Origin of the sequence: Escherichia sp. B1147 (genome assembly GCF_001660175.1) — a bacterium.
GTDB classification, from domain to species: Bacteria; Pseudomonadota; Gammaproteobacteria; order Enterobacterales; family Enterobacteriaceae; genus Escherichia; species Escherichia whittamii.
This window is the reverse complement of record NZ_LFHY01000007.1, coordinates 1-57,671: the sequence shown is the minus strand read 5'-3', so window position 1 is coordinate 57,671 and position 57,671 is coordinate 1. Positions and strand designations below refer to the sequence as shown.

The 57,671-nt window shown below is 50.1% G+C and carries 55 protein-coding genes, 2 pseudogenes and 1 other annotated feature; of the genes and pseudogenes, 30 read left to right on the top strand and 27 right to left on the bottom strand.

Annotated features, from left to right (window positions below):
• Window positions 1-27: 27 nt before the first annotated feature.
• Window positions 28-585 carry an HTH-type transcriptional regulator PuuR gene (gene puuR, locus A9180_RS06655; RefSeq protein ID WP_064527275.1) on the bottom strand — a complete coding sequence of 186 codons (558 nt, stop codon included), beginning with the start codon at window positions 583-585 and terminating at the stop codon, window positions 28-30.
• Window positions 586-610: 25 nt separating this feature from the next.
• Entirely contained in the window at window positions 611-1,375 is a 765-nt protein-coding gene (gene puuD / locus A9180_RS06650; protein WP_064527272.1) for a gamma-glutamyl-gamma-aminobutyrate hydrolase, read from the bottom strand.
• A gap of 212 nt (window positions 1,376-1,587) precedes the next feature.
• Here puuD and puuA point away from each other — a divergent pair, with 212 nt between their 5' ends.
• From puuA to sapF, 9 genes are all read left to right on the top strand, one after another.
• A complete protein-coding gene (gene puuA / locus A9180_RS06645; RefSeq protein WP_064527270.1) occupies window positions 1,588-3,006 on the top strand; it encodes a glutamate-putrescine ligase in 1,419 nt (472 codons plus the stop codon).
• 148 nt (window positions 3,007-3,154) lie between these two features.
• The gene (locus A9180_RS24180; protein WP_123057970.1) at window positions 3,155-3,319 is read left to right on the top strand and encodes a hypothetical protein; all 165 of its coding nucleotides are present in this window, start codon (window positions 3,155-3,157) and stop codon (window positions 3,317-3,319) included.
• Window positions 3,309-4,694 (top strand): putrescine/proton symporter PuuP, encoded by a 1,386-nt coding sequence (gene puuP, locus A9180_RS06640; RefSeq protein ID WP_064527268.1) that lies wholly within the window; start codon window positions 3,309-3,311, stop codon window positions 4,692-4,694. The genes A9180_RS24180 and puuP overlap by 11 nt, the downstream gene beginning before the upstream one ends.
• A gap of 133 nt (window positions 4,695-4,827) precedes the next feature.
• Window positions 4,828-5,073 carry a YmjA family protein gene (locus tag A9180_RS06635; RefSeq protein ID WP_064527266.1) on the top strand — a complete coding sequence of 82 codons (246 nt, stop codon included), beginning with the start codon at window positions 4,828-4,830 and terminating at the stop codon, window positions 5,071-5,073.
• A 325-nt stretch (window positions 5,074-5,398) separates the two neighbouring features.
• Window positions 5,399-7,042 (top strand): ABC transporter substrate-binding protein SapA, encoded by a 1,644-nt coding sequence (gene sapA, locus A9180_RS06625; protein WP_064527262.1) that lies wholly within the window; start codon window positions 5,399-5,401, stop codon window positions 7,040-7,042.
• Window positions 7,039-8,004 (top strand): putrescine export ABC transporter permease SapB, encoded by a 966-nt coding sequence (gene sapB, locus A9180_RS06620; RefSeq protein WP_064527260.1) that lies wholly within the window; start codon window positions 7,039-7,041, stop codon window positions 8,002-8,004. Before sapA ends, sapB begins: the two co-directional genes overlap by 4 nt.
• Window positions 7,991-8,881, top strand: a complete 891-nt coding sequence (gene sapC, locus A9180_RS06615; RefSeq protein ID WP_064527258.1) for a peptide ABC transporter permease SapC — start codon at window positions 7,991-7,993, stop codon at window positions 8,879-8,881. The genes sapB and sapC overlap by 14 nt, the downstream gene beginning before the upstream one ends.
• Entirely contained in the window at window positions 8,881-9,873 is a 993-nt protein-coding gene (gene sapD / locus A9180_RS06610; protein ID WP_001128852.1) for a peptide ABC transporter ATP-binding protein SapD, read from the top strand. Before sapC ends, sapD begins: the two co-directional genes overlap by 1 nt.
• Window position 9,874: 1 nt before the next feature.
• Window positions 9,875-10,681 carry a peptide ABC transporter ATP-binding protein SapF gene (gene sapF, locus A9180_RS06605; protein ID WP_000573415.1) on the top strand — a complete coding sequence of 269 codons (807 nt, stop codon included), beginning with the start codon at window positions 9,875-9,877 and terminating at the stop codon, window positions 10,679-10,681.
• Window positions 10,682-10,741: 60 nt separating this feature from the next.
• On the opposite strand, the gene A9180_RS06600 is transcribed toward sapF, so the two are convergent.
• From A9180_RS06600 to A9180_RS06580, 5 genes are all read right to left on the bottom strand, one after another.
• Window positions 10,742-11,905 carry a multidrug effflux MFS transporter gene (locus A9180_RS06600; RefSeq protein WP_064527255.1) on the bottom strand — a complete coding sequence of 388 codons (1,164 nt, stop codon included), beginning with the start codon at window positions 11,903-11,905 and terminating at the stop codon, window positions 10,742-10,744.
• 8 nt (window positions 11,906-11,913) lie between these two features.
• Window positions 11,914-13,287 (bottom strand): efflux transporter outer membrane subunit, encoded by a 1,374-nt coding sequence (locus tag A9180_RS06595; RefSeq protein WP_064527253.1) that lies wholly within the window; start codon window positions 13,285-13,287, stop codon window positions 11,914-11,916.
• 3 nt (window positions 13,288-13,290) lie between these two features.
• Entirely contained in the window at window positions 13,291-16,398 is a 3,108-nt protein-coding gene (locus A9180_RS06590) for an efflux RND transporter permease subunit (protein WP_064527252.1), read from the bottom strand.
• Window positions 16,398-17,519, bottom strand: a complete 1,122-nt coding sequence (locus A9180_RS06585; RefSeq protein ID WP_064527250.1) for an efflux RND transporter periplasmic adaptor subunit — start codon at window positions 17,517-17,519, stop codon at window positions 16,398-16,400. Before A9180_RS06585 ends, A9180_RS06590 begins: the two co-directional genes overlap by 1 nt.
• Window positions 17,520-17,667: 148 nt before the next feature.
• Window positions 17,668-18,234: a TetR/AcrR family transcriptional regulator gene (locus A9180_RS06580; protein ID WP_064527248.1), complete on the bottom strand. Its 567-nt coding sequence runs from the start codon at window positions 18,232-18,234 to the stop codon at window positions 17,668-17,670.
• Window positions 18,235-18,748: 514 nt separating this feature from the next.
• Here A9180_RS06580 and fabI point away from each other — a divergent pair.
• The 3 genes from fabI (at window position 18,749) to A9180_RS06565 (ending at window position 22,810) form a co-directional block, all read left to right on the top strand.
• Complete coding sequence (gene fabI, locus A9180_RS06575) at window positions 18,749-19,537, top strand: enoyl-ACP reductase FabI (RefSeq protein WP_000506490.1); 789 nt, start codon at window positions 18,749-18,751, stop codon at window positions 19,535-19,537.
• A gap of 143 nt (window positions 19,538-19,680) precedes the next feature.
• The gene (locus A9180_RS06570) at window positions 19,681-20,808 is read left to right on the top strand and encodes a carboxymuconolactone decarboxylase family protein (RefSeq protein ID WP_064527246.1); all 1,128 of its coding nucleotides are present in this window, start codon (window positions 19,681-19,683) and stop codon (window positions 20,806-20,808) included.
• A gap of 67 nt (window positions 20,809-20,875) precedes the next feature.
• Complete coding sequence (locus A9180_RS06565) at window positions 20,876-22,810, top strand: exoribonuclease II (protein ID WP_064527244.1); 1,935 nt, start codon at window positions 20,876-20,878, stop codon at window positions 22,808-22,810.
• A 65-nt stretch (window positions 22,811-22,875) separates the two neighbouring features.
• On the opposite strand, the gene A9180_RS06560 is transcribed toward A9180_RS06565, so the two are convergent.
• A complete protein-coding gene (locus A9180_RS06560) occupies window positions 22,876-22,998 on the bottom strand; it encodes a hypothetical protein (RefSeq protein ID WP_064527242.1) in 123 nt (40 codons plus the stop codon).
• Between the two features lie 53 nt (window positions 22,999-23,051).
• On the opposite strand from A9180_RS06560, the gene pdeR reads away from it, so the two are divergent.
• The 4 genes from pdeR to osmB all read left to right on the top strand — a co-directional run bounded on the left by pdeR (window position 23,052) and on the right by osmB (window position 26,685).
• Window positions 23,052-25,037: a cyclic di-GMP phosphodiesterase gene (gene pdeR, locus A9180_RS06555; RefSeq protein WP_064527238.1), complete on the top strand. Its 1,986-nt coding sequence runs from the start codon at window positions 23,052-23,054 to the stop codon at window positions 25,035-25,037.
• Window positions 25,038-25,183: 146 nt separating this feature from the next.
• Complete coding sequence (gene yciZ, locus A9180_RS06550) at window positions 25,184-25,357, top strand: protein YciZ (RefSeq protein ID WP_064527236.1); 174 nt, start codon at window positions 25,184-25,186, stop codon at window positions 25,355-25,357.
• Between the two features lie 93 nt (window positions 25,358-25,450).
• Window positions 25,451-26,200 (top strand): DNA-binding transcriptional regulator YciT, encoded by a 750-nt coding sequence (locus tag A9180_RS06545; protein ID WP_064527235.1) that lies wholly within the window; start codon window positions 25,451-25,453, stop codon window positions 26,198-26,200.
• 266 nt (window positions 26,201-26,466) lie between these two features.
• Window positions 26,467-26,685, top strand: a complete 219-nt coding sequence (gene osmB, locus A9180_RS06540; RefSeq protein WP_045443469.1) for an osmotically-inducible lipoprotein OsmB — start codon at window positions 26,467-26,469, stop codon at window positions 26,683-26,685.
• Window positions 26,686-26,811: 126 nt separating this feature from the next.
• Here osmB and yciH read toward each other — a convergent pair whose 3' ends face one another.
• From yciH to pgpB, 5 genes are all read right to left on the bottom strand, one after another.
• Window positions 26,812-27,138, bottom strand: coding sequence for a stress response translation initiation inhibitor YciH (gene yciH / locus A9180_RS06535; RefSeq protein ID WP_064527234.1), 327 nt, complete (start codon window positions 27,136-27,138; stop codon window positions 26,812-26,814).
• Entirely contained in the window at window positions 27,138-27,875 is a 738-nt protein-coding gene (gene pyrF / locus A9180_RS06530) for an orotidine-5'-phosphate decarboxylase (protein WP_064527232.1), read from the bottom strand. Before pyrF ends, yciH begins: the two co-directional genes overlap by 1 nt.
• A gap of 191 nt (window positions 27,876-28,066) precedes the next feature.
• Window positions 28,067-29,236 (bottom strand): lipopolysaccharide assembly protein LapB, encoded by a 1,170-nt coding sequence (gene lapB / locus A9180_RS06525; protein WP_064527230.1) that lies wholly within the window; start codon window positions 29,234-29,236, stop codon window positions 28,067-28,069.
• 6 nt (window positions 29,237-29,242) lie between these two features.
• On the bottom strand, window positions 29,243-29,551 hold the full coding sequence (gene lapA, locus A9180_RS06520; protein WP_064527228.1) for a lipopolysaccharide assembly protein LapA: 309 nt from the start codon (window positions 29,549-29,551) through the stop codon (window positions 29,243-29,245).
• A 148-nt stretch (window positions 29,552-29,699) separates the two neighbouring features.
• Window positions 29,700-30,464 (bottom strand): phosphatidylglycerophosphatase B, encoded by a 765-nt coding sequence (pgpB, locus tag A9180_RS06515; RefSeq protein WP_064527226.1) that lies wholly within the window; start codon window positions 30,462-30,464, stop codon window positions 29,700-29,702.
• A 168-nt stretch (window positions 30,465-30,632) separates the two neighbouring features.
• Between pgpB and ribA the strand changes: the two genes are divergently transcribed.
• Window positions 30,633-31,223 (top strand): GTP cyclohydrolase II, encoded by a 591-nt coding sequence (ribA, locus tag A9180_RS06510; RefSeq protein WP_064527224.1) that lies wholly within the window; start codon window positions 30,633-30,635, stop codon window positions 31,221-31,223.
• A gap of 63 nt (window positions 31,224-31,286) precedes the next feature.
• Here ribA and acnA read toward each other — a convergent pair whose 3' ends face one another.
• From acnA to topA, 6 genes are all read right to left on the bottom strand, one after another.
• Window positions 31,287-33,962, bottom strand: coding sequence for an aconitate hydratase AcnA (acnA, locus tag A9180_RS06505; protein ID WP_064527222.1), 2,676 nt, complete (start codon window positions 33,960-33,962; stop codon window positions 31,287-31,289).
• A gap of 163 nt (window positions 33,963-34,125) precedes the next feature.
• Window positions 34,126-34,221 carry a small membrane protein YmiC gene (ymiC, locus tag A9180_RS24170; protein WP_123057969.1) on the bottom strand — a complete coding sequence of 32 codons (96 nt, stop codon included), beginning with the start codon at window positions 34,219-34,221 and terminating at the stop codon, window positions 34,126-34,128.
• Between the two features lie 99 nt (window positions 34,222-34,320).
• Entirely contained in the window at window positions 34,321-34,491 is a 171-nt protein-coding gene (locus A9180_RS06500; protein WP_064527220.1) for a hypothetical protein, read from the bottom strand.
• Between the two features lie 2 nt (window positions 34,492-34,493).
• The gene (locus A9180_RS06495; protein WP_222928542.1) at window positions 34,494-34,634 is read right to left on the bottom strand and encodes a YmiA family putative membrane protein; all 141 of its coding nucleotides are present in this window, start codon (window positions 34,632-34,634) and stop codon (window positions 34,494-34,496) included.
• Window positions 34,635-34,953: 319 nt separating this feature from the next.
• Window positions 34,954-35,928: an HTH-type transcriptional regulator CysB gene (cysB, locus tag A9180_RS06490; RefSeq protein WP_064527218.1), complete on the bottom strand. Its 975-nt coding sequence runs from the start codon at window positions 35,926-35,928 to the stop codon at window positions 34,954-34,956.
• 209 nt (window positions 35,929-36,137) lie between these two features.
• Window positions 36,138-38,735, bottom strand: coding sequence for a type I DNA topoisomerase (topA, locus tag A9180_RS06485; RefSeq protein ID WP_064527215.1), 2,598 nt, complete (start codon window positions 38,733-38,735; stop codon window positions 36,138-36,140).
• 379 nt (window positions 38,736-39,114) lie between these two features.
• On the opposite strand from topA, the gene A9180_RS06475 reads away from it, so the two are divergent.
• Window positions 39,115-39,366, top strand: coding sequence for a YciN family protein (locus tag A9180_RS06475; protein WP_064527209.1), 252 nt, complete (start codon window positions 39,115-39,117; stop codon window positions 39,364-39,366).
• Window positions 39,367-39,401: 35 nt separating this feature from the next.
• On the opposite strand, the gene sohB is transcribed toward A9180_RS06475, so the two are convergent.
• Window positions 39,402-40,451 carry a protease SohB gene (sohB, locus tag A9180_RS06470; protein ID WP_064527207.1) on the bottom strand — a complete coding sequence of 350 codons (1,050 nt, stop codon included), beginning with the start codon at window positions 40,449-40,451 and terminating at the stop codon, window positions 39,402-39,404.
• A gap of 218 nt (window positions 40,452-40,669) precedes the next feature.
• Here sohB and A9180_RS06460 point away from each other — a divergent pair, with 218 nt between their 5' ends.
• Together A9180_RS06460 and cobO are read left to right on the top strand one after the other, a co-directional pair.
• Window positions 40,670-41,428, top strand: coding sequence for a YciK family oxidoreductase (locus A9180_RS06460; protein WP_064527203.1), 759 nt, complete (start codon window positions 40,670-40,672; stop codon window positions 41,426-41,428).
• Complete coding sequence (gene cobO, locus A9180_RS06455) at window positions 41,425-42,015, top strand: cob(I)yrinic acid a,c-diamide adenosyltransferase (RefSeq protein ID WP_064527201.1); 591 nt, start codon at window positions 41,425-41,427, stop codon at window positions 42,013-42,015. The genes A9180_RS06460 and cobO overlap by 4 nt, the downstream gene beginning before the upstream one ends.
• A gap of 51 nt (window positions 42,016-42,066) precedes the next feature.
• Here cobO and A9180_RS06450 read toward each other — a convergent pair whose 3' ends face one another.
• The 6 genes and pseudogenes from A9180_RS06450 to rnm form a co-directional block, all read right to left on the bottom strand.
• Window positions 42,067-42,375: a hypothetical protein gene (locus A9180_RS06450; protein ID WP_064527199.1), complete on the bottom strand. Its 309-nt coding sequence runs from the start codon at window positions 42,373-42,375 to the stop codon at window positions 42,067-42,069.
• A 10-nt stretch (window positions 42,376-42,385) separates the two neighbouring features.
• Window positions 42,386-43,386, bottom strand: a pseudogene (locus A9180_RS06445) (hypothetical protein).
• Window positions 43,387-43,554: 168 nt separating this feature from the next.
• The gene (gene rluB, locus A9180_RS06440; protein WP_064527198.1) at window positions 43,555-44,430 is read right to left on the bottom strand and encodes a 23S rRNA pseudouridine(2605) synthase RluB; all 876 of its coding nucleotides are present in this window, start codon (window positions 44,428-44,430) and stop codon (window positions 43,555-43,557) included.
• A 211-nt stretch (window positions 44,431-44,641) separates the two neighbouring features.
• A complete protein-coding gene (locus tag A9180_RS06435; RefSeq protein ID WP_064527197.1) occupies window positions 44,642-46,537 on the bottom strand; it encodes a DUF2207 domain-containing protein in 1,896 nt (631 codons plus the stop codon).
• A 27-nt stretch (window positions 46,538-46,564) separates the two neighbouring features.
• The gene (locus tag A9180_RS06430) at window positions 46,565-47,185 is read right to left on the bottom strand and encodes an L-threonylcarbamoyladenylate synthase (protein ID WP_001516499.1); all 621 of its coding nucleotides are present in this window, start codon (window positions 47,183-47,185) and stop codon (window positions 46,565-46,567) included.
• On the bottom strand, window positions 47,182-48,063 hold the full coding sequence (gene rnm, locus A9180_RS06425; protein ID WP_064527196.1) for an RNase RNM: 882 nt from the start codon (window positions 48,061-48,063) through the stop codon (window positions 47,182-47,184). Before rnm ends, A9180_RS06430 begins: the two co-directional genes overlap by 4 nt.
• Window positions 48,064-48,200: 137 nt before the next feature.
• On the opposite strand from rnm, the gene trpL reads away from it, so the two are divergent.
• The 6 genes from trpL (at window position 48,201) to trpA (ending at window position 54,867) form a co-directional block, all read left to right on the top strand.
• Window positions 48,201-48,245, top strand: a complete 45-nt coding sequence (trpL, locus tag A9180_RS22645; RefSeq protein WP_001700591.1) for a trp operon leader peptide — start codon at window positions 48,201-48,203, stop codon at window positions 48,243-48,245.
• Window positions 48,222-48,315: a sequence feature (Trp leader region), on the top strand. (Overlaps the previous gene by 24 nt.)
• A 21-nt stretch (window positions 48,316-48,336) precedes the next feature.
• Window positions 48,337-49,899: an anthranilate synthase component I gene (gene trpE, locus A9180_RS06420; protein ID WP_064527194.1), complete on the top strand. Its 1,563-nt coding sequence runs from the start codon at window positions 48,337-48,339 to the stop codon at window positions 49,897-49,899.
• Window positions 49,899-51,494, top strand: a complete 1,596-nt coding sequence (gene trpD, locus A9180_RS06415) for a bifunctional anthranilate synthase glutamate amidotransferase component TrpG/anthranilate phosphoribosyltransferase TrpD (RefSeq protein WP_000763524.1) — start codon at window positions 49,899-49,901, stop codon at window positions 51,492-51,494. The genes trpE and trpD overlap by 1 nt, the downstream gene beginning before the upstream one ends.
• Window positions 51,495-52,856, top strand: a complete 1,362-nt coding sequence (gene trpCF, locus A9180_RS06410; RefSeq protein ID WP_074399465.1) for a bifunctional indole-3-glycerol-phosphate synthase TrpC/phosphoribosylanthranilate isomerase TrpF — start codon at window positions 51,495-51,497, stop codon at window positions 52,854-52,856.
• An 11-nt stretch (window positions 52,857-52,867) separates the two neighbouring features.
• A complete protein-coding gene (gene trpB / locus A9180_RS06405) occupies window positions 52,868-54,061 on the top strand; it encodes a tryptophan synthase subunit beta (RefSeq protein WP_064527192.1) in 1,194 nt (397 codons plus the stop codon).
• A complete protein-coding gene (gene trpA, locus A9180_RS06400; RefSeq protein ID WP_064527190.1) occupies window positions 54,061-54,867 on the top strand; it encodes a tryptophan synthase subunit alpha in 807 nt (268 codons plus the stop codon). Before trpB ends, trpA begins: the two co-directional genes overlap by 1 nt.
• Before the next feature lie 50 nt (window positions 54,868-54,917).
• Here trpA and ompW read toward each other — a convergent pair whose 3' ends face one another.
• Window positions 54,918-55,571 carry an outer membrane protein OmpW gene (gene ompW, locus A9180_RS06395; protein WP_064527188.1) on the bottom strand — a complete coding sequence of 218 codons (654 nt, stop codon included), beginning with the start codon at window positions 55,569-55,571 and terminating at the stop codon, window positions 54,918-54,920.
• Window positions 55,572-55,795: 224 nt separating this feature from the next.
• On the opposite strand from ompW, the pseudogene A9180_RS24710 reads away from it, so the two are divergent.
• From A9180_RS24710 to A9180_RS06380, 4 genes and pseudogenes are all read left to right on the top strand, one after another.
• Window positions 55,796-55,987 (top strand): annotated as a pseudogene (locus A9180_RS24710) (YkgJ family cysteine cluster protein); the annotation flags it as partial.
• 27 nt (window positions 55,988-56,014) lie between these two features.
• On the top strand, window positions 56,015-56,758 hold the full coding sequence (locus tag A9180_RS06390) for a YciC family protein (RefSeq protein ID WP_064527187.1): 744 nt from the start codon (window positions 56,015-56,017) through the stop codon (window positions 56,756-56,758).
• A gap of 29 nt (window positions 56,759-56,787) precedes the next feature.
• A complete protein-coding gene (locus tag A9180_RS06385) occupies window positions 56,788-57,324 on the top strand; it encodes a septation protein A (protein WP_029696404.1) in 537 nt (178 codons plus the stop codon).
• Between the two features lie 233 nt (window positions 57,325-57,557).
• Window positions 57,558-57,671: IS3 family transposase (locus A9180_RS06380; protein WP_074399464.1), on the top strand; the 114-nt coding region annotated here is incomplete at its 3' end.

Genomic DNA, 57,671 nt, shown 5'->3' with positions numbered 1-57,671 from the left:
GCGTACCCGGCTTACAGAACAAAAAGATTAAAACGTGGTGGGCGTATGGGCGCTGATTATTCGGCAAATGCCTGCCGAGGTATTACTGAAACTGTGCGGGATGCCGGTATTAATGGCATAACTTTGCCCCGCGACGAGGTGATAATCCTGGCCATTAATGGTCAGAACAATTTCACCTTCCAGTACAGTGCCTATTTCCTCACCCTGATGCTTAATTCTTTCCCCGGTGGTTGTGCCCGGCTGGTACGTTTCAAAGATCATCGCCAGCGTGCGATTCGGGTTACCGTTATGCACCAACTTCATCGACACACCCTGACTACCCATTTCAATTAACTCGTCCTGATTAATGACGACCTGCGGTTCATCAGGTTTTTCCGGCTCGGAAAAGAATTCCGAGAGTGACAGACCATACACCTTCAGCAGCTTTTGCAGCGTACTAATGGCAGGGCTGACTTTATCCTGCTCTATCGTACTGATAGCACTGTGAGTCAGCCCGGAGAGTTCGGCGGCACGACGTTGTGAAAGCCCCTGCTGCTGGCGGATTTCCGACAAGCGTTTTCCTGGCGCCAGTCCCTCATCACTCATATTTGCATTTCCTTAACTGTAGTGGTCAGAGTCGCTGTTTTTCAGCGATATGGTTCTGACAAGCGGTGATAAAGCCCTCGAACAATATACGCGAAAGCGCGTACTCGCTACTGTTCCATTCCGGGTGCCACTGTACGCCCAGCGCGAAAGGATGATTGATGACGCTCACCGCCTCAACCAGTCCATCCGGCGAGCGAGCTTCAACACGCAACTGCGGGCTAACGACCTTTGCCCCTTGTCCATGCAGAGAGTTTACCCAAAAGTTGCTACATTCAGGTAACAGTGCAGACAGTAATCCCCCCTCTTCAACCTGCACTTCGTGCGACGGCGCATATTGCTGCTCCACTGGCAGTTCGGGATCTTCACGATGTTCCAGCAATTCAGGCTGTTCGCACAGCTTGCGATGCAGTGAACCACCGGTTGCCACCACCAGTTCCTGTAACCCCCGGCAGATGGCGAAAATGGGGATGCGCCTTTCGAGTGCGGCATTAATTAACGCCATGCTCAGAAGATCACGCCCGGGATCGGCGTCAGGCTCATCGCCGTTTTCACCATATAGGTGCGGCTGCACATTGCTGGGACTACCAGGAAGATAAATGCCATCGAGTTTCGGCAGAAGTTCTTCAAGTAATGACGGTTCCGCCAGCGCATGTGGCAGCGCAATCGGCAACCCGCCCGCGTGGATGATGGCATTCAGGTACTTTTCTTGCAGAGTCTGGGTCGTATGACCCTTAAGCCTGTTCCTGCACATTACGACACCGATAACCGGATTGTTCATTATATTTTCCATGCTCAATCTCACAAAGTGGACTAAATTATCGCCATTACTGCGGTTTAAATGACCTTTTTGTTCAATATTTTTTCAATCTAGCAGTGAGTTTTCTTTTTTGCAAACTCAATTTAACATTTGACAAACATTTAGTTTGCATACAGATTCGAAGAGTGGTCATTATATTTTACGCTTTGATAACGAGCGGAAAACAAAACCAAAGGCGAAGAATCATGGAAACCAATATCGTTGAAGTAGAGAACTTTGTTCAGCAGTCAGAAGAGAGGCGGGGTAGCGCCTTTACGCAGGAAGTAAAACGCTACCTGGAGCGCTACCCGAATACGCAATATGTTGATGTTTTACTTACCGATTTGAATGGTTGTTTCCGTGGGAAACGCATTCCAGTTTCAAGTCTCAAGAAGCTGGAAAAAGGGTGTTACTTCCCGGCCTCGGTATTTGCAATGGATATTCTGGGCAATGTAGTAGAAGAGGCGGGCCTGGGTCAGGAAATGGGTGAACCGGATCGTACCTGTGTCCCTATTCTTGGTTCCTTAACCCCTTCTGCCGCCGATCCAGAGTTTATCGGTCAGATGCTCCTGACCATGGTCGATGAAGATGGCGCTCCCTTTGACGTTGAGCCGCGGAACGTACTTAACCGCCTGTGGCAGCAGCTACGCCAGCGCGGATTGTTCCCGGTTGTAGCGGTAGAGCTGGAGTTCTATTTACTGGATCGCCAGCGCGACTCTGAAGGGTATCTGCAACCGCCCTGCGCGCCCGGCACCGATGACCGCAGCACCCAAAGCCAGGTTTACTCGGTTGATAACCTCAACCACTTCGCCGACGTGCTCAATGATATTGATGAACTGGCACAGTTACAGCTGATTCCCGCTGACGGCGCGGTCGCTGAGGCCTCGCCGGGCCAGTTCGAAATCAACCTTTACCATACCGATAACGTGCTGGATGCCTGCGATGATGCATTAGCCCTTAAACGCCTGGTGCGTCTGATGGCAGAAAAGCATAAGATGCACGCCACTTTTATGGCGAAGCCGTATGAAGAGCACGCGGGTAGCGGGATGCACATCCATATCAGCATGCAAAATAACCGTGGTGAGAACGTTCTTTCTGACGCTGACGGCGAAGATTCGCCGCTGCTGAAAAAGATGCTCGCCGGGATGATTGACCTGATGCCGTCGTCGATGGCGTTGCTGGCACCGAACGTGAACTCGTATCGCCGTTTCCAGCCGGGGATGTATGTGCCGACGCAGGCGTCGTGGGGCCATAACAACCGCACCGTCGCCCTGCGTATTCCGTGCGGCGATCGTCATAATCACCGCGTGGAATACCGCGTGGCGGGTGCCGATGCCAACCCGTATCTGGTGATGGCGGCGATTTTTGCCGGTATTTTGCATGGCCTCGATAACGAATTGCCGTTGCAGGAAGAAGTCGAAGGCAATGGGCTTGAGCAGGAAGGTTTACCCTTCCCGATTCGTCAGAGCGATGCCCTGGGTGAGTTTATCGAGAACGATCATCTGCGCCACTATTTAGGCGAGCGCTTTTGCCATGTGTATCACGCCTGTAAAAATGATGAGCTGTTGCAGTTTGAGCGCCTCATCACAGAAACAGAAATTGAGTGGATGTTGAAAAACGCATAGTACCCCTTGCGGGGTTGTTTCATCGGCCTGAGCGGAGCCAGGCCTGACATTTGCTGGTAATCCAGACATTTCCCGGATGTCGCGTTATGGAACGCAGGCGGCAACGGGCTTCCGTTAACGATTAAGACTGTGACGAGGAAATGAGATGATGCCGATGATTAAATCCCCGCAGGGCGAGGGAGGCTGCGTATGCGCCCTCCCTGCGACTGACTGGACTCCGCCCCCTTTGCTTCCCTTGCTAAACAGGTTTGATTTCAGGTCGACACGACCGCAAACCTTATTACGCAGGGGAGGCAGCAATTATGGCTATTAATTCACCGCTGAATATCGCCGCACAACCTGGCAAAACCAAACTGCGTAAGTCGCTGAAGCTGTGGCAGGTGGTGATGATGGGGCTTGCCTATCTTACGCCAATGACCGTGTTCGATACCTTTGGCATTGTCTCCGGCATCAGCGACGGCCACGTTCCAGCGTCCTATTTACTGGCACTGGCGGGCGTGCTGTTTACCGCTATCAGCTACGGCAAACTGGTTCGCCAGTTTCCGGAAGCCGGTTCAGCCTATACCTACGCGCAAAAGTCGATTAACCCGCACGTTGGCTTTATGGTCGGCTGGTCATCGCTGCTGGATTATCTCTTTTTGCCGATGATCAACGTACTGTTGGCGAAAATCTATCTCTCCGCCCTCTTCCCGGAAGTGCCGCCGTGGGTGTGGGTAGTGACGTTCGTCGGCATTTTAACCGCCGCGAATCTGAAGAGCGTCAACCTGGTCGCCAACTTCAATACCCTGTTTGTGCTGGTGCAAATCTCCATTATGGTGGTGTTTATCTTCCTGGTGGTTCAGGGCCTGCATAAAGGAGAAGGTGTTGGCACCGTCTGGTCGTTACAGCCGTTTATCAGCGAGAACGCGCATCTGATCCCAATTATTACCGGGGCGACGATCGTCTGCTTCTCGTTCCTCGGCTTTGATGCGGTGACCACGCTTTCGGAAGAGACGCCCAATGCCGCACGCGTCATCCCGAAAGCCATCTTCCTGACGGCGGTGTACGGCGGCGTTATCTTTATCGCTGCGTCATTCTTTATGCAACTGTTCTTTCCTGATATCAGCCGCTTTAAAGACCCGGATGCCGCGCTGCCGGAGATTGCGCTGTACGTCGGCGGCAAGCTGTTCCAGTCGATTTTCCTCTGCACCACGTTTGTGAACACATTAGCGTCTGGCCTGGCTTCACATGCCAGCGTCTCGCGTCTGCTGTATGTCATGGGGCGTGACAATGTGTTCCCGGAACGCGTGTTTGGCTATGTCCATCCGAAATGGCGCACGCCTGCGTTGAACGTCATTATGGTCGGGATTGTGGCATTGTCGGCGCTGTTCTTCGATTTAGTCACCGCCACGGCGCTGATTAACTTCGGTGCACTGGTGGCGTTTACCTTCGTTAATCTGTCAGTGTTTAATCACTTCTGGCGTCGCAAAGGAATGAATAAAAGCTGGAAGGAACACTTCCACTATTTGCTGATGCCGCTGGTTGGCGCGCTGACGGTGGGCGTGCTGTGGGTTAACCTCGAAGCTACCTCGCTGACGTTAGGCCTGGTGTGGGCCTCGCTGGGCGGGGCGTATCTGTGGTATCTGGTACGACGTTATCGCAAAGTGCCGCTGTACGAGGGTGACAGAATGCCGGTTAGCGAGACGTAATTGTTGGATGCTCGGCGCATTACCCTCAGGCAGGGTAATGCGCCGCCCTATTATCTATAAAAAGATGTATGACCCGGATCTCGAGTGCTATCATCCGCCCCTATGCGTAGCGCATTAACCCCAGGGGCAAACAATGAACCATGATATCCCACTGAAATATTTTGATATTGCCGATGAGTACGCGACCGAATGCGCCAAACCTGTCGCAGAAGATGAACGCACGCCACTGGCCCACTACTTCCAGTTACTGCTCACCCGTTTGATGAACAATGAAGAGATCAGCGAAGAAGCCCAGCATGATATGGCCGCTGAAGCAGGAATTAACCCCGTACGCATTGATGAAATCGCAGAGTTTTTGAATCAATGGGGTAATGAGTAACCATTTAATTACGGACGCTCGGTCAGTATTGTTGGCCGGAGAAGGCTTTCTCGCCGCATCCGGTTAAAAACGTGCCGCACTTTGTCAGCAATCTCAAGCCAGCGGTAACGAGTTTATCAGGTTCGCGCCGCCCTGCTCCTCGCTAAGTTGTTCTGTGAGTTATAGTTATAGAGAAATCACGGGTACGAATGTTGAACAGATGGCGACACATCCAGTGCGACGACCAACCACCTGGCCCTCATTATTACCCCTGAAAACAAACGGTAATGGCAAATGTCATTAAATATTAGTAAGATAGCCTCTTTACATAAAATCCCTTAATATTATGCGCCAGGTATTATCGTCTCTTTTGGTGATTGCTGGACTTGTAAGTGGTCAGGCAAAAGCCGCGCCTGAACCCACCCCGCATGCTGATATCCGCGACAGCGGTTTTGTCTATTGCGTCAGCGGGCAAGTCAACACCTTTAACCCATCCAAAGCGAGCAGTGGGTTAATTGTCGATACCCTTGCCGCCCAGTTTTATGATCGACTGCTGGATGTCGATCCCTATACCTATCGCCTGATGCCGGAACTTGCCGAAAGCTGGGAAGTGCTCGACAACGGCGCGACCTATCGCTTCCACCTGCGTCGCGATGTCCCGTTTCAAAAAACCGCCTGGTTTACTCCCTCTCGCAAAATGAATGCCGATGATGTGGTGTTTACCTTCCAACGGATTTTTGACCGCAACAACCCGTGGCATAACGTCAACGGTAGTAACTTCCCCTATTTCGACAGTCTGCAATTTGCCGATAACGTTAAAAGCGTCCGCAAGCTGGATAATCATACTGTTGAGTTCCGTCTCGCCCAGCCGGATGCTTCTTTTTTGTGGCACCTTGCGACCCATTATGCGTCGGTAATGTCTGCTGAATATGCGCAGAAATTAGAGAAAGAAGATCGCCAGGAGCTACTCGACCGTCAGCCGGTCGGCACCGGGCCGTATAAACTGTCGGAAAATCGCACGGGGCAATATATTCGCTTACAACGTCATGATGATTTCTGGCGTGGCAAACCTTTGATGCCACAGGTGGTGGTGGATTTAGGTTCCGGCGGTACAGGACGGTTGTCGAAACTCCTGACCGGTGAATGTGACGTCCTGGCCTGGCCTGCCGCCAGCCAGTTATCCATTTTGCGCGACGACCCGCGTTTGCGTTTAACGCTGCGTCCGGGGATGAACGTCGCCTATCTGGCGTTTAACACCGCTAAACCGCCACTAAATAATCCGGCGGTCCGCCATGCGCTGGCACTGGCAATCAATAACCAGCGCCTGATGCAATCCATCTATTATGGTACGGCTGAAACTGCGGCCTCTATTTTACCGCGCGCCTCGTGGGCTTATGACAACGAGGCTAAAATTACTGAATACAACCCAGCGAAATCGCGCGAACAACTGAAAGCCCTGGGGCTGGAAAACTTAACGCTGAAACTGTGGGTGCCAACGCGATCGCAGGCATGGAACCCCAGTCCGCTGAAAACCGCCGAACTGATTCAGGCGGATATGGCGCAGGTTGGCGTGAAAGTGGTGATTGTGCCGGTAGAAGGTCGTTTTCAGGAGGCGCGGTTGATGGATATGAGTCATGATCTGACGTTAGCCGGTTGGGCGACGGACAGTAACGACCCGGACAGTTTCTTCCGTCCGTTACTCAGCTGCGCGGCTATTCACTCGCAAACCAACCTTGCACACTGGTGTGATCCGAAATTCGACAGCGTGTTGCGTAAGGCCCTCTCCTCGCAGCAACTGGCGGCGCGTATTGAAGCCTATGATGAAGCACAAAGCATTCTGGCGCAGGAACTGCCCATTCTGCCGCTGGCCTCATCACTGCGCTTGCAAGCCTACCGTTACGATATTAAAGGTCTGGTACTGAGCCCGTTCGGTAACGCCTCCTTCGCGGGGGTGTATCGTGAGAAGCAAGAAGAGGTGAAAAAACCATGATTATCTTCACCTTACGTCGTATTTTGTTATTAATCGTCACCTTATTCCTGCTGACCTTTGTTGGCTTCAGTTTGAGCTATTTCACTCCACACGCGCCGTTACAAGGCGCGTCACTGTGGAATGCCTGGGTGTTCTGGTTTAACGGACTGATCCACTGGGATTTTGGTGTTTCCAGCATTAACGGGCAGCCTATTGCCGAACAGTTAAAAGAAGTCTTTCCGGCAACGATGGAGTTGTGCATCCTCGCCTTCGGTTTTGCGCTGATTGTCGGGATCCCGGTGGGCATGATTGCCGGAATTACTCGCCATAAGTGGCAGGATAACTTGATCAACGCCATCGCGTTGCTGGGCTTTTCCATCCCGGTTTTCTGGCTCGCGTTACTGCTGACGCTGTTTTGTTCGCTGACGTTGGGCTGGCTGCCCGTTTCAGGGCGTTTCGATCTGCTCTACGAAGTGAAACCGATTACCGGTTTTGCGCTGATTGACGCCTGGCTTTCGGACTCGCCGTGGCGGGATGAAATGATCATGAGTGCACTTCGCCATATGGTGCTGCCAGTCATTACCTTGTCGGTTGCGCCAACGACCGAAGTGATCCGACTGATGCGTATCAGCACCATCGAAGTCTATGACCAGAACTATGTAAAAGCGGCAGCGACCCGTGGTTTGTCACGCTTTACTATTTTGCGTCGCCACGTACTGCATAACGCGTTACCGCCAGTCATTCCACGTCTGGGTTTACAGTTTTCCACTATGCTGACGCTGGCGATGATCACCGAAATGGTGTTTAGCTGGCCAGGATTGGGGCGCTGGTTAATTAACGCCATCCGCCAACAAGATTATGCCGCCATTTCCGCCGGAGTAATGGTGTGCGGTTCATTGGTCATTATTATTAACGTGATATCTGATATTTTGGGTGCCATGGCTAACCCTCTGAAACATAAGGAATGGTATGCCTTACGATAGCGTATACAGCGAGAAGCGCCCGCCGGGCACGCTGCGTACTGCCTGGCGCAAATTCTATGGAGACGCCTCTGCGATGGTCGGTCTGTACGGCTGCGCGGGGCTTGCGGTGCTGTGTATTTTTGGTAGCTGGTTTGCGCCTTACGGCATCGACCAGCAATTTCTTGGTTATCAATTGTTGCCGCCGTCATGGTCACGCTATGGCGAAGTCTCTTTCTTCCTGGGGACCGACGACCTGGGACGCGACGTTTTAAGTCGTTTATTGAGTGGAGCAGCACCTACCGTGGGGGGCGCATTTGTGGTGACGCTTGCCGCGACGATCTGTGGTCTGGTACTTGGCACCTTCGCCGGTGCAACGCACGGTCTACGGTCAGCGGTGCTAAACCATATTCTGGATACTTTGTTGGCGATTCCGTCCCTGCTGTTGGCAATTATCGTAGTGGCATTTGCCGGACCGAGTTTGTCGCATGCCATGTTTGCCGTCTGGCTGGCGCTACTGCCGCGTATGGTGCGTTCGATTTACAGCATGGTGCATGACGAACTGGAAAAAGAGTACGTTATCGCCGCCCGTCTGGATGGCGCAACGACGCTGAATATTCTCTGGTTTGCTGTTTTACCTAATATCACTGCCGGACTGGTCACCGAGATCACTCGTGCACTATCAATGGCAATTCTTGACATTGCCGCGCTGGGCTTTCTTGACCTCGGCGCGCAACTGCCCTCGCCTGAATGGGGGGCGATGCTTGGTGATGCGCTGGAACTGATTTATGTCGCCCCGTGGACCGTCATGCTGCCTGGTGCGGCAATTATGATCAGCGTGTTGTTGGTTAACCTCCTTGGTGATGGTGTGCGTCGTGCAATTATTGCGGGGGTGGAATAATGCCATTATTGGATATTCGTAACCTGACCATTGAATTTAAAACCGGTGATGAGTGGGTTAAAGCCGTCGACCGCGTGAGTATGACCTTAAACGAAGGTGAAATTCGCGGACTTGTTGGCGAATCCGGCTCCGGCAAAAGTTTGATTGCGAAAGCGATTTGTGGGGTTAATAAAGATAACTGGCGTGTTACCGCTGACCGAATGCGTTTTGATGATATCGATTTGCTGCGTCTTTCCGCACGCGAACGGCGCAAACTGGTTGGACACAACGTGTCGATGATCTTTCAGGAACCGCAATCGTGTCTTGATCCATCGGAACGTGTCGGTCGTCAGTTGATGCAGAACATCCCAGCCTGGACCTATAAAGGCCGTTGGTGGCAACGTTTTGGCTGGCGCAAACGCCGCGCCATTGAGTTGCTACACCGCGTGGGGATTAAAGATCATAAAGATGCGATGCGCAGTTTCCCGTACGAGTTGACCGAAGGTGAATGCCAGAAAGTGATGATTGCCATCGCACTGGCGAATCAACCGCGTCTGCTGATTGCTGACGAGCCGACCAACTCGATGGAGCCTACTACCCAGGCGCAAATATTTCGCCTGCTGACGCGTTTGAATCAAAACAGCAACACCACTATTTTGCTTATTAGTCATGACTTACAAATGCTTAGTCAATGGGCGGACAAAATCAACGTGCTTTACTGCGGACAAACAGTGGAAACCGCGCCGAGTAAGGAGCTGGTGACGATGCCGCATCATCCTTACACCCAGGCGCTGATCCGCGCGATACCGGATTTCGGCAGCGCAATGCCGCATAAAAGTCGCCTCAATACTTTGCCGGGCGCCATCCCACTGCTGGAACAGTTACCGATTGGGTGTCGTCTTGGGCCGCGTTGCCCGTATGCACAACGAGAATGCATTGTGACGCCGCGCCTGACGGGGGCGAAAAATCATCTCTATGCCTGTCATTTCCCGCTGAACATGGAGAAAGAGTGAGATGATAGAAACTCTGCTCGAAGTGCGTAATTTAAGCAAAACGTTCCGCTACAGGACCGGCTGGTTTCGCCGCCAGACAGTAGAAGCGGTAAAACCATTGAGCTTTACGCTGCGTGAACGCCAGACGTTGGCGATTATTGGTGAGAACGGTTCCGGTAAATCGACGCTGGCAAAGATGCTGGCAGGAATGATTGAGCCAACCAGCGGCGAGTTATTGATTGACGATCATCCGCTGCATTTTGGCGATTATTCCTTCCGAAGCCAGCGTATTCGCATGATATTTCAGGATCCGTCCACCTCGTTGAATCCGCGTCAACGTATTTCGCAGATCCTTGATTTTCCACTGCGTTTGAACACAGACCTGGAACCGGAACAGCGCCGGAAACAGATAATTGAAACAATGCGTATGGTCGGTCTGCTACCGGATCACGTCAGCTACTATCCGCATATGTTGGCACCCGGGCAAAAACAGCGTCTGGGTCTGGCGCGAGCGCTGATATTGCGCCCAAAAGTTATTATTGCCGATGAAGCCCTCGCCTCGCTGGATATGTCGATGCGTTCGCAGCTAATTAACCTGATGCTGGAGTTACAAGAGAAACAGGGTATTTCTTATATTTATGTTACCCAGCATATCGGGATGATGAAGCACATCAGCGACCAGGTTCTGGTGATGCATCAGGGCGAGGTCGTCGAACGTGGTAGTACTGCGGATGTGTTAGCGTCGCCGCTGCATGAACTCACCAAACGGCTTATTTCCGGCCACTTTGGCGAAGCGTTGACGGCGGATGCGTGGCGTAAAGATCGTTAATGTTCGGCGCCTCATTCTGACAGGGGAAATCCCCGTCAGAATGAGGCATTCATTAAGCCATTACTTCTGATTGCCGATTCTGGTGAGTGCAACCAGCAATGCCAGCGTGTAACACACCGTAATCGCCAGGCTCATTTTTAACAGCGTTTCCCCTCCAAATCCCGACAATGGCGCGGCTATACCGCCAAAAACAAACATGCTCATCCCCATCAGCGCAGACGCCGTTCCTGATTCTTGTGTCCCTACCGCACTCATTGCCTCTGCCCCACCAACAGTGCCTATGCCACTACAAAATGCGATGGTGAAAAATAATGCCACCAGTGCCGGAATAGGTAACTGCAACCATGCACACAGGACAGTGAGCGATGCACACAAAATCGCCGCTACCAGGCCGCCTCTCAACAATTTCATTGTGTTAATCCGTCGGGCCAGCCGTGAGAAGATCCATGAAGCGATGATAAGTCCGATACCGTTAAGGCCAAACACCAGGCTGAATTGCATTGGGCTAAAGCCAAACTCTTTCTGTAATACGAAAGATGAAGAGCCGATGTACGCAAACAAGCCTGCCAGCATAAAACTTTGAATCAGGCAAAAGCGCATAAAACGGCGGTTCTGCACCACACTTCGTCCGGTTAATAGCAATGATGATCCCCTTTTATTTTCTGGCAACGTCTCATTGATAAACAACAGGCACCCCAACAATAGTACGATGCTGATTCCTGCCATCACCCAGAATAAAATACGCCAGTCAAAAGTACTGACAATGTAACCACCCAACACTGGCGACAACACCGGAGCCAGGCCATTCACCGTCATTAACAACGCAAAGAACTGGGTCAGCGTTACCCCCTGATATTTGTCACGAGCAATAGAACGGGAGAGCACCGAACCACCTGCCCCCGCGATCCCCTGAATAAAACGCCAGACTACCAGCCAGTAAATATTGTTAGTTGTCGCACACAAAATGGAGGAGGCAATAAACAATAGCAACGACAATATTAACGGGCGTTTACGCCCTATTTTGTCGCTCAGAGGGCCAAATAACAGTTGCCCGACGCCAAGACCGATCAGTGACGCGGTCAGCGTTAATTGCGTTATAGTCGTGGTTGTCGCCAGTTGCTCCGACATTTCAGGTAATGCGGGCAAATAAAGGTCGGTACACATCGGGCCGATACCGGCTAAAAGACCAAGAATCAATGCCCATGAAAGAGATACTCTAGCCATACTATTCCTTACTTGAGTGATGACATGCCGCCGCCCAGCGACTGCCAGAGTGTTACCCGATTTGTGAAATCAGTCAGTTGCAGTGCCAGTAGCTCCTGCTGCGCGCTCCACAAGCTGCGTTGTGCCGTCAACACGGTCAGGTAATCACCGACGCCGGCTTGATAGCGACGCAGGCCAATATCGACCGTTTGTTGTTCAGCTTTGACATACTGACGCTGCGCATCCAGTTGTTCTTCAAGCGTGTCCCGTCGAGCCAGTGCGTTAGCGACATCTTTAAACGCGCTTTGAACGGTTTTCTCATAGGTGGCAATAAGCCCACGCTTTTGCGCTTCTGCGTAACGAAGCTGCGCCAGATTACTGCCGCCGGTGAACAGCGGTAATGTCACCGATGGCGCAAATGACCAGACCTGCATTCCGTGGCTGAACAGCGACGATAATGCGTCACTGCCGACGCCAGCACTTGCAGTCAGCGAAATAGTCGGGAAAAAGTTAGCCCGCGCGGCACCAATATCCGCATTGGCGCTCTTCAGATTATGTTCTGCCTCCTGAATATCCGGGCGACGCAGCAAAACTTCAGATGAAACTCCCGCAGGAACCAGGCTTATCATCTGTTCCGGCAGGCTTTCCAGTGTTTCCGGTAGCAGATTTTCTGCCAGTGTTGTGCCAGCCAGTAAGTTCAGAGCATTTTTATCCTGCATCACTTGCGTCTGATAGCTGGCAACGCTGGCGCGCGCCTGCTGATAGATACTCATCGCCTCGCTGACATCTGTCGCTGCCGCCGTGCCAACCTGCTGCTGGCGCTGGATAATTTTCAATGAGTTCTCTGCACTGACCATCGTTTCTTTTGCCAGGGCCAGGTTGCTGTTATCAGCCGCCAGAGTCAGCCAGGCGGTGCTGATTTCGGCAATCAGCGTTAAGCGAGTGTTTTGGGCTGTAAATTCGCTGGCAAGCCAGGTTTCCCGCGCCGCCCGTGACAAACTCCGATTACGACCAAACAGATCTAACGTAAAGCTGGACACCGCGCCATCTGCCTCGGCAGCGGTTCCCATGCCATTTGCCAGCGAACGGCTGCGGGTCGAGCTTAAGGCCGCATTTACCGTCGGGAATAACGACGCATTAGTTTGCCCATATAGCGCCCGTGCTGAGTCAATATCAGCAATCGCTTTTTGCACATCGCGGTTACTGTTCAGTGCAATGGTCACCACCTGCTGCAATCGGGGATCGTGGATCACCTGTTGCCAGTCCTGGCTGATTGCTTTCCCCTGCCCCTGTGTTCCCGGCAAGGTCGCCGGAATTGGGGATTCAGGCGTGCTGTAGTGGGGATCGAGCGAGACACATCCCGCACTCAACAGCACCAGAAAAATAAGAGAACGACGCAACATAACTTACTCCTGACGGCACGGTTTACCGGCAAACAAACGTTTAACCAGGACAAAAAACAGAGGAACGAAGAAGATGGCCAGTAATGTAGCGGTCAGCGTACCGCCAATAATGCCCGTACCAATGGCGATGCGGCTGTTCGCACCTGCGCCGGTTGCCATCGCCAGCGGCATGACCCCCGCAATAAACGCCAGCGAGGTCATGATGATAGGGCGTAAACGGGTCTGCGCCGCGCGTAATGCCGCCCGGCTCAGGGAATAGCCCTCAGCCACCGCCGCTTCAGCAAATTCCACAATCAGAATGGCGTTTTTCGACGACAAACCGATGGTGGTTAATAGCGCCACCTGGAAGTAAACGTCGTTGTTTAAATTACGCATCCAGGCTGCCAGCGCCGCACCGAGTAGCCCCAGCGGGATCACCAGAATGACCGAGAACGGGACTGACCAGCTTTCGTACAGTGCTGCAAGGCAGAGGAAAACCACCAGAATAGAGACCGCATACAGACTCAGTGCCTGACCGCTGGCCAGTTTCTCCTGCAATGACAAGCCACTCCAGGCCCAGGTTGTTCCTGCCGGAAGGTTGTTTGCCAGAGCTTCCATTTTTGCCATCGCGTCGCCAGAACTAAAACCGCTCGCGTTTTCCCCCTGAATTTCATAAGCCGCAGAACCGTTGTAGCGCACCAGTTTTTCCGGACCATAGATCCAACGCGTAGTGGCAAAAGCAGAGAACGGCGTCATGGCGTTATCGCTCCCGCGCACAAACCATTTCCCTAAGTCTGACGGCGCAGAACGAAACTCACTGTCGCCCTGAATGTAGACTTTTTTCACACGGCCACGGTCAATAAAGTCATTCACATAAGTACCGCCCCACGCGCTGGCCAGCGTGTCGGTGACATCGCTTAAGCTCAAACCCAGCGATACGGCTTTATTGTTATCAATATCTACCTGCAATTGCGGCATTTGTGGCAGATCATTGGCACGTACAGAAATCAGCTCAGGGCTTTGATTAGCCTGTTCAATCAACTGATTACGCATTTGAAGTAAGGTTTCGCGGTCAGTCGCACCACTTGTCATTAATTCAAACGTAAAGCCATTGCTATGCCCCAGACCATCAACCGCAGGCGGTGTCATGGCAAATACCGTAGCATCACGAATTGCTCCCAACTCTTTGGTTGCCCGTAAGGCAATGGCCTGGGCGGTATTTTCAGCGCCTTTACGTTGTGACCAGTTTTTCAACGAAACAAACGCCATCCCGGTGTTCTGTCCGCTACCACTGAAACTAAAACCATCAACGGTAAAAATGACATCGGTGTTTGCTTTTTCGTTTACCAGGAACCAGTCAACAATCTGACGATTTACTTCTGCTGTACGAGCGGCAGTCGCTCCGGCTGGCAGCGTGTACTGCACCATGATTTCGCCCTGGTCTTCAGTGGGTAAGAAACTGCCCGGCAGTTTCCACATCATCAAAGCCATTCCACCGCCCAGCACGACATAGACACCCATAGCCCGCACCGCCCGACGCAAAACATAAAGGACGCCATGCTGATACTTTTCTTCAGTGCGACGGTAAAAACGGTTAAATGCACCGAAGAAGCCTTTTTTATGCGGTTGGACATGCTGGAGGACAGAACCACAAAGCGCAGGAGTCAGCGTTAATGCGACCACCACGGAAAGCAGCATTGCGGAGATAATAGTTATCGAAAACTGACGATAAATTACCCCAGTAGATCCCCCAAAGAACGCCATTGGCAGAAATACGGCAGACAGCACCAGAGCAATAGCAACCAGTGCGCCAGAAATTTCGCCCATTGATTTTTCCGTGGCTTCACGCGCAGGCAGTCCTTCGTCGCGCATAATACGTTCGACGTTCTCCACCACCACAATGGCATCGTCCACCAGCAAGCCAATCGCCAGCACCATTGCAAACAAGGTCAGGGTATTAATCGAATAACCAAACAACGCAAGGACGCCAAACGTCCCCAGCAAAACGACCGGCACGGCTAACGCCGGGATCAGCGTAGCGCGCAGGTTTTGCAAGAATAAATACATTACGCAAACCACCAGTACGATGGCTTCAAACAGCGTCTGAATTACGTCTTCTACGGAGATTTTAATAAATTCAGTGCTGTCTTTCGGATAAGCAATGTCGTATCCCTGTGGCATATTGCGCTGAAATTCTGCGATTTTATCCTTTACCAGCGTCGCCGTGTTTAACGCATTCGCCCCCGGAGAGAGCATCACGGCTACCCCTGCGGCCGGATGACCGTTCAATTTGCTGATGGCGTTATAATCTTCGCTACCCATCTCAACGCGAGCCACATCCTTGATGCGAACAACTGCGCCGTCTGACTGGCTTTTAACAATGATATTTTTAAATTGCTCAACGGTTTGCAGACGTGACTGAGCACGAACTGTTGCCGTCAATTGTTGCGTGTTCGATGACGGTAAAGCACCTATTTTCCCGGCAGTAACCTGCACGTTTTGCGCTTCAATTGCACTTTGTACATCTGATGGCATCAGCGAGTATGAGGCCAGTTTGGCGGGGTCAAGCCAGATGCGCATAGCATATTCAGCCCCAAAAACTTGCAGACTACCTACGCCTTCAACACGCGCCAGCGGGTCCTGAAGATTACTTACCAGCCAGTCAGCGATATCGGAACTGGTCGCTTTATCGGTAGTGTCATACACTGCAGCAATCAGCAAAAAGTTGCTTTGTGATTTCTCCACTGTGACGCCGGTTTGCTGCACTTCGCTCGGTAAACGTGACTCCGCCTGCTGTATTTTATTTTGTACCTGCACCTGCGCGGTATCAGGGTCCGTGCCTTGTTCAAACGTCACGTTAATACTGACTGAGCCATCCGAACTACTGGTGGAACTGAAGTAGAGCAAATTATCCAGCCCGGTAAGTTGCTGCTCGATAACCTGAGTTACGCTGTTTTCCAGCGTTTCGGCTGAAGCTCCGGTATAAGTGGCTGAGATTCTAATGGTCGGCGGTGCAACGTCAGGATATTGCGCGACGGGTAATGTGCGAATAGCCAAAATACCCGCCAACATAATCAAGATGGCGATCACCCAGGCAAAGACGGGTCTGCGAACAAAAAAGCGCGAAAACATCAGGCGTTGCCTCCATTAGCCTGAACCTCAACGGCCCTGACGGTCTGCCCTGAAGTCACTTTGGAGGAACCTTCGACAATCAGCCGATCACCGTTGTGCAGACCGTTCAACACCAGCCATTTATCACCATAAGTTTCTCCCGTTTCGAGCGTGCGCTGCTCTACTTTATTGTCTTTATTTACCACCAGCGCGGTCGCATTGCCTTTAGCATCGCGCGTCACGCCCTGTTGAGGCGCGAGAATAGCGTCTTCCATCACGCCTTCATCGACACGAGCGCGAACAAACATGCCCGGTAATAACTGCTGTTGTGGATTAGGGAAAATCGCCCGTAATATCACCGAACCGGTAGACTCATCCACAGCCACTTCAGTGAGTTCCAGACGGCCTTTTTCGCTGTAGGTTGTGCCATCTTCCAGAATAAGTGAGACGCTCATGGTGTCACTGTTTGTCGCCAGTGACTGTTTGCGCAGACGCAGTAAATCGACACTGGAGCGAGTGAGATCAACATACATCGTTTCCAGACCACGAATAGTTGTTAACGCCGTATCCTGCGATGCGGTCACCAGTGCGCCAGGCGTCACCGATGAAATGCCTATACGCCCGGAAATCGGCGCGGTCACCGTGGTCCAGTCAAGATTAATGCGGGCAGTTTCCAGTGCGGCTTTTTTCGCCTCTACACTGGCTTTATCTTGTGCACAGGTAGACTGAGCATCATCAGCATCCTGTTGTGACACACCGTTATCTTTCACCAGTCGGGCATAACGCTGCGCTTTCTGGCAATCGGCTTTTACCAGTGCCTGTGCCTGTTGCAACGCAGCACGAGCTTCATTCCATGCCGCCCGATAACTGGCCGAATCAATCTGGTAGAGCGGCTGTCCGGCCTTGACCAGATCGCCTTCCTTAAACAAGCGTTTCTGGATAATTCCCCCAACCTGCGGACGTACTTCAGCACTGAGCGCAGCACTGGTGCGTCCGGTTAATTCACTAACGACCGAAACAGGTTGAGATTTGAGCGTAACAACGCCCACTTCTGTTTCCGACGGGGATGAATTGTTATTTTGCGTATTATCACAACCAGATAAGAGCAGCATTGCCACTACAGACGTTGCTATATACTTCATTATTTTCTCCAGGGTGAACAATACCCTCCTCATTAAAATTAATGAGGATATGTCAGGGATATTCAGATACAACGAACCCGCATCGCGAAATAAATTTCGCAATGAAATAAGGGGGATTAATATCCCCCGTTATTGGTTAATTCTGTGCTTATTTATTTATCAACATACTAATAATATCCTGATATATTTCCTGCAGACGTTGTGGATCGCTTTTTTGCGGTGTTAAGCGACGATAAACCGTACCTTCCACCATGGTAGCCAGCACTTCAACGCAACATCGAATGTGCTCATCGCTAAGATGGGGATGCATTCTTTTCATATGCGCACAACCGTTAGCGAACATTCTGGCATCAGCTTCCTCGAGCATTGCCATCACTCGCGAGTTGCGTGTTGCTTCTGCGGCCACTTCCAGCATCAACGCGTCGTCGTCTTCATTTAAGGATTTGCGCAAGGCAAGGACTTCCGGGAAGCGATCGGTACGCGCGTCAATGTCCATCTGGGCAATACGAAAGTCGATGATACGGCGAACCATCTCTTCAATAATGGCGTCTTTATTGGCGAAGTAACGGTAGATCTGCCCGACGCTAAGCTGAGCTTCGCTGGCAATTTGCGACATACTGGCGGCATGAAAACCGCAGCGACGAAAACACCGACGGGCGGCGTTGATGATTTCATCCTGACGCTGTTTATGACGTATCTCCAGCTTGCTAGTCATCTCTGTCTCCTGGCCTTTCACTTAGTGAGAATGATCGTTCTCATTTAGCTTAATTATACGTTTCTCCAAAGTAATGGGAAGTATTTTTATCCTATTCATGATGCATTTTCTGATAATGAAGAGATTGTGGAGATTCTGTGAAGATGGTTGACAATATTAAGTTGGCGTCAGTTCATCAGAGAAAGACCGCGACTTGTTGTCGCCAGATTATTAATCACCGATGACACAACTGACGCCAGGGTTGATAAATCCGCGTCTGTTTTCATCATCAAACTTACCGGAAATAATACGAATAGTTTTAAAGCCAGACTCTATAAGATATTTCCACAACCTGCCCCTTGCGAGCGTCGCAAAATGCTCTGTACCACTGATTCTCCCCCGTACAGAAAGCGCAACTATAGCCACCCACAGCCTGGTTGATTATAATAACCGTTTATCTGTTCGTATTGTTTACTAAAACGACGAATCGCCTGATTTTCAGGCACAACAAGCATCAACAATAAGGATTAAAGCTATGGGTTTTCTTTCCGGTAAGCGCATTCTGGTAACCGGTGTTGCCAGCAAACTGTCCATCGCCTACGGTATCGCTCAGGCGATGCACCGCGAAGGAGCTGAACTGGCATTCACCTACCAGAACGACAAACTGAAAGGCCGCGTAGAAGAATTTGCCGCTCAATTAGGTTCTGACATCGTTCTGCAGTGCGATGTTGCCGAAGATGCCAGCATCGACACCATGTTCGCTGAACTGGGTAAAGTCTGGCCGAAATTTGACGGCTTCGTACACTCTATTGGTTTTGCACCTGGCGATCAGCTGGATGGTGACTATGTTAACGCCGTTACCCGTGAAGGCTTCAAAATTGCCCACGACATCAGCTCTTACAGCTTTGTTGCAATGGCAAAAGCTTGCCGCTCCATGCTGAATCCAGGTTCTGCCCTGCTGACTCTTTCCTACCTGGGCGCCGAACGCGCTATCCCGAACTACAACGTTATGGGGCTGGCAAAAGCGTCTCTGGAAGCGAACGTCCGCTATATGGCTAACGCAATGGGTCCGGAAGGTGTGCGTGTTAACGCCATCTCTGCTGGTCCTATTCGTACCCTGGCAGCTTCCGGCATCAAGGACTTCCGTAAAATGCTGGCACACTGCGAAGCCGTTACGCCGATTCGTCGTACCGTTACCATCGAAGATGTGGGTAACTCCGCAGCGTTCCTGTGCTCCGATCTCTCTGCCGGTATCTCCGGTGAAGTGGTCCACGTTGACGGCGGTTTCAGCATCGCTGCAATGAACGAACTGGAACTGAAATAATCGTTCTGTTGGTCAAGATGGGCGGCGCTCTGTCGCCCGTTTTCTCTGTTATACCTTTCTGATATTTGTTATCGCCGATCCGTCTTTCTCCCCTTCCCGCCTTGCGTCAGGATAACGATTTCCGTTATGACCAAGGAGCGCCCATGGAACAACGCCACAGTTCAGGCAAAAGCCACTGGTATCACGAAATCCAATCCAGCACTTCAGAGCATAACGTTCTGCCACTTGTACCCGAAGCCGCAAAGGTCAACGACCCTTTTTTGCTCGACGTGATTCTTGAGGAACAAACGCTGGCCCCCTTTCAGTCATGGCTGGCCCCCGCACGTGCACTTGCTGGAGAGTTGTTCCCGGATCAGCTGTCAGTGACCCGCCTGCAGACATTCACCGCCTATGAGCGCCTGACGACCGCACTGACCGTTGCCCAGGTCTGCGGCGTTCAGCGGTTGTGTAACTACTATTCCGCGCGCCTGACACCACTTCCCGGCCCTGATTCCTCCAGAGAAAGCAACCATCGGCTGGCGCAAATCACACAATACGCCCGCCAACTGGCCTTCTCTCCATCTATTATCGACGGTCGGTCCCGTCAGCATCTTAACGATGTCGGCCTTACCGTTTGGGACGGTGTGTTCATTAACCAAATTATTGGCTTTGTCGGTTTTCAGGCACGAGTGATTGCCATATTGCAGGCTTATCTCGGGCAACCAGTGCGTTGGCTACCTGGTCTGGAAATGCAAAACTACGCCGACGCATCACTGTTTTCGAATGAGTCAACTCGCTGGCGTACCTGTTACGCCGTAGAAAAATTATCTGAAGATGCGGTGAATAGTTCGACGGTTGAACTCTGCCAACTGACCGAAATACTCAATCTTCACCCGGTTCTACTTTCACGTCTTGAGGCGCTATTCGCCAGCACATTGGTTAGAGCAAAACCCAGTCATCAACTTGCGACGTTATTAACCGCGCGGATTAATGGCAGCTCCGCCTGCTTCGCTATCCAAACACATTCAACAACAGAATATAAAGAGGTCATCCCCATTCTACGTCAGGGCGAAAATGAAATTAATCGGTGGGCTGAGAGCCATTGTGTTGAGCGCGCCACCGTTCAGGCGATACAATGGCTAACCCGAGCACCCGATCGCTTTAGCGCCGCCCAGTTCAGCCCATTACTCGAACACGAAATATCATCAACGCAGGTTATTAATCTGTTGGTATGGAGCGGGCTTTGTGGCTGGATTAATCGCTTAAAAATCGCGTTGGGTGAAACATATTAACCTTGCTGCGTCAGGCAGAATCGCGTAAAACTGTCAGCCGCTCTAATGGCCACGAAAATAGACAATTATGTTTCAGGACAACCCGCTGCTAGCGCAGCTTAAACAGCAACTGCATTCCCAGACGCCCCGCGCTGAAGGGGTGGTAAAAGCCACTGAAAAAGGCTTTGGCTTCCTGGAAGTCGATGCACAGAAAAGTTATTTTATTCCGCCGCCGCAAATGAAAAAAGTTATGCATGGCGACAGAATTATCGCAGTCATCCACAGCGAAAAAGATCGTGAATCCGCCGAACCAGAAGAACTGGTTGAACCTTTTCTAACCCGCTTCGTGGGTAAAGTTCAGGGCAAGAATGACCGTCTGGCCATTGTCCCAGATCATCCATTATTGAAAGATGCTATTCCTTGCCGCGCAGCCCGTGGCCTGACTCAAGAATTCAAAGAAGGCGACTGGGCAGTTGCCGAAATGCGTCGTCATCCATTGAAAGGCGATCGTTCTTTCTATGCAGAACTCACGCAATATATCACTTTTGGTGACGATCACTTCGTACCGTGGTGGGTAACTCTGGCGCGTCATAACCTGGAAAAAGAAGCGCCGAACGGCGTTGCTACTGAAATGCTCGACGAAGGTCTGGTGCGCGAAGATCTGACTGCACTGGATTTTGTCACCATCGATAGCGCCAGCACGGAAGATATGGATGACGCCCTCTTCGCGAAGGCACTCCCGGATAACAAACTGCAACTGATCGTGGCGATTGCCGATCCAACTGCGTGGATTGCAGAAGGTAGCAAGCTGGACAAAGCGGCAAAAATTCGTGCATTCACCAACTATCTGCCAGGTTTCAACATCCCAATGCTGCCGCGTGAGCTTTCTGACGATCTCTGCTCACTGCGCGCCAATGAAGTTCGCCCGGTCCTGGCGTGTCGGATGACGCTCTCCGCAGACGGCACCATTGAAGACGATATCGAGTTCTTTGCCGCCACTATCGAGTCCAAAGCGAAACTGGTTTATGACCAGGTTTCTGACTGGCTGGAAAACACCGGCGACTGGCAGCCAGAAAGTGAGGCAATTGCCGAACAAATTCGCCTCTTAGCGCAAATTTGTCAGCGTCGCGGTGAGTGGCGCCATAACCATGCACTGGTGTTTAAAGATCGCCCGGATTACCGTTTTATTCTCGGTGAAAAAGGTGAAGTGCTGGATATCGTCGCCGAGCCTCGTCGTATTGCCAACCGTATCGTCGAAGAAGCGATGATTGCCGCTAACATCTGTGCTGCCCGCGTACTACGCGATAAGCTCGGTTTTGGCATCTATAACGTGCATATGGGCTTTGATCCGGCAAATGCTGAAACACTGGCAGCATTGCTAAAAACCCACGGCCTGCATGTTGACGCCGAAGAAGTGCTCACACTGGACGGCTTCTGCAAACTGCGCCGTGAGCTGGATGCGCAACCGACGGGTTTCCTCGACAGCCGTATTCGTCGTTTCCAGTCCTTTGCCGAAATCAGCACTGAGCCTGGCCCTCACTTTGGCCTCGGCCTGGAAGCGTATGCCACCTGGACCTCTCCAATCCGTAAATATGGCGACATGATCAACCATCGTCTGCTGAAAGCGATCATCAAAGGCGAAACAGCGACGCGTCCGCAGGATGAGATTACTGTCCAAATGGCAGAGCGTCGTCGTCTCAACCGAATGGCAGAACGTGATGTCGGCGACTGGTTATACGCCCGTTTCCTGAAAGACAAAGCCGGGACCGACACCCGTTTTGCGGCGGAAATCGTCGATATCAGCCGTGGCGGTATGCGTGTGCGTTTGGTTGATAATGGCGCTATCGCCTTTATTCCTGCACCATTCTTACACGCCGTGCGCGATGAACTGGTTTGCAGTCAGGAAAACGGCACCGTGCAAATTAAAGGTGAAACGGTTTACAAGGTAACTGATGTTATCGACGTCACCATCGCCGAAGTCCGCATGGAAACCCGCAGTATTATTGCGCGCCCGGTCGCGTAATCCCCTTTCACGGCCCGTTCATTATGGATGGGCCGTTTGCTTTCCCCTCTCCTTTCACATTCGTTTTATCTCAGCAGATATTTTTTAACGACTTCCGTTTGAAAACTGGCGTTTTCCCAAAACTGGATTACAAATAAATATATAAAAAAAACAATACGTTTAGCCGACACTAATTTCATGTAAGTCATGTTGGACCTTTCATTTAATGGCGTGCTTCGCCGTTAACCGTAGGGTATGCATCATGAAAACCGTTAGGGAGTCCACAACGTTGTACAACTTTCTCGGATCGCACAATCCATACTGGCGGTTGACGGAAAACAGCGATGTTTTGCGCTTTTCCACCACCGAAACCACAGAACCTGAACGTACGTTGCAGTTATCTGCCGAACAGGCTGCTCGCATCAGGGAAATGACTGTCATCACTTCCAGCCTGATGATGAGTCTGACCGTCAATGAGAGCGATCTTTCTGTGCATCTGGTTGGACGAAAAATCAATAAGCGCGAATGGGGGGGCAACGCATCTGCATGGCATGACACACTTGCAGTAGCCCGCGATTTATCGCATGGACTCTCTTTTGCTGAACAGGTAGTGTCTGAAGCTCATTCCGCGATAGTCATTCTTGACAGCCGGGGGAATATCCAACGTTTTAACCGATTATGTGAAGAATACACAGGTTTCAAAGAACACGATGTCATTGGGCAAAGCGTATTTAAGCTGTTTATGAGTCGTCGTGAAGCTGCAGCATCCAGCCGTAATAACCGTGGATTTTTCCGCAGTGGTAATTCTTATGAAATTGAGCTCTGGATACCAACGCGCAAAGGTCAACGGCTGTTTCTGTTCCGCAACAAATTTGTGCACAGCGGTAGCGGAAAAAATGAGATCTATTTAATCTGTTCCGGCACCGATATTACCGAAGAGCGTCGCGCCCAGGAACGACTTCGCATACTGGCAAATACCGACAGCATCACCGGACTGCCGAATCGTAACGCCATGCAGGAGTTAATCGATCATGCCATTGATCAGGCTGACGACTGTAAGGTTGGTGTTGTATATCTTGATTTAGACAATTTTAAAAAGGTAAACGACGCTTACGGACATTTATTTGGCGACCAGTTGTTACGTGAGGTGTCACTGGCCATTTTAAGCTGCCTTGAACAGGATCAGGTGCTGGCACGTCCAGGCGGGGATGAGTTTCTGGTGCTGGCCCCCAATACATCACAAAGCGCACTGGAAGCGATGGCATCGCGTATTTTAACCCGGCTTCGCCAACCCTTCCGCATTGGATTAATTGAAGTCTATACCGGCTGTTCAGTCGGTATTTCACTTTCGCCACAACATGGTATGGATAGCGCTGCCATTATTCGCCATGCAGATACCGCAATGTACACGGCAAAAGAAGGTGGACGCGGACAGTTCTGTGTTTTTTCGCCAGAAATGAACCAACGGGTTTTCGAATATCTTTGGCTTGATACCAACCTGCGTAAGGCGCTGGAAAACGATCAGTTAGTTATTCACTATCAACCGAAAATCACCTGGCGCGGTGAAGTACGAAGCCTGGAAGCGTTGGTGCGCTGGCAGTCGCCTGAACGTGGACTAATTCCCCCGTTAGACTTTATTTCCTATGCAGAAGAATCCGGGCTAATTGTTCCATTAGGACGTTGGGTGATAATCGATGTGGTGCGTCAGGTGGCGAAATGGCGTGATAAAGGCATTAATCTGCGGGTAGCGGTGAACATCTCTGCTCGCCAGTTTGCCGATCAAACTCTTTTTACCGATCTGAAACAGGTTCTTCAAGAACTGAATTTTGAATATTGCCCTATTGATATCGAGTTAACTGAAAGCTGTCTGATAGAAAATGATGAACTCGCCCTCTCTGTTATTCAGCAATTTAGTCAGTTAGGTGCGCAGGTGCATTTGGATGATTTTGGTACTGGCTACTCTTCGCTTTCGCAACTGGCCCGTTTTCCCATCGATGCGATTAAACTTGACCAGGTTTTTGTCCGTAATATTCACAAACAACCTGTCTCGCAGTCATTGGTGCGAGCGATTGTCGCCGTCGCCCAGGCATTGAATCTGCAGGTCATCGCCGAAGGGGTGGAAAGCGCAAAAGAAGATGCCTTTTTGACCAAAAACGGTATCAATGAGAGACAAGGATTTTTGTTTGCCAAACCAATGCCTGCCGTGGCCTTCGAGCGCTGGTTTAAACGTTATCTAAAACGGTCATAAAGAGACGAATATAAACATTTAACGATACATAATCTCATTAATTATTGCATTCCCGAATGATAATTAGCCTTTGCCGTTATACGCTTCTCTTTTAGCGGCAATTTTTGCATTATCTATTTTCAACTTTTTGCCATAAGGATACCTTCATGTCTGAATTTGATGCCCAACACGTTGCCGAACGTATTGATATTGTGTTAGATATCCTTGTGGCGGGCGATTACCACTCTGCGATCCATAATCTTGAGATACTTAAAGCAGAACTCTTGCGCCAGGTTGCTGCATCTACGCCAGACATCCCGAAGGCACCGTGGGAGATTTAACAGTCGTGCTTTCAGGCTTTCCATTTAGCAGAAAAGGATGCCAGGCGCGTCAGCTTTTTTATTGAATATTATAACGTTATAAGAATTACAGCGATGAATTCCCGACAACAAACAATTCTACAGATGGTCATTGACCAGGGTCAGGTTAGCGTAACCGAACTGGCAAAAGCCACTGGTGTTTCTGAAGTTACTATTCGCCAGGATCTCAACACCCTCGAAAAACTGAGTTATCTGCGCCGTGCGCATGGTTTTGCGGTTTCGCTTGATAGCGATGACGTTGAAACCCGGATGATGAGCAATTATACGCTGAAGCGTGAACTTGCCGAATTTGCGGCCTCTCTGGTTCAGCCAGGAGAAACTATCTTTATTGAAAATGGCAGCAGCAATGCCCTTCTGGCTCGCACGTTAGGCGAACAGAAGAAAGATGTTACCATCATTACGGTTAGCAGCTACATTGCGCATTTGTTGAAAGACGCCCCCTGTGAAGTCATTCTACTTGGTGGTGTGTACCAGAAAAAAAGCGAAAGCATGGTTGGCCCTCTGACACGTCAGTGTATCCAGCAGGTTCATTTCAGTAAGGCCTTTATTGGTATTGATGGCTGGCAACCTGAAACTGGATTTACTGGGCGCGACATGATGCGAACCGACGTAGTCAATGCTGTACTGGAAAAAGAGTGCGAAGCAATAGTTCTGACGGACAGCTCAAAATTTGGTGCCGTACATTCTTACTCCATCGGCCCTGTTGAGAAAATCAAACGGGTCATCACCGACTCGAAGATACCTGCCAGCCACCTGTTGCATCTTGAGCACAATAAACTGACGGTTCACGTCATCGACAATTAATTTTCCCTCCGCTATGGATGATTTGCCCTTTCGCAAATCATCCGCTCTAAGATGATTCCTGGCTGTTAATTAAGACTATTTACCTGTCCTTAAAACCTCAAAGTTGTAGAATTAACATTAGCGATATAACAGGAAGTGACTGTCACCTGCGTGATATAACCCTGCGCGAGAGGATTTCACGGAAAATAACTTTTTCAGGAAGCTTATTAACTATTATAGTTAAAGAGAGCTTACTTCCGTGAATCATAAATTCAGGAGAGAGTATTATGTTTGTAACGAGCAAAAAAATGACCGCGGCTGTTCTGGCGATTACGCTGGCTATGTCTCTGAGTGCCTGTTCTAACTGGTCTAAACGAGATCGTAATACCGCAATCGGTGCAGGTGCAGGTGCTATAGGTGGCGCAGTACTGACTGATGGCAGCACGCTGGGTACGTTAGGCGGAGCAGCCGTTGGTGGTATTATCGGTCACCAGGTCGGTAAATAATCGTAAATAAATGTCGATTAGCGACTCGCAATTATAATACGCTTAACTTTGTTCAGTATGAAATAACTGAATAATACACACAGTGAAATAAACGAAAGCCACGGAATGTTTCCGTGGCTTTTTTTGTTAACCGCCAGCGAGTTTTACCTTCATGCCTTTCGCTTCAAGCATTGATTTTAATAAATCACGCTTATCACCCTGGATTTCGATAATTCCCTCTTTTACTGACCCTCCGCAGCCGCATTTTTTCTTTAGTTCTGCCGCTAGCTTTATCAGTTCAGCTTCATCGAGATCAACACCAGTAATCAGGCAAACACCCTTACCTTTACGGCCGCTGGTTTGACGTTGAATACGCACAACGCCGTCACCTTTAGGCCGTACAGGGGCTACTTTCGGTTCATCAATACGCCCAGTCTCCGTTGAATAGACCAGACGGCTGTTGGAATCACTCATTATGCACTCCGCTGTAACGAGGCGTTGATCGCTTTCAGCGTTTGCGCTGGATCCGCAGATTGCGTCACCGGGCGACCAATCACCATATAATCAACCCCAGCCGCCAGCGCCTGTTCTGGCGTCATAATGCGGCGCTGGTCGCCAGCATCACTCCCCTGCGGACGAATACCCGGCGTAACCAGTTTGAAGTCCTGACCAAACGCTTGTTTAAAACGAACGGCTTCCTGGGCAGAACACACCACGCCATCAAGACCACATTTTTGTGTCAGCGCCGCCAGACGTTCTGCATAATCCGCTGGTGACAGTGTCACGCCAAGATCAGCCAGATCGCTTGATTCCATGCTGGTCAGCACAGTTACCGCGATTAACAACGGCGCATCTTTGCCAAACGGAATCAGCGCCTCACGAGCTGCTGTCATCATACGCGCCCCGCCAGAAGCATGAACATTCACCATCCATACGCCTAAGTCAGCCGCTGCGGCCACGGCGTGTGCTGCTGTGTTGGGAATGTCGTGAAATTTCAGGTCAAGGAAGATATCAAAACCACGCTCTTGCAGTTCACGGACAAACTGTGGCCCAAACAGCGTAAACATCTCTTTGCCGACTTTCAGGCGACAATCGCGTGGGTCGATTTTGTCGACAAATGCCAGCGCGGCATCACGATTATTATAATCGAGGGCAACAACGACGGGAGAACTCGTAACAGCGCGGGAAGAAGATGAAGCAGTTAACGTCATGACCAGACCTTCTTGATGATGGGCACCGGAAGTGGCGCGAAAAGGTAAACGGCGAGCATTCTACCCGTGGAAATAAAAAATTAACAGTTGCGATTTCTCCCCTGTCAGGCTTTTCCATGCAGGAGTTACCGAAGCACATTTGTTGATAACAACTATCAGTATGTTGTAACTAAAGTTGATTTTTTTTAAAATTACAGACCATCCAGACCGCGAATTGGTTTAATGGTTGACCAGGCTCGACAGGACGGACAATGCCAGTAAAGGGTATAAGCGGTAAAACCACACTTCTGGCAGCGATAACGCGGCTTACTGCGTACCTTTTCACCAACCATATCACGCAGCACCATCAGGCTCTCTTTTGCACGCCCTTCTTCCGCTTCATTGAGATGGTAATCCATCAATTTGTGGAACACGCGCATGGTTGGGTGACGTTGCAACTGGCGCGTAATATAAATCTGAGCTGCGTCACTCCCGTCACGCGATTCAATGATGTCAGCAAGCATCAGTTCAGCATCGGCACCGGTGTTCTCTTCTACTGCGCGCTGTAGGAATTCTGCCCATTCGGCTGTTTTACCCAGCTGCTGATAGCAGGTTTGCAGCATTTCCAGCGTTTCGCTGACCAGTTCTCTGTCCTGAGAAATAACGCGTTGCAGGCTTTCGACCGCTTTGCCGTACTCGCCTTTGGCCATAAACACACGCCCCATCATGATGGATACGCGCGCGCTGTTTTTGTCGGCCGCCGCCCCTTTTTTCAGCAAAGCCATGGCACGATCGAGATCGTCGCTGGCAATATATTGAAGAGCTAATTCACAATAGAAATGGGCTATTTCGACCCGCTGTTTATCTTTACCCAGTTTAACCAAACGTTCGGCAACATCGATCGCCTTTTGCCATTCACTGGTGGCCTGGTAGATTTGCAGGAGTTGTTGCAATGCGCCGACACGGAAATCAGTTTCATCAGTCAATTGATTAAACATATCTTCCGCACGATCGTACAACCCGGCAGCCATGTAATCACGACCCAGTTGCTGAATTGCTAACAGGCGCTGTTCATAGGTCAGCGAGGCGCTTTCCATTAAAGTTTGGTGGATGCGAATTGCGCGATCGACTTCGCCACGGGATCGGAACAAGTTTCCGAGCGTAAGGTGGGCTTCAACGGTCCCGGTGTCCTCTTTGAGCATATCGAGGAACAGATCCACCGCTTTATCTTGTTGATTACTAAGCAGAAAGTTCACCCCTGCCACGTAATCACGTGACAGGCGGTTGGCTTCATCTTGCTTGTTTTGTTGCGCACTTCTGCGGCCCATATACCAGCCATAGGCAGCGGCTACAGGCAAGAGCAGAAACAACAACTCCAGCATAGAAAGTTATTCCTTCGCCACTGACGCATGCGGCGCTACCGCCACATCAGTCGCGGATGAAAGCTGGTTTTCCAGTCGCTTTATTTTACGTTCAGCACGCGCCAGAGAAACACGAACTCGCAGCCAGAACAGTCCGCAAATTAACCAACCGATAGCAAAACCCGCAGCAAACAATACGGCCAGCAAAGTAGAGATACGATACTCCCCTTGCGCTAACAGATAGTTAAACGTCACCTGTTGATCGTTCTGCGCACCTAATGTGACCGAAATCACGAAAATCGCCAACACCAATAAGAATATGAGTAAATATTTCACATTACTTCCCGTTATGTGGTTAGAGCGCATAAATTATGGTCAACTTATCGCAATAGCCCTTTAAAGTACCATTTTCACGTCGACTGCGAAATGGCAACTACGTGCATTGTTGGTGATTTAAGGGCGAAAATCAGAAAATCAACCAGCGTTAACTTTCTTCTTCTCGTTGCGCTATCTCACGATTTTCTTCCGGAGGTGGTGTCAATGGCCCACAAATTCGTTGCGCAAGCCAGGTTGCCACCGCCACCAGCGCCCACGAAATCAATGTAGCCACCACCAAATCACACGGCCAATGCATCCCGAGCAGTAGGCGGCTTCCCATGACTCCCGTGGCCCAAACCAGCAAGAGTGCAATGGTGAATGTTCGCCGACGCGGCCACAGTAACCCAACGGCCAGCAGCGCCCAACTGGCAGCAAACATCGTGTGACCGGAAGGAAAGGCAAAACCCGTCTCTTTCTGCCAGTGAGAGCGTAAATAGTCCGGTATATTATTTTCTTCAGCCAACTGTTCTTTCACTAAGCTTCCGCGTTCCGCACGTTTTAAAGTGTAGAACTCCTCAACCGGAATATGATGTGTTTTTTCCAGCCATATCACAAAGGGGCGCGGCTCCTGAACTTTATCTTTTATCCAGGATTTCACTCCTTGTCCAATGAGGATCGCCGCAGCCAAAATGGTAAACAGCATAATTGCGGCTTTGAGGCGAAAACGCAGACACCAGAGAAACCAACCGAATAAAATCAGATGGGTAATGACGCCCCAGGGCTGAGTAACGGTTTCAGTGATCCAAAAGGCTGCTTTTAACAGCCAACTTTGATCTCCTGGTTGCCAACGCCAGCCAGAAATCCATACAGCTACCGGCATTACAAGTAATAGTGCAGCTCCCACTGCGGTACGTCTGGCAATCGAACGCATGGCCTCTCCTTTTTATAACTCCCACAATCATAACTGAAAATGCCTGCTCCAGTAAAAATTGACAGATTTGTGCCATTCAGTGAACGATTGGCGCGTCGTGATTAGGAGAACCCCTTCGCGTTATGGCAAAATAAGACAATACAGAACCAGCATTATCTGGAGAATTTCATGCAGCTTAAACGTGTGGCAGAAGCCAAACTGCCAACCCCATGGGGCGATTTCCTGATGGTGGGATTTGAAGAACTGGCAACCGGACACGATCATGTCGCGCTAGTCTATGGCGATATTTCCGGGCATACCCCGGTACTTGCGCGCGTCCATTCTGAGTGTCTGACCGGTGATGCCCTGTTCAGCTTGCGCTGCGATTGTGGCTTCCAGCTTGAAGCAGCACTGACGCACATTGCCGAAGAAGGCCGAGGTATTTTGCTGTACCACCGTCAGGAAGGACGTAACATCGGTTTGTTGAATAAAATCCGTGCTTATGCGTTACAGGATCAAGGTTACGACACCGTAGAGGCCAATCATCAGTTAGGCTTCGCCGCTGATGAACGTGATTTCACCCTCTGCGCCGATATGTTCAAACTCCTTGGTGTCAATGAAGTCCGCTTGTTAACCAACAACCCGAAAAAAGTCGAAATTCTGACCGAAGCGGGTATCAATATCGTTGAACGCGTGCCGCTGATTGTTGGCCGTAACCCAAATAATGAACATTATCTCGATACAAAAGCCGAGAAAATGGGCCATTTGCTCAACAAATAATCCTCGTTTGTTGCAGGCTTAATATGCTTGCCGGACATTCCACATCCGGCAAGCAAAAGCAAATTATTTCAACATATTACGGATGACATAGTGCAAAATACCGTCGTTCTGGTAATAGGTTAATTCCGTTGCAGTATCGATACGACAATGGCACGGTACAACTTCCTGACTACCATCAGCCCGCGTCAGCGTCACAGGAACCGTAGCGCCAGGTTGCAGATTTTGCAGATCGGCAATATCAATCTTCTCTTCCCCCGTCAGCCCTAACGATTTACGCGTCACACCTTGCGGGAACTCCAGCGGCAAAATACCCATGCCTATTAAATTCGAACGGTGAATACGTTCAAACGATTCGGCAATCACCACGCGAATACCGAGCAGACGTGGGCCTTTTGCTGCCCAGTCACGACTCGAACCTGACCCATACTCTTTCCCGGCAATTACCGCCAGCGGTGTTTTCTCCTGCTGATAGCGCATCGCCGCGTCATAAATAGAGATTACATCATTGCCTGGTAGATGGCGCGTCATCCCCCCTTCGACATCAGGCACCATTTCGTTACGAATGCGAATATTGGCGAACGTGCCACGCATCATCACTTCATGGTTACCACGCCGCGAACCGTAGGAGTTAAAGTCTTTCCGCTCAACACCACGACCTTGTAGATATCGACCCGCCGGGCTATCAGGCTTAATGCTACCCGCCGGAGAGATATGGTCAGTGGTAACCGAATCACCCAGCATTGCCAGAATTCGCGCGCCGTGAATATCTTCCACTGGTGCAGGTGTTGCCTGCATTTCGTCAAAGAAAGGCGATAAGCGAATGTAGGTCGAATCATCCTGCCATCCGTAGGTATCTGATCGTACTACGTTAATCTCTTTCCACTCCGCAGTCCCTTCGAAAACTTCCGCGTACTCCTTACGGAACATTTCAGTGGAGACTTGTTCTACCGCACGGGCAATTTCTTGTGCCGATGGCCAGATATCTTTCAGATATACTGGATCGCCTTTACGATCGTGGCCCAAAGGTTCAGAAACCAGGTTGATATTCATATTGCCTGCCAGTGCATAGGCAACCACCAGCGGCGGCGAAGCCAACCAGTTGGTTTTAACCAGTGGATGAATACGTCCTTCAAAGTTACGGTTGCCAGACAGTACCGCGCCAACGGTTAAATCACCTTTTTTAATCGCGGTTTCGATAGGGTCTGGCAACGGACCAGAGTTACCAATACAGGTAGTACAACCATAGCCCACAAGGTTAAAGCCAAGTTCATCAAGATACGGCGTCAGTTTGGCTTTTGCCAGATAGTCAGAAACCACTTTCGAGCCAGGCGCGAGAGACGCTTTGACCCACGGTTGTCGTTTCAGCCCCAGGGTTACGGCTTTTTTCGCCAGTAATCCAGCCGCCATCAGCACGCTGGGGTTAGAGGTGTTGGTGCACGACGTTATCGCGGCAATAACCACTGCACCATCAGGCAACTGATACTGATTCCCGTTCATAACATAATCGACCGGATGGCGATCTTTATGTGTGGCGTTTATTTCCAGTTCGTTACTGGCGGCAAAGGCTTTTGGCACATCTGGCAGCGCAACACGATCTTGTGGACGCTTTGGACCGGCAAGACTAGCGACTACGTCGTTCATATCCAATTCAAGCGTACTGGTAAATACCGGTTCATCACCTGCGTTCCGCCACATCCCCTGCGCTTTAGCATATTGCTCAACCAGTTCAACCTGGTCTTCACTACGGCCGCTTAACCGCATGTAATCGAGAGTGACAGCATCGATTGGGAAGAACCCGCAGGTTGCACCATATTCCGGCGACATATTGGCAATGGTCGCTCGGTCTGCCAGTGGCAGTGAATCCAGACCATCACCGTAAAATTCGACGAATTTACCCACGACGCCATGTTTACGTAGCATTTGAGTAACGGTCAGCACCAGGTCGGTGGCGGTAATGCCTTCACGGAGTTTGCCGGTGAGTTTAAAGCCCACCACATCAGGAATAAGCATGGAAACTGGCTGACCTAACATCGCCGCTTCTGCTTCGATCCCACCAACGCCCCAGCCCAGCACACCAAGACCGTTAATCATTGTCGTGTGCGAGTCGGTGCCGACGAGCGTATCCGGATAAGCAATCCACTCCCCCTCCTGCAATTCACTCCACACCGCTTTGCCGAGATATTCAAGGTTCACCTGGTGGCAAATCCCGGTGCCTGGCGGCACGACGCTAAAACGCCCGAACGCCTGCTGTCCCCATTTCAGAAACACATAACGCTCGTGGTTGCGCTCCATTTCCAGGCGTACGTTTTCCTCAAATGCCTCATCATCACCAAAGCGATCGACGGTCACCGAGTGGTCAATCACCAGATCGACCGGTGAGAGCGGATTCACCTTCGCGGTATCGCCACCGAGACGTTTGACTGCTTCCCGCATCGCCGCAAGATCAACAACAGCAGGAACGCCAGTAAAATCCTGCATCAGCACTCTGGCTGGACGGTAGGCAATTTCGCGATCGGCATGGGCGTTTTTTAGCCATCCCGCCAGCGCATGAATATCTTCTTCGGTGACCGAATTGCCATCCTGCCAACGCAGCAGGTTTTCGAGCAGAACTTTGAGTGACTTAGGCAGACGGGTGATATCGCCCAGTGATTTGGCAGCAAGCGGCAGGCTGTAGTAGTGGTAAGTTTTATCTTTGGTCTGCAACGTGTCCTTACTGGCTTCTCGTAGGGTTGACGACATAGCTCCTCCTTAATGACAGGGTTGCGATGCCCTGATTCTCTTCAGGGTGAATAATAAAGATAACACAAACATCGAGTAACGATTTGATAACAACCCAAATTGATAAAAGAGGAGAAACCTTGTGGCAACGCAAAAGAAAACCCCGCCACAGCGGGGGCGGAGATCAGTGAGTAACGAGCCAGAGAAGTTCGGCCCAGAAGAGCATCGACAGAGAAAATACGCCCATCCAGGACCAGTATTTCATATTTGTAGTGACCATTGTTATTACTTTGTGTTGAGATAACTCAACTTGTTATTGCTGTGGTGTATTAAAAGCCGTTTAATTCATTAATATATTGAGTAACAAGAATGATGATAATTATTGTTTTTGCTGATCATCTTCAGCAAACATCTCTATAAAGGCTTGCTGTTGCGGTGTTAGTTTCCAGCTATGGGGTATAACGACAGAACAGTCCCGTTTCGTTTCCGTTGCATTGTCATTGTGCTGACATAATGATGACGGCTCCTGATGTTGCTCCTGAACGACCATAGTTATCCCCACACTTTCCAAACCAGCAGTGCGACAACCACCCAAAAGAGCGCTGAACCAAGAAATACCGCAAGCCAGGCTTTGCGTTTTAATTCGGGGTCCCGGCGGGGGGCCTGATTTCCAGAAGGCATTGCTAACCTCATATAATCGCCATCACTTATCAGCAAGATGCCAAACGATTGGTATAATTAATCAAATGATAGGACAAATCCTAATGAAACTTTAGTTAAAAATCCAGCGAATTTACGAATCGTTTCCAGTGAATAATTCAATCTTTTGACCTGAAATAGATATTTGAAGAGTGGAATTTGCAACGCGGATAAATAGACACTACTTTAAGCTCGATTTACCATAAAAATCTTGTGGGTATGTATATTGTGAGCGGCGAACAAATAAAAAGGAATAGAGAATATATTCCGGCACCTTTGTCACATAAAAAGATGCCGGAAATAACGTGGATAATTATTTTTCTGGCAATTTGATATCTTTGAACATAACTTCAATTTCTTCATTGGAACGCAGTGCAACGGCGGCATCAACGACGTCTCGCGTTAAATGCGGCGCAAAACGCTGAATGAAATCATACATATAGCTTCGTAAAAAAGTACTGCGACGAAAACCAATTTTGGTTGTGCTGTGGCTGAAGATATCATGTGCATCGACACGCACCAGATCGGGATCTGAAACCGGATCGACTGCCATGCTGGCAATTACCCCTACTCCCAGCCCAAGACGGACGTAGGTTTTAATGACATCAGCGTCAGTTGCAGTGAAGACAATACGCGGCGTCAGTCCTGCACGGTTAAAGGCTGTGTCCAGTTCGGAACGGCCGGTAAAGCCGAAGGTATACGTTACTAGCGGATACTGCGCCAGTTCTTCAATTGTGATTTCCTTTTTGCCCGCCAGAGGATGATCCGGGGTTACCACAATAGCCCGGTTCCAGTGGTAGCAAGGCAACATCACTAAATCTTCATATAAATGCAGGGCTTCCGTGGCGATTGCGAAATCGGCATTACCTTTAGAGACTGCGTCAGCAATTTGTGTCGGCGACCCCTGATGCATATGCAAAGAAACGCGAGGATAACGCTCGATAAAGCCTTTAATGACATTTGGCAGCGCATAACGTGCCTGTGTGTGGGTAGTGGCAATATACAGCGAACCTTTATCAGGCCAGGTGTGCTCACCGGCAACCGATTTAATAGCGTCGACCTTTGACAACACTTCACGAGCAATACGAATAATTTCCTGCCCTGCGGGTGTTACCTGCGTCAGGTGCTTACCGCTACGGGAAAAAATTTGAATGCCCAGTTCATCTTCCAACATTCTGACTTGCTTACTGATCCCGGGTTGTGATGTGTAAAGTCCTTCAGCCGTTGAGGAGACATTCAGGTTATGATTGACTACCTCAACAATATAGCGAAGTTGTTGTAATTTCATGTTAAACCATCCAATTAGACGCCATCAGAACATCGTTTTATCGTCACACCTGGCGGGTGACTAATACGATTTAATAATAAAAAAAGTGATAACTATAACCACTATATCATTTATAGCTTTAGTGTATAGGTGTGTAGAAAAAATAATATGCAATGAAAAAGAGCCGCTTTCGCGACCCTTTGTTTATAAAAACCTGACAGAATTAAAGGTTATTTTTTCCCTTCGACCCATTTGCCATCAACATAAAATGCTGACCAGCCAGTTGCCTTTCCGTCTTTTTCCGAAGAGACATATTGCTGTTTGGTTTTACGGCTAAAGCGAACCATTGTCTTATTACCGTCTGGATCCTGCTGCGGCGCATCCGCCAGATAACGCAGTTTTTCCGGCAGACGGTCGCGGAAGCGATAAAGCTCTTCCACCAGCGGCGCACGCGTTTCTCGAGATTTCGGGAAGGTGTTGGCTGCAAGGAACACGCCTGCAGCGCCGTCACGCAGCACGAAATAAGCATCCGATTTTTCGCACGCTAATTCTGGCAGCGGTACCGGATCTTCTTTCGGTGGTGCCACTTCGCCGTTACGTAAAATCTTACGCGTGTTTTTACACTCTTCGTTGGTGCAGGCCATGTATTTACCGAAACGCCCCATTTTCAGGTGCATTTCAGAGCCACATTTTTCACACTCAACGATCGGGCCGTCATAACCTTTAATACGGAATTCGCCCTCTTCGATCTCGTAACCATCGCAGGTTGGGTTATTACCACAAACATGCAACTTCCGTTTCGGATCGATGAGATAGCTGTCCATCGCCGTGCCGCATTTCGGGCAACGACGTTTTGCGCGCAGGGCGTTAGTTTCAGCGTCTTCGCCTTCCAGTACGTTCAGTACTTCGTTTTCCGGCACCAGGTTAATGGTGGTTTTGCAACGCTCTTTCGGCGGCAGCGCATAGCCTGAACAGCCAAGGAATACCCCGGTGCTGGCGGTGCGAATACCCATTTTGCGGCCACAGGTCGGGCAGTCAATGCTGGTCAGAACCATCTGGTTCGGACGCATACCGCCCTCTTCCGGATCTTTTTCCGCTTTATCAAGTTGCTGGGTGAAATCCGAGAAGAAGTGATCCAGCACGGCTTTCCATTCTGCTTCGTGATTTGCCACCTGGTCGAGGCTGTTTTCCATCTGCGCGGTGAAGTCGTAATTCATTAATTCGCGGAAATTTTCTTCCAGGCGATCGGTGACGATTTCACCCATTTTTTCTGCATAGAATCGACGGTTTTCCACTCGCACATAGCCGCGGTCCTGGATGGTCGAAATAATCGACGCATAGGTAGACGGACGACCGATCCCGCGTTTTTCCAGCTCTTTAACCAGCGAAGCTTCGCTGAAACGGGCTGGCGGCTTGGTAAAGTGCTGTGCCGGAGTCAGTTCAACAAGCGTCAGAGCATCGCCTTTATCGACTGCCGGTAAAATACGATCTTCATCGCCTTTACGCAGCGCAGGCATCACTTTCGTCCAGCCATCAAAACGCAGAATACGTCCGCGTGCTTTCAGGCGGAAATCGCCTGCACCAACGGTCAGCGTGGTGGAATCATATTTCGCCGGGGTCATCTGACAGGCAACGAACTGACGCCAGATTAACTGGTAAAGTTTCTGTGCGTCCGCTTCCATATCCTTCAGCGATTCCGCCATCACATTGACGTCAGAAGGACGAATCGCTTCGTGCGCTTCCTGTGAGTTTTCTTTGCTGGCGTACTGATTCGGGCTTTCCGGCAGATATTTATTACCAAAATTATCGCTGATATAACTGCGAACCATATTTACCGCGTCCTGACTCAGGTTAGTGGAGTCGGTACGCATGTAAGTGATATAGCCTGCTTCATACAGACGCTGCGCCATCATCATGGTTTTTTTCACGCCAAAACCAAGACGGGTGCTGGCAGCCTGTTGCAGCGTGGAGGTAATAAAAGGAGCGCCAGGCTTACTGGTTGTCGGTTTGTCTTCACGTTCAAGCACGCTATAGCGCGCTTTTTCCAGCAGACTTACCGCAGCCTGAGTTTGTTCTTTATTGACCGGACGGAACGGTTTGTCATTCTGATGGGTTACCTGCAAAGCCAATGCTTCGCCGGATGGCGTGGTCGTGCTGGCATCAACTTCCCAGAACTCTTCCGGTACGAACGCTTTAATTTCACGCTCACGTTCGACCACCAGGCGGACCGCCACTGATTGCACACGCCCTGCAGACAGACCGCGAGCAATTTTTTTCCACAGCAGCGGAGAAACCATATAACCCACCACGCGGTCCATAAAGCGACGCGCCTGCTGGGCATTAACACGATCGATATTCAGCTCACCTGGCTTGTTAAATGCCTGACGAATCGCGTTTTTAGTAATTTCGTTAAATACCACTCGGCTATAGCGTGCATCATCACCACCAATCACTTCCCGCAGGTGCCATGCAATGGCTTCCCCTTCGCGGTCAAGGTCGGTTGCGAGATAGATGTGGTCGGCTTTTTCAGCCAGTTGTTTCAGTTCAGAGACGACCTTCTCTTTACCTGGCAACACTTCATAGTGCGCCTCCCAATTGTGCCACGGGTCAACCCCCATACGGTTGACGAGAGCGCCACGTTCATCCTTTTTAGGCTTTTTAGCCGTCTTGGTGGAGGTAGAGTCGGCACTCTTTTTGGCAGTTGAGCCACTGGTCGGCAAATCGCGGATATGACCGACGCTGGATTTCACCACGTAGTCACTACCCAGATACTTGTTGATCGTTTTGGCTTTTGCCGGGGACTCAACGATGACAAGAGCTTTACCCATATTCACCTTACCTAATTTGATTCTTCCAGGAATGCGTCGCACATTGATAAACCTTCCACTGGCAACGAGTTACCGATATGGACTCGCTCTCTGCGGATATCAACCCCTTGTCGTGACTCTGTTCACGAAAATTCAGGTGACTGAGTTAACAGGTCTTGGCCTACAGGCGCTATAGCACGACGTAATTTTGGTCGAATGTCAAGCAAATCTATTGCCAGATTGACGAAAGCGTCACACTGTACCTGATAAAATCCGTTACGCAACTTTATTAGCATGCAAAATCCAAAGTTGCCAGTAAGGCGCTCTTGCCGTCAGCGTGGTATATTTGTCTGAAAGCCATGCCTGGCGTAGACTAATGTCCTTGTTTAAGGAGTAAATAATGAACAAAGAGACACAACCCATCGACCGCGAAACGCTGTTGAAAGAGGCTAACAAAATCATTCGTGAGCATGAGGATACGCTCGCAGGGATTGAAGCCACCAGCGTCACGCAGCGTAATGGCGTGCTGGTGTTTAGCGGCGATTATTTTTTAGATGAACAAGGATTGCCGACAGCGAAAAGCACCGCGGTGTTTAATATGTTCAAACACCTGGCTCATGTGCTCTCGGAAAAATACCATCTGGTCGATTAAAGCAAAACGCGAGGTTTTACCCTCGCGTTTATCTTTTACATCAACGGCTTTTGCCCGCGTTGCCACCAGCGTAGCAACAATCGGTCGGCGCTCTCTGCTGCGCTGCCGGTGAATCGGTCGATTAACCGTTTACGCTGCATATAGCGCACATTGACCACTTCACGCCCTTCCATCAGGCTAAGGATCACTTCATCACTGGTGTTGATTTCGTCAACCAGGCCTTTCTCTATCGCCTGTTGTCCGTACCAGTGTTCACCGGTTGCCACCTGTTCAATGTCCAGAGACGGACGCATACGCTTCACAAAATCTTTAAATAACTGATGCGTTTCGTTCAGTTCTTCGCGGAATTTCTCGCGCCCTTCTTCTGTATTTTCACCCAGCAATGTCAGCGTGCGCTTATATTGCCCGGCAGTGTGTAGTTCGATATCAATGTCTTTGCTTTTCAGGAATCGGTTAAAGTTGGGCATTTGCGCCACAACACCAATGGAGCCAACAATTGCAAATGGCGCTGAAACAATTTTATCCGCCACACAGGCCATCATGTAACCGCCGCTGGCAGCCACTTTGTCTACCGTAACGGTTAAAGGAATATTTTTATCGCGCAGACGCTGCAACTGTGAAGCCGCCAGACCGTAACCATGTACCATGCCGCCGGGGCTTTCCAGACGCAGAACGACCTGATCCTGCGGTTTAAATGCCGCGAGAACCGCTGTGACCTCTTCACGTAGCGCATTCACTTCATGGGCATCCATACTGCCTTTGAAATCCAGCACCCAGACACGTGGCTTGTTTTCGGCTGCCACCTCGCCCAGTTTGGCTTTTGCTTTCGCTGCCTTCGCTTCTTGCTTGTGCTTTTTCTTCTGCGCTTTGTGCCACTGCTTTTGCTGATGCGGGTCCATCAACGCTGCTGCCAGTTCTTCTTTCATCTCCTTATATTGTTCGCTGAGATTGTTAACCCGTAACTCGCCACGCTGGCGTTTATTACGTTGAGCAACATTGACAATAATGGCGGCAACAGCCGCAATCGCCACCACAACAGTGACAATTTTCGCCAAAAACAAACCATATTCAGACAACAATTCCACGAGTCCCACCTTGGTTAAACAACGCTTTGCTTCACAGTTTACAACAGGCATGTTAAGCCGTCTCGCAGAGATATTCTTGACGAGAAAGTATGACAAAGTATTCATTTTGCGGCGTTATCGCCCCAGGCTGATTGAAATGCCCTTCTGTTTCAGGCATAAAACCCCAAAGTCATAAAGTACACTGGCAGCGCGACTGTTGATGTCGTCGGGGAGTAGCCATGCATTACCAACCAAAACAAGATTTACTCAATGATCGTATAATCCTGGTGACAGGCGCCAGCGACGGCATTGGTCGTGAAGCCGCTTTAACTTATGCGCGCTATGGCGCGACGGTCATTCTGCTGGGCCGTAACGAAGAAAAATTACGTCAGGTGGCCCAGAGCATGTTCGAAGAGACAGGACGCCAGCCGCAGTGGTTTATTCTCGATTTGCTGACCTGTACGTCCGAAGACTGCCAACAACTGGCACAGCGCATTGCTGTTAATTATCCGCGTCTGGATGGCGTTCTGCATAATGCCGGATTGCTTGGCGACGTTTGCCCAATGCGCGAGCAAAATCCGCAGGTCTGGCAGGACGTTATGCAAGTCAACGTTAATGCTACCTTTATGCTCACCCAGGCACTGCTTCCTTTATTACTCAAATCGGACGCCGGTTCGCTGGTCTTCACCTCATCAAGCGTTGGGCGCCAGGGGCGTGCCAACTGGGGCGCATATGCAGTGTCGAAATTTGCCACCGAAGGAATGATGCAAGTGCTGGCCGATGAATATCAGCAGCGCCTGCGTGTGAACTGCATTAACCCGGGCGGTACACGTACTGCAATGCGTGCCAGTGCTTTCCCCACCGAAGATCCACAGAAACTCAAAACACCCGCCGATATCATGCCACTCTATTTATGGCTGATGGGCGATGACAGCCGCCGTAAAACCGGCATGACCTTTGACGCCCAACCGGGCCGCAAACCAGGAATTTCCCAATGAGTGATGAACGCTACCAACAGCGTCAGCAGCGTGTTAAAGAGAAAGTTGATGCTCGCGTGGCGCAAGCGCAGGATGAGCGTGGCATTGTCATCGTCTTTACCGGCAATGGAAAAGGCAAAACCACCGCGGCATTTGGTACCGCAACTCGCGCAGTTGGCCATGGTAAAAAAGTGGGCGTCGTGCAGTTTATTAAAGGTACCTGGCCTAACGGCGAGCGCAATCTGCTGGAGCCACATGGCGTCGAGTTTCAGGTGATGGCAACGGGCTTTACCTGGGATACGCAGAATCGCGAGTCTGATACCGCCGCCTGCCGCGAAGTCTGGCAACATGCCAAACGGATGCTGGCAGATTCTTCACTGGATATGGTTTTGCTCGATGAGCTGACGTATATGGTGGCGTATGACTATTTGCCACCAGAAGAAGTGATTCAGGCGTTAAATGAACGTCCACATCAGCAAACCGTCATTATTACGGGTCGAGGCTGTCATCGGGATATACTCGAACTGGCGGATACGGTAAGTGAGTTACGCCCCGTGAAACATGCATTTGATGCTGGCGTAAAAGCGCAGATAGGGATTGATTACTAAGCGAAAGCACCTCAAAAGAAGCCTCTTGAGGTGCTTTAATCATAACTATATTCAAGCGGCAATAGCGAAATTCAAAATGCGTTTAATCTCATTCAAATGTCCCGGATATGCTTCATGATTCTCAGCGTCAACATCTTCAATAAATAATATCAGTTCAGTAATTAACGCATTAGCATCGCCATAATTTATCCCGGTTAACTCTGGTGAAGTTTCAGTACCATAGTTAATCGTCAGGTTGTTCATAACTTCGAGGATAAGGATAAAATATTTATGACAAACATTGCATGTAGTTTTATTGCCCAGGGTATTATACAGCATGTCGAGTAATGCCAGTATTCTACGATTTTGCACATCGTTCATAAAAAGCCTCCTATAACATTATTCCGCTGGCAACAAGTAATTTTGCCACCCCCTCAGACGCCTTTAACCCACTAATGACCTGTGCGCGTAATATTTCATTTAATCTTTTTTGTTCAGCTGCCGTGCGTGTTTTATTAACGTATAGCTTTTTCAGATAGTCACCCTTATCTATAAAAGCATTTAAAGCCTCAATCGCGGGCATGGCAGGCGCCGATGCCTGTAGCCTGGTTTCATTCACATTGATTACTGAACTTAGAAACTCTTTCCTGTTTTTCAGAGTGTTAAACTCTGTATTCTTAGAATTTTTAGACGCCGTATTATAATAAAACATATTATCATGCACATTCGCAAAGGTGTAATTTTCAATCTCATTGCTTTTTGTATAAATATCATTGCGCAAAACTGTCATGTTCTTTATAAGTCTTACCCAGTTTTCATCTACCGTTTTACCTATTTTCCCAGAATTAACCCTTATTATATATAACTCATTGAAATAATTTACTAAATCTTTAACCGCTGCTGCAGATTGCGCTAAATCTTTGCTATGTGAAACACCAAGTAGTGTTTGTGCGTTGTTTGCGTGATCCAGAGCCTGTTTAAGTAATGCTACTTGCTGACTTTCTGAAGTTGCCATATCCTCAGTCAGAAGTTCCACATAAGCACTCATGCTATTAATGACTTCCATTGAAGCCAGCAATTTTTCTTTCTCGAAAGGGACTAATTGTACTTTTTCTGTATTTGGCCCTGGACGCTGGCATAATTTTCCGCCATTACCATCCCCCCTATACCTATGGTATAATCAGGTCGCAGTGCACAATCCGGATTAGTCGCATAAAAATTAACAAGGAAGTTTTCACGAGAAGCATAGTATTGTTTAAAGAAACTTGCATTCGCCGCTACCGCTTTGTTACCTGCAGTAATAACAGTTTCAGCTTGTTCGTTTTTCAATGCTTCAGTTGCACAACCTGAAAGCATTAACAGTGATAGAAATATTCCACTATATCTAATCATAACCCACCTCTTGACGTTGAGTTTATCTCAGATAATTAAATAGTAATGTGGCTATTTCCGGGCATTATTCATAAGCAAGTATGAAATTAAATTAAAATACTGCGACTATTTATCATGCTTCAAATGAAGAAAGGCCCCGCAGGGCCTTTATTTTATACTTATATTAAATTAACCGTTATTATTACGTCCGCCAGAACGACGGCCGCCGCTCACCTGGCTATGACGTTTCACCGCACGTCGAATTTGATTCGCCTTCATGCGACGACGATCTTTTTCTACGGCGACTTTAGAGCTGCTTTCTGGCGGCAGTTCCACCAGTTCACGCAGATAGTTTGTCTGAGCGAGATCCAGCTCAGTCCAGCCGCCGCGTGGCAGACCTTTCGGCAGTGGAATATCACCGTAACGTACACGGATCAGGCGGCTTACCTGCACACCAACCGCTTCCCAAAGACGACGAACTTCGCGGTTACGTCCTTCAGTCAGCGTGACGTTATACCACTGGTTAATCCCTTCGCCACCGCTGAACTTGATGGTTTTAAATGCTGCCGGACCATCTTCCAGCTGCACGCCGCGGCTTAAATCACGCAGTTTCGCGTCGTCAACCTGACCAAATACACGCACGGCATATTCACGTTCAACTTCACGGCTTGGATGCATTAAACGGTTTGCCAGTTCACCGTCGGTGGTGAACAGCAACAGACCACAGGTGTTAACGTCCAGACGACCTACGGCAATCCAGCGTGCTCCACGCAGCTTTGGCAGACGGTCAAACACCGTTGGACGCCCTTCCGGGTCATTACGTGTACACAACTCACCTTCTGGCTTGTAATAGGCCAGAACACGACAAATTTGTTCAGCGGACTCGCGTACCGAAATCAGGTGACCATCGATACGAATTTTCAGCCCAGGGGTAACTTCAACGCGATCGCCGAGTTTAGCAATTTTGCCATCGACACTCACACGACCGGCTTCAATAATAGATTCGATTTCACGGCGAGAACCGTGGCCGGCACGCGCCAGCACTTTCTGTAACTTTTCGCTCATTGAGCTTCCTTTTGGTGTCGCCTTCCCAGGCGTCTGATATTCTTTTGTGCAACAGTGAGTCAGAACGTACATCTGACCCACTGATAGTAAAGTCTGTTTGAACTCTTCAGGCCTTAGTAAACAACTCGACGTTTTAACTGACCTGGCTTTGAGGCGCAACATACTACACTATCTTTATGGTTAAAGCTTGTTTCGATTAACATCAGCTTGATTACCAGCCACCACCGCCTCCGCCACCTGCGCCGCCGCCAGCACCACCACCGGAATAACTTCGCCCCAGCAAACTGGTATTGGCCCCCACACTCAGGTGCATCTGTAATGAGAATAAAACACCGCTACGGGCAATTTCCGGAGCGCGAACTGCCGCTGTAAGTGACGGAGTGATACGTGCGGCCCATTCTCTGCCAAGGTTTGCCGAAACCGCCCAACCTAACAACGTGTAATCCAGTTTCCGTGTTTCCCCTTTCCGCCGCCGCCCACTGTGCGTTGCCGCCTCTTTACGCGCAAGATAGTTAACGATAGCCTCGCCGTGGGCATAACGTTGCTGCCCAGTTTGTGTAAACTGTGGCAGAAAAATATACCCCAGGGCGGTGAGATACCCCGTCAGGAAAACGGCGCTAAAATAACCGGCTGGCATATACCAGTAAAAGAACACATCTCCGACATTGATGTAGAGAGAATAGAAAGCCACGCCTGAACAAATCAATGGTAAAAACAACGTGATGATTACACGATTAACACAAGGTTTGTCATCATCGCGGGCAAACAAAAGCTCAAGGGAACAAAACAAATAAGGAAGAAACCAGCAGGTCATGATAAACATATCTGCCACCACGCTCATACCTGCCCAGCCTACGGGACTCAGGTTTCCATAGAGAATGACCGCCAATATCGCCAGTCCGCCCCATTGCAAAAACGCATCAGGTCGGTAAAACGAAGACCTTTTACGTGGCAGATAAAATTTCTGCATCCGTAAAAATGCTCTGCGTAATACTCTGTTTCGTCCACCAGCGAGAATTATCTTGTCGCCTTTGCGAAATAACGCCTCCAGTAATAACTGCTCTGCGGGCAGTAATACCGCATTATTTCTGGTAGCGCCTTCATTAACACGAACCAGGGTTTGCTGGTTTTTGTCATGCTGATCCTCCAGATAAATTTTTCCTTTCACGATCAGATTTACAATATCGGCACAAAAACCTTTGTCGTCATAAACCCGTTTTGCATCAAGGCGCAACATGCCAGGCGTGTAATCTGGAGGAATGGTTTCAGTTTCACTCACATTCACCGGCGTAAATTGCGGCCTGCATTTCCACAGATATAACCATCCACACGCCAGTAACAGACACGGTAACCAAATGATAAGAGACGATGTTGAGGGCAAAAAAAGATGGCTAAAAATATTCGTCGTGTGTTGTGCCGGGGCATTATCCAGTAAGGCATGAGGCCAACGGTAGAGTACAGTGAAATCTTCACGATAAAACGGATCGCGCGATTCAATTCTTCCATCCTCAAGGATGCGGCCATTTCGATATGTTTCGCCCTCATCTCCGGTAAAGAGATCGATTTCCCTAAATGGATTACCTGCAATATTAGGTAACTTGAGCGAAAATCGGGTCTTATAGATTTCAAATGGCCAGTTATTACCGGTCACGTTCCAGATAAGCAGGTCAGAATCACCCTCATGCAGGAAAGCATTTTCAACCTGGTAATGAATTTGATAGTGATAATCGCCTTGCGGCAAGAAACGCTGCTTATCACCCACAACAATACTCATCAACCCAATATGCCAGTCGAGTTGCCAGGGTTCAGGCATACCATCACGAGTGACGCCAATAATGCGATAGTTTAGCAGTGCAGCGTCACCATCAGGCTGCATCCATAATCGCGGCAAATCACGATAAAATCCGTGCTTAATCTGCTGATTTCTTGCCTGAAAATGAATGTTCTCTTTAATGTCGAGCACCCCATCAGGTTGCATGGTGGCCTCAACATCAAAAAGTGAGATCCCTTCTTCATAAGAAGGGATCTCCGTGTTTTTCGCATGACTCAACGAAGAGAAAATCAGCCCAACGATTAACAGCAAAATGCAGCGAAATGTCCCTGCCATAATCTTCCATCCGTGGAACGCAATTTTTTATAAGAAAGGCTTCACATCACCTACGCCTTCACGCACCACGACTGGCGTATCATCGGTGAGATCAATAACCGTTGTCGGTTTCTGTCCGAGATAGCCGCCATGAATAATTAAATCCACCTGTTTTTCCAGACGGTCTTTAATTTCTTCCGGATCGGATTCAGTAAATTCGCTTCCCGGCAGCATTAACGAAGTGGAAAGCATCGGTTCACCCAGCACCTCAAGTAATGCCTGGGCGATGGGGTTTGACGGCACGCGCATGCCGATGGTTTTACGTTTTTCCTGTAACAGGCGGCGCGGCACCTCTTTCGTCCCCTTCAGGATGAAGGTGTAGTTGCCCGGCGTGTTGTTTTTCATCAGGCGGAACGCAACGTTATCCACAAATGAATAGGTCGAGAGTTCAGATAGATCGCGACACATCAGGGTAAAGTTGTGACCGTCCGGCAGCTGGCGAATACGACAAATACGCTCCATGGCGTTTTTATCTTCGATTTTACAGCCAAGTGCATAGCCGGAATCGGTTGGATAAACAATCACCCCACCTTTACGCACGATCTCCACCGCCTGGTTGATCAGACGTTGCTGCGGGTTATCAGGATGAATATAAAAAAACTGGCTCATAATTCCCTCTCTGTGGTGTTCTGCGGCTGTTCCCATAGCTGCCAGACGCCTTCAACGCCTGCGGGCAGCCAGAGTTTACGACCCAGTTCGATCCACGGGCACGGCTGATGAAAATCAGATCCTTGAGATGCCCATAAATGGTGCTGACGCGCAAGTGTCGCCAGTTGGGTACGTTCATTGGGCGATTGCTGGCACTGCGCGACTTCCATCGCGTCGCCGTGGTGTTCGGCAAAATGCGCAACCAATCTTTTCAGCCATTTAGCACTAAGATTGTACCGCCCAGGATGAGCAAGCACCGCCTTACCGCCAGAATGATGAATGACATCAATAGCTTGTTCTATTGTACACCACTGTGGCGGAACGTATCCGGTTTTCCCGCGCGCCAGATATTTTTTAAAGACATCTGCCACTGAGCTGGCTTTGCCGCACTCCACAAGGAAACGAGCAAAATGGCCACGCGTCACCGCACCGCCCTGCGCCAGTCTTTGCGCGCCTTCCAGTGCACCTGGTATTTGCGCTTTTTCCAGTCTTTCAGCGATTAACTGCGCCCGCTGATTGCGTCGTTCTGTCTGCTGCGCGAGGAACTCACACATTTCCGGATGCGCAATATCAATATTCAGCCCGACAATATGAATTTCATGATTTTCCCAGACGGTAGATATTTCCACGCCAGGAATAAGATTCAGTGCCAGTCCCGAACGTGAAATTTCTTCTCTTGCTGGTGCGATCGCTGCTGTGGTGTCATGGTCAGTAATCGCCAGCGTGCCAACGCGCATGTCTACGGCACGTTGTACCAGCGCTTCTGGTGTCAGACAGCCATCGGAAGCTGTGGTATGGCTGTGCAGGTCGTAAATCACTGCGTAGTTTGTGTCGCTCAAGGCGCACTCCCGTTTTGGAAAATGTTTATTGCGCCGACATCATAACGGTTCTGACAAATATTCTGAAATGAGCTGTTGACAATTAATCACCGAACTAGTTAACTAGTACGCAAGTTCACGTAAAAAGGGTATCGACAATGAAAGCGATTTTCGTACTGAAAGGTTGGTGGCGCACTTCCTGAAACGGGCAGTGTATTCACTATGCGTAAAGCAATCAGATACCCAGCCCGCCTCATAAGCGGGCTTTTTTTTGAACAAAATTAGAGAATAACAATGCAAACACAAAAACCGACTCTCGAACTGTTAACCTGCGAAGGCGCTTATCGCGACAACCCGACCGCGCTTTTTCATCAGTTGTGTGGGGATCGTCCGGCAACGCTGCTGCTGGAATCCGCAGATATCGACAGCAAAGATGATTTAAAAAGCCTGCTGCTAGTGGACAGTGCGCTGCGCATTACAGCATTAGGTGACACTGTCACAATTAAAGCACTCTCCGGCAATGGCGAAGCCCTGCTGACACTGCTGGATAACGCCCTGCCTGCGGGTGTGGAAAATGAACAATTACCAAACTGCCGTGTGCTGCGCTTCCCGCCCGTCAGTTCGCTGTTGGATGAAGATGCCCGCTTATGCTCCCTTTCGGTATTTGACGCTTTTCGTTTGTTGCAGGATCTGGTGAATGTACCGAAGGAAGAACGAGAAGCGATGTTCTTTGGCGGCCTGTTCTCTTACGACCTGGTCGCTGGGTTTGAAGATTTACCGCAACTGGCAGCGGAAAATAACTGCCCTGATTTCTGTTTTTATCTCGCTGAAACGCTGATGGTTATCGATCATCAGAAAAAAAGCACCCGCATTCAGGCCAGCCTGTTTGGTCAAAATGAAGAAGAAAAACAACGTCTCACTGCTCGCCTGAACGAACTTCGCCAGCAACTGACCGAAGCCGCGCCACCGCTGCCGGTGGTTTCCGTGCCGCATATGCGTTGTGAATACAATCAAAGCGATGACGAGTTTGGTGGTGTAGTACGTGCGTTGCAAAAAGCGATTCGCGCCGGAGAAATTTTCCAGGTCGTGCCATCTCGCCGTTTCTCACTACCCTGCCCGTCACCGCTGGCAGCCTATTATGTTTTGAAAAAGAGTAACCCCAGCCCGTATATGTTCTTTATGCAGGATGATGATTTCACCCTGTTTGGCGCGTCGCCGGAAAGCTCGCTCAAGTATGACGCCACCAGCCGCCAGATTGAGATCTACCCGATTGCCGGAACACGCCCACGCGGTCGTCGCGCCGATGGTTCACTGGACAGAGATCTCGACAGCCGAATTGAACTCGAAATGCGTACCGACCATAAAGAACTTTCAGAACATCTGATGCTGGTAGATCTCGCCCGAAATGACCTGGCGCGCATTTGCACTCCGGGCAGTCGCTACGTAGCCGATCTCACCAAAGTAGACCGTTATTCCTATGTGATGCACCTCGTCTCCCGCGTGGTCGGCGAGCTGCGCCACGATCTTGACGCCCTGCACGCTTACCGCGCCTGTATGAATATGGGGACGTTAAGCGGTGCGCCGAAAGTGCGCGCCATGCAGTTAATTGCCGAGGCGGAAGGTCGTCGACGCGGCAGCTACGGCGGCGCAGTAGGTTATTTCACCGCGCACGGCGATCTCGACACCTGCATTGTGATTCGCTCGGCGCTGGTGGAGAACGGCGTCGCCACCGTGCAAGCCGGTGCTGGTGTTGTCCTTGATTCTGTTCCGCAGTCGGAAGCCGACGAAACCCGTAATAAAGCCCGCGCTGTTCTGCGCGCTATCGCCACCGCGCATCATGCACAGGAGACTTTCTGATGGCTGACATTCTGCTGCTCGATAATATTGACTCTTTTACTTACAACCTGGCAGATCAGTTGCGCAGCAATGGTCATAACGTGGTGATTTACCGCAACCATATTCCGGCGCAAACCTTAATTGAACGTCTGGCGACCATGAGCAATCCGGTGCTGATGCTTTCCCCTGGCCCCGGCGTGCCGAGCGAAGCCGGTTGTATGCCGGAACTCCTCACCCGCCTGCGCGGCAAGCTGCCAATTATTGGCATTTGCCTCGGTCATCAGGCGATTGTCGAAGCCTACGGTGGTTATGTCGGTCAGGCGGGCGAAATTCTTCATGGCAAAGCCTCCAGCATTGAACATGACGGTCAGGCGATGTTTGCTGGATTGACAAACCCACTGCCAGTGGCGCGTTATCACTCGCTGGTTGGCAGTAACATTCCGGCCGGTTTAACCATTAACGCCCATTTTAATGGCATGGTGATGGCGGTGCGTCACGATGCAGATCGCGTTTGTGGATTCCAGTTCCATCCGGAATCCATTCTCACCACTCAGGGCGCTCGCCTGCTGGAACAAACGCTGGCCTGGGCGCAACAGAAGCTGGAGCCCACCAACACGCTGCAACCGATTCTGGAAAAACTGTATCAGGCGCAGACCCTTAGCCAGCAGGAAAGCCACCAGCTATTTTCAGCAGTGGTGCGTGGCGAGCTGAAGCCGGAACAACTGGCGGCGGCGCTGGTGAGCATGAAAATTCGCGGCGAGCACCCGAACGAAATCGCCGGAGCAGCAACGGCGCTACTGGAAAACGCCGCGCCGTTCCCGCGCCCGGATTATCTGTTTGCCGATATCGTCGGTACTGGCGGTGACGGCAGCAACAGTATCAACATTTCTACTGCCAGTGCTTTTGTCGCTGCGGCATGTGGACTGAAAGTGGCGAAACACGGCAACCGCAGCGTCTCCAGTAAATCTGGTTCGTCGGATCTGCTGGCGGCATTCGGTATTAACCTGGATATGAATGCAGATAAATCACGCCAGGCACTGGACGAGTTAGGCGTCTGCTTTCTCTTTGCGCCGAAATATCACACCGGATTTCGCCACGCAATGCCAGTTCGCCAGCAACTGAAAACCCGCACCCTGTTCAATGTGCTGGGGCCATTGATTAACCCGGCACATCCGCCGCTGGCATTAATTGGTGTCTACAGCCCGGAACTGGTGCTGCCGATTGCTGAAACCCTGCGTGTGCTGGGGTATCAACGCGCAGCAGTGGTGCACAGTGGCGGAATGGACGAAGTTTCCTTACACGCGCCGACAATCGTTGCAGAGCTTCATGATGGCGAAATTAAAAGCTATCAACTGACCGCGGAAGATTTTGGCCTGACGCCTTACCACCAGGAGCAACTCGCTGGCGGAACACCGGAAGAAAATCGTGACATTTTAACACGCTTGTTACAAGGTAAAGGCGACGCCGCCCATGAAGCAGCCGTCGCGGCGAATGTCGCCATGTTAATGCGCCTGCACGGCCATGAAGATCTGCAAGCCAATGCACAAACCGTTCTTGAGGTGCTGCGCAGTGGTTCCGCTTACGACAGAGTCACCGCACTGGCGGCACGAGGGTAAATGATGCAAACCGTTTTAGCGAAAATCGTCGCAGACAAGGCGATTTGGGTAGAAGCCCGCAAACAGCAGCAACCGCTAGCCAGTTTTCAGAATGAGGTTCAGCCGAGCACGCGACATTTTTATGATGCGCTACAGGGTGCACGCACCGCGTTTATTCTCGAGTGCAAAAAAGCATCACCATCGAAAGGTGTGATCCGTAATGATTTCGATCCGGCACGCATTGCCTCGATTTATAAACATTACGCTTCGGCCATTTCGGTGCTGACCGATGAGAAATATTTCCAGGGGAGCTTTGATTTCCTCCCTATCGTCAGCCAAATCGCGCCCCAGCCAATTTTATGTAAAGACTTTATTATCGACCCTTACCAGATCTATCTGGCGCGCTATTACCAGGCCGATGCCTGCTTATTAATGCTTTCAGTACTGGAAGACGAACAATATCGCCAGCTTGCTGCCGTCGCCCACAGTCTGGAGATGGGCGTGCTGACCGAAGTCAGTAATGACGAGGAGCTGGAACGTGCCATCGCCCTGGGGGCAAAAGTTGTCGGCATCAACAACCGCGATCTGCGTGATTTGTCGATTGATCTCAACCGCACGCGCGAGCTTGCGCCGAAACTAGGGCACAACGTGACGGTAATCAGCGAATCCGGCATCAATACTTATGCTCAGGTGCGCGAGTTAAGCCACTTCGCTAACGGCTTTCTGATTGGTTCGGCGCTAATGGCCCATGATGATTTGAACGCCGCCGTGCGTCGAGTGTTACTGGGTGAGAATAAAGTGTGTGGCCTGACTCGCCCACAGGATGCCAGAGCCGCTTATGACGCGGGCGCTATTTACGGTGGATTGATATTCGTTACAACGTCACCTCGCTGCGTCAGCGTTGAACAGGCGCAGGCAGTGATAGCTGCGGCACCGTTGCAATATGTCGGCGTGTTCCGTAATCACGATATCAGTGAGGTCGTTGATAAAGCGAAGACCCTGGCACTGGCAGCAGTACAACTGCATGGCAGTGAGGACCAGAAATATATCGACGAACTGCGTGACGCGCTGCCTGAAAACATTGCCATCTGGAAAGCATTGAGCGTCGGTGAAACGCTTCCCGCGCGCGATTTTCAGCACGTCGATAAATATGTATTCGACAACGGCCTGGGCGGGAGCGGGCAACGTTTCGACTGGTCACTGTTAAACGGTCAATCGCTTGGCAACGTGCTGCTGGCGGGTGGCTTAGGCGCAGATAACTGCGTGGAAGCGGCACAAACCGGCTGCGCCGGGCTTGATTTTAATTCTGCTGTAGAGTCACAACCGGGCATTAAAGATGCACATCTTTTGGCCTCGGTTTTCCAGACGCTGCGCGCATATTAAGGAAAGGAACAATGACAACATTACTTAACCCGTATTTTGGTGAGTTTGGCGGCATGTACGTGCCACAAATCCTGATGCCTGCCCTGCGCCAGCTGGAAGAAGCTTTCGTCAGCGCGCAAAAAGATCCTGAATTTCAGGCCCAGTTCAACGACCTTTTGAAAAACTATGCCGGACGTCCAACCGCGCTGACCAAATGCCAGAACATTACAGCTGGTACGAACACCACGCTGTACCTGAAGCGCGAAGATTTACTGCACGGCGGCGCGCATAAAACTAACCAGGTGCTGGGGCAGGCATTGCTGGCGAAGCGGATGGGTAAAACCGAAATCATCGCCGAAACCGGTGCCGGTCAGCATGGTGTAGCATCGGCACTTGCCAGCGCCCTGCTCGGCCTGAAATGTCGAATTTATATGGGCGCCAAAGATGTTGAGCGTCAGTCGCCCAACGTTTTCCGGATGCGCTTAATGGGTGCGGAAGTAATCCCCGTACATAGCGGTTCCGCAACGCTGAAAGATGCCTGTAACGAGGCGCTGCGCGACTGGTCCGGCAGTTATGAAACCGCGCACTACATGCTGGGTACCGCAGCCGGTCCACATCCTTACCCGACCATTGTCCGTGAGTTCCAGCGGATGATTGGCGAAGAAACGAAAGCGCAGATTCTGGAAAGAGAAGGTCGCCTTCCTGATGCCGTTATCGCCTGTATTGGCGGTGGTTCGAATGCCATCGGTATGTTTGCTGATTTCATCAACGAAACTAATGTCGGCCTGATTGGCGTGGAGCCTGGCGGCCACGGCATCGAAACTGGCGAGCACGGCGCACCGTTAAAACATGGTCGCGTAGGCATCTATTTTGGCATGAAAGCGCCGATGATGCAGACCGAAGACGGGCAGATTGAAGAGTCTTACTCCATCTCCGCCGGGCTGGATTTCCCGTCCGTTGGCCCACAACATGCGTATCTCAACAGCATCGGTCGTGCTGATTACGTGTCGATTACCGATGATGAAGCACTGGAAGCCTTTAAAACGCTCTGCCTGCACGAAGGGATTATCCCGGCGCTGGAATCCTCCCACGCGCTGGCCCACGCACTAAAAATGATGCGCGAAGACCCGGAAAAAGAGCAGCTGCTGGTCGTTAACCTTTCCGGTCGCGGCGATAAAGACATCTTCACCGTTCACGATATTTTGAAAGCTCGAGGGGAAATCTGATGGAACGCTATGAAACTCTGTTTGCCCAGTTGAAGGAGCGCAAAGAAGGCGCATTTGTTCCTTTCGTCACCCTCGGTGATCCGGGCGTAGAGCAGTCGCTGAAAATTATCGACGCATTGATTGAAGCCGGTGCCGACGCGCTGGAGTTAGGCATCCCCTTCTCTGACCCGCTGGCCGATGGCCCGACCATTCAAAACGCTACACTGCGGGCTTTTGCCGCAGGTGTGACCCCGGCACAATGTTTTGAAATGCTGGCACTGATTCGTCAAAAGCATCCGACCATTCCCATCGGCCTGCTGATGTACGTCAACCTGGTGTTTAACAAAGGCATTGATGAGTTTTACGCACTATGTGAAAAAGTCGGCGTCGATTCAGTGCTGGTTGCCGACGTGCCGGTGGAAGAGTCCGCGCCTTTCCGCCAGGCGGCGTTGCGGCATAACGTCGCACCTATCTTCATCTGCCCGCCGAATGCTGATGATGATTTGCTGCGCCAGATTGCGTCTTTCGGTCGTGGTTACACCTATTTACTGTCGCGAGCGGGCGTGACCGGAGCGGAAAACCGCGCAGCGTTACCCCTCAATCATCTGGTCACAAAGCTGAAAGAGTACAATGCTGCGCCGCCATTGCAGGGCTTTGGTATTTCAGCACCGGAACAGGTAAAAGCAGCGATTGATGCAGGGGCCGCAGGCGCGATTTCGGGTTCTGCGATTGTTAAAATCATCGAGCAACATATTAGTCAGCCAGAAAAAATGCTGGAAGCACTGAAAGATTTTGTCCGTCCGATGAAAGCAGCTACACGCAGTTAATTTGGGACAAACCGCCAGAAAACATCTGGCGGTTCATTGATGGTAAAAAATTAGAAGCGGTAGCCCGCAGAGAACATAAATACCCACGGGTCGAGGCGTACGTTGTCAGAATAACGTCCTGCAGGCAGCACTGCGCCATTGGATTTATATTTCACCTCAGTGTCGATATCCATGTACCAGACCGACATATTAAGTAACCAGTCACGGTTGATGAGATAATCCAGACCTACTTGTCCCGCCACGCCCCATGAATCCTTCAGACTAAGGTCGGATAAACCAAGACCTTCACCGGTGTCATTGAAGTCATTATTAAAAAAGGTGGTGTAGTTAATACCCGCACCAATGTAAGGACGGAATTTACTGCCGGAATCACCAAAATACCATTGTGCCATCAGTGTTGGCGGTAAATGGTGGACTGTCGCAATATCCCCGGTTGTGGCGGTGCCAACCTTATGACGAAACGGCGATGCCGCCAGCAATTCCACGCCGATGTTATCGGTCGCCATATAAGTGAAGGTCAGCCCCAGTTGGGTGTTATTGGTCACGCTAAAGCCACCCAGACTTCCCAGAGTTCCATCCGCGCCTTCCGTTGGACGCACCGTTGCCGAACCTGCACGAATGAAAAACTCGCCTGCTTCGTGAGCATAGACGCTACCAGAGAGAAGTGTACTGACTGCCAATGCCGCCACTGTTAATTTTTTCATGTTCGCTCCGTCGTTATGGTTATAAAAACGTGACGAATATACCTACATTGGAGTAACAAATGATCCTACACAGATCACACTCCATTCGCTAAATGACCATTTATTGATCTGGATTAATTTAGAAGTTGCATCGCATATCCTAGTTAATGTGATTCAAATCAATTTGAATGCTTTTCATCTCCGAAGATATTCTTTTGCTAGCTTATTGGCCTTTTAAGCAGGCGGTAAGTTGCGGTATTTATGCAAACAGCCCTTCTGCTTGCCAGGAATTTGTCGTGTCTGGAGAAAGCAATAAATCCTGTGATCGCGCCCAAGCCCGCTGTGGATTACCTGCGCTTTACAAAGATATGCTTTTCCATACAAGTCGTGATGCTGCCACTGAAGGGATAACCAGGGTACAATTGCCTGCTAATTAACACCTGCATAAAACTCAAGGAGAGTGCATGTCTATCACGGCGCAGTCCGTATACCGTGACACCGGAAATTTCTTCCGTAATCAATTTATGACCATTCTGTTGGTATCGTTGCTTTGTGCATTTATCACAGTGGTGTTAGGACATGTTTTCTCACCCAGTGACGCACAGCTTGCGCAGCTCAATGACGGCGCGACCGTTAGTGGCAGCGGTGGGTTGTTCGATCTGGTACAAAATATGTCCCCGGAACAGCAACAAATTTTGCTGCGAGCTTCCGCTGCGTCCACTTTTTCAGGATTAATCGGTAACGCCATTCTCGCCGGAGGCGTAATATTAATTATCCAACTGGTGTCTGCAGGTCAGAGAGTTAGTGCGCTACGAGCTATTGGTGCCAGTGCGCCGATATTGCCAAAGTTATTTATTCTGATTTTTCTGACTACCCTTTTAGTACAGATTGGCATCATGCTGGTGGTCGTTCCGGGAATTTTAATGGCCATTTTACTGGCACTGGCGCCGGTGATGTTGGTGCAGGATAAATTGGGCGTTTTCGCCTCTATGCGCAGCAGTATGCGGCTGACATGGGCGAATATGCGTTTGGTGGCACCTGCAGTACTAAGCTGGTTACTGGCAAAAACACTGTTGCTGCTGTTTGCCTCTTCGTTTGCCGCATTAACCCCGGAAATTGGCGCCGTACTGGCGAACACCTTAAGCAACCTGATTTCAGCCGTATTGCTTATCTATCTGTTCCGCCTGTACATGTTGATTCGCCAATAACCTGAAGTATTTGATTACGGAATCGTAAAATGAAGCAGTTTCTTGATTTTTTACCGCTGGTTGTTTTCTTCGCGTTCTACAAAATTTATGACATCTATGCGGCAACTGCGGCGCTCATCGTCGCCACGGCGATTGTGCTTATTTATAGCTGGGTTCGCTTCCGGAAAGTTGAGAAGATGGCCCTGATCACCTTTGTTCTGGTGGTCGTTTTCGGTGGTCTGACGCTGTTCTTCCACAATGATGAGTTTATTAAATGGAAGGTCACTGTCATTTACGCTCTGTTTGCCGGTGCTTTGTTGGTTAGCCAATGGGTAATGAAAAAGCCACTGATTCAACGGATGCTGGGTAAAGAACTCACTCTACCGCAGCCAGTGTGGTCGAAACTGAATCTGGCCTGGGCAGTCTTCTTTATTCTTTGCGGCCTGGCGAATATCTACATCGCATTCTGGCTACCACAAAACATTTGGGTCAACTTCAAAGTGTTCGGTCTGACCGCCCTCACCTTAATCTTCACACTGTTAAGCGGTATTTATATCTACCGCCATATGCCGCAGGAAGATAAGTAATAAATCACATAAAATACAAATACGAATCAAACAATTAGATTACATTTAAATGTGTAATTATGATTAAAAGCACGCTTTAATGTACACTTTGTACGAAGCGTGCTTTTTTTAAGATGCGTTATGCGTAGCTCCGCTTTACCGCCTCGCTGACTTCCATCATTGTAGTGGCATAGTGAATTTGGCCACCTGAATAGAGGTGATATCATCACCTCATAGTCAAAACAGGTGACATTATGACCGGACGTAACAGACGCAATTTTAGCCCCGAGTTTCGCCTCGAGGCTGCCCAGCTTGTACTCGATCAGCATTACACCGTTGCCGCCGCTGCCACTGCGATGAATGTCGGC

Bases quoted from the DNA above. Each gene is read 5' to 3' on its own strand.
- puuR (WP_064527275.1), bottom strand. From the start codon at position 585: ATGAGTGATGAGGGACTGGCGCCAGGAAAACGCTTGTCGGAAATCCGC.
- puuD (WP_064527272.1), bottom strand. From the start codon at position 1,375: ATGGAAAATATAATGAACAATCCGGTTATCGGTGTCGTAATGTGCAGG.
- puuA (WP_064527270.1), top strand. From the start codon at position 1,588: ATGGAAACCAATATCGTTGAAGTAGAGAACTTTGTTCAGCAGTCAGAA.
- A9180_RS24180 (WP_123057970.1), top strand. From the start codon at position 3,155: ATGCCGATGATTAAATCCCCGCAGGGCGAGGGAGGCTGCGTATGCGCC.
- puuP (WP_064527268.1), top strand. From the start codon at position 3,309: ATGGCTATTAATTCACCGCTGAATATCGCCGCACAACCTGGCAAAACC.
- A9180_RS06635 (WP_064527266.1), top strand. From the start codon at position 4,828: ATGAACCATGATATCCCACTGAAATATTTTGATATTGCCGATGAGTAC.
- sapA (WP_064527262.1), top strand. From the start codon at position 5,399: ATGCGCCAGGTATTATCGTCTCTTTTGGTGATTGCTGGACTTGTAAGT.
- sapB (WP_064527260.1), top strand. From the start codon at position 7,039: ATGATTATCTTCACCTTACGTCGTATTTTGTTATTAATCGTCACCTTA.
- sapC (WP_064527258.1), top strand. From the start codon at position 7,991: ATGCCTTACGATAGCGTATACAGCGAGAAGCGCCCGCCGGGCACGCTG.
- sapD (WP_001128852.1), top strand. From the start codon at position 8,881: ATGCCATTATTGGATATTCGTAACCTGACCATTGAATTTAAAACCGGT.
- sapF (WP_000573415.1), top strand. From the start codon at position 9,875: ATGATAGAAACTCTGCTCGAAGTGCGTAATTTAAGCAAAACGTTCCGC.
- A9180_RS06600 (WP_064527255.1), bottom strand. From the start codon at position 11,905: ATGGCTAGAGTATCTCTTTCATGGGCATTGATTCTTGGTCTTTTAGCC.
- A9180_RS06595 (WP_064527253.1), bottom strand. From the start codon at position 13,287: ATGTTGCGTCGTTCTCTTATTTTTCTGGTGCTGTTGAGTGCGGGATGT.
- A9180_RS06590 (WP_064527252.1), bottom strand. From the start codon at position 16,398: ATGTTTTCGCGCTTTTTTGTTCGCAGACCCGTCTTTGCCTGGGTGATC.
- A9180_RS06585 (WP_064527250.1), bottom strand. From the start codon at position 17,519: ATGAAGTATATAGCAACGTCTGTAGTGGCAATGCTGCTCTTATCTGGT.
- A9180_RS06580 (WP_064527248.1), bottom strand. From the start codon at position 18,234: ATGACTAGCAAGCTGGAGATACGTCATAAACAGCGTCAGGATGAAATC.
- fabI (WP_000506490.1), top strand. From the start codon at position 18,749: ATGGGTTTTCTTTCCGGTAAGCGCATTCTGGTAACCGGTGTTGCCAGC.
- A9180_RS06570 (WP_064527246.1), top strand. From the start codon at position 19,681: ATGGAACAACGCCACAGTTCAGGCAAAAGCCACTGGTATCACGAAATC.
- A9180_RS06565 (WP_064527244.1), top strand. From the start codon at position 20,876: ATGTTTCAGGACAACCCGCTGCTAGCGCAGCTTAAACAGCAACTGCAT.
- A9180_RS06560 (WP_064527242.1), bottom strand. From the start codon at position 22,998: ATGACTTACATGAAATTAGTGTCGGCTAAACGTATTGTTTTTTTTATA.
- pdeR (WP_064527238.1), top strand. From the start codon at position 23,052: ATGAAAACCGTTAGGGAGTCCACAACGTTGTACAACTTTCTCGGATCG.
- yciZ (WP_064527236.1), top strand. From the start codon at position 25,184: ATGTCTGAATTTGATGCCCAACACGTTGCCGAACGTATTGATATTGTG.
- A9180_RS06545 (WP_064527235.1), top strand. From the start codon at position 25,451: ATGAATTCCCGACAACAAACAATTCTACAGATGGTCATTGACCAGGGT.
- osmB (WP_045443469.1), top strand. From the start codon at position 26,467: ATGTTTGTAACGAGCAAAAAAATGACCGCGGCTGTTCTGGCGATTACG.
- yciH (WP_064527234.1), bottom strand. From the start codon at position 27,138: ATGAGTGATTCCAACAGCCGTCTGGTCTATTCAACGGAGACTGGGCGT.
- pyrF (WP_064527232.1), bottom strand. From the start codon at position 27,875: ATGACGTTAACTGCTTCATCTTCTTCCCGCGCTGTTACGAGTTCTCCC.
- lapB (WP_064527230.1), bottom strand. From the start codon at position 29,236: ATGCTGGAGTTGTTGTTTCTGCTCTTGCCTGTAGCCGCTGCCTATGGC.
- pgpB (WP_064527226.1), bottom strand. From the start codon at position 30,464: ATGCGTTCGATTGCCAGACGTACCGCAGTGGGAGCTGCACTATTACTT.
- ribA (WP_064527224.1), top strand. From the start codon at position 30,633: ATGCAGCTTAAACGTGTGGCAGAAGCCAAACTGCCAACCCCATGGGGC.
- acnA (WP_064527222.1), bottom strand. From the start codon at position 33,962: ATGTCGTCAACCCTACGAGAAGCCAGTAAGGACACGTTGCAGACCAAA.
- ymiC (WP_123057969.1), bottom strand. From the start codon at position 34,221: ATGGTCACTACAAATATGAAATACTGGTCCTGGATGGGCGTATTTTCT.
- A9180_RS06500 (WP_064527220.1), bottom strand. From the start codon at position 34,491: ATGGTCGTTCAGGAGCAACATCAGGAGCCGTCATCATTATGTCAGCAC.
- A9180_RS06495 (WP_222928542.1), bottom strand. From the start codon at position 34,634: ATGAGGTTAGCAATGCCTTCTGGAAATCAGGCCCCCCGCCGGGACCCC.
- cysB (WP_064527218.1), bottom strand. From the start codon at position 35,928: ATGAAATTACAACAACTTCGCTATATTGTTGAGGTAGTCAATCATAAC.
- topA (WP_064527215.1), bottom strand. From the start codon at position 38,735: ATGGGTAAAGCTCTTGTCATCGTTGAGTCCCCGGCAAAAGCCAAAACG.
- A9180_RS06475 (WP_064527209.1), top strand. From the start codon at position 39,115: ATGAACAAAGAGACACAACCCATCGACCGCGAAACGCTGTTGAAAGAG.
- A9180_RS06460 (WP_064527203.1), top strand. From the start codon at position 40,670: ATGCATTACCAACCAAAACAAGATTTACTCAATGATCGTATAATCCTG.
- cobO (WP_064527201.1), top strand. From the start codon at position 41,425: ATGAGTGATGAACGCTACCAACAGCGTCAGCAGCGTGTTAAAGAGAAA.
- A9180_RS06450 (WP_064527199.1), bottom strand. From the start codon at position 42,375: ATGAACGATGTGCAAAATCGTAGAATACTGGCATTACTCGACATGCTG.
- rluB (WP_064527198.1), bottom strand. From the start codon at position 44,430: ATGAGCGAAAAGTTACAGAAAGTGCTGGCGCGTGCCGGCCACGGTTCT.
- A9180_RS06435 (WP_064527197.1), bottom strand. From the start codon at position 46,537: ATGGCAGGGACATTTCGCTGCATTTTGCTGTTAATCGTTGGGCTGATT.
- A9180_RS06430 (WP_001516499.1), bottom strand. From the start codon at position 47,185: ATGAGCCAGTTTTTTTATATTCATCCTGATAACCCGCAGCAACGTCTG.
- trpE (WP_064527194.1), top strand. From the start codon at position 48,337: ATGCAAACACAAAAACCGACTCTCGAACTGTTAACCTGCGAAGGCGCT.
- trpD (WP_000763524.1), top strand. From the start codon at position 49,899: ATGGCTGACATTCTGCTGCTCGATAATATTGACTCTTTTACTTACAAC.
- trpCF (WP_074399465.1), top strand. From the start codon at position 51,495: ATGATGCAAACCGTTTTAGCGAAAATCGTCGCAGACAAGGCGATTTGG.
- trpB (WP_064527192.1), top strand. From the start codon at position 52,868: ATGACAACATTACTTAACCCGTATTTTGGTGAGTTTGGCGGCATGTAC.
- trpA (WP_064527190.1), top strand. From the start codon at position 54,061: ATGGAACGCTATGAAACTCTGTTTGCCCAGTTGAAGGAGCGCAAAGAA.
- ompW (WP_064527188.1), bottom strand. From the start codon at position 55,571: ATGAAAAAATTAACAGTGGCGGCATTGGCAGTCAGTACACTTCTCTCT.
- A9180_RS06390 (WP_064527187.1), top strand. From the start codon at position 56,015: ATGTCTATCACGGCGCAGTCCGTATACCGTGACACCGGAAATTTCTTC.
- A9180_RS06385 (WP_029696404.1), top strand. From the start codon at position 56,788: ATGAAGCAGTTTCTTGATTTTTTACCGCTGGTTGTTTTCTTCGCGTTC.